This window comes from Streptomyces sp. NPDC040622, assembly GCF_055593965.1.
In genome coordinates this window covers 1-57,150 of sequence record NZ_JBVIXD010000005.1, presented here as the reverse complement: position 1 = coordinate 57,150, position 57,150 = coordinate 1, and the positions used below count along the sequence as shown (strand labels likewise).

The window sequence follows — 57,150 nt, the reverse complement described above, 5'->3', positions numbered from 1 at the left end:
GGTATCAGGAATGGGGGCCGTCATCGTGACCACCCCGGTGAGGCGGTGCGCGACCGGGCGTCCAGTCGCAGGGCGGGAACACATGGGGTGGTGCTCTTTCGCACGGTTACGCTCCTCGGTGCCGCAGGGTCGGCACCGATCCTCACGCCGGTCGCCAGGACGAAGGAACCTCCACCAAACCCCACTTCGGGACGTCCCGCACCATGTAGAACGTCCCTGGTGCCGTCCTGAGACGAAGGGGGAGACTCGTGCCGAACGAGAGACTACGAGCCGTCATGGCAGCCGGAGGCTGGACATACGCTGCCCTTGCCCAGGAGGTTGAGGTCGACCCCAAGTCGGTCGAGCGCTGGGTGAACCTCGGGCGCATCCCACGCCGTACCACAGCCCTCCAGGCGGCCAAGGCCCTGGGAGAAGACGTGCACGCACTCTGGCCGGCGCTCCGCCAAGCCCGCCCCGCCCGTGTCATCAGCCCTGAGCTGGTGGCGCTCTACGGGCAGCGGGCCGACATCCCCGTGTCGGCGTTCACCGACCTGATGGCCCAGGCCCGGGAACGGCTCGACATCCTCGTCTACGCCGCCGTCTTCCTCCACGAGGCGTACCCGCGGCTGAACGAACTCCTCACCGAGCGCGCCGCCGAAGGCTGCACCATCCGCGTCGCGATCGGAGACGCCGACAGCGACAACGTCCAAGCCCGCGGCCAGGAGGAGCGGTTCGGCCACGGCATCGAATCCCGCTGCCGCCTCGCACTCATGCACTACAGGCCGCTCGCCGGCACCCCCGGCATCGAAGTCCGCACCCACGGCACCACGCTCTATAACTCCCTTTACCGCGCCGACGACCAGCAACTCGTCAACGCCCATGTCTGGGGCGTCAACGCCTACGCCGCCCCGGTGTGGCATCTTCGTCGACACGAGACAGGCAGCATGTTCGACACCTACGCCGAGAGCTTCGACGCGGTGTGGGCGACGGCGATGCCCGTACGAGAGGAAGGCTGACCGTGGCCCGCACCGAGTACTACGACGACCCGAACGCGCCCAAGCCGAACAGCATGGTCGTCGCCGCCTCCGCCGTCGTCACCGACGACCACGGGCGCATCCTCCTCCAGCGCCGCCGCGACAACGACCTGTGGGCGCTGCCCGGTGGCGGCATGGACCTCACCGACTCCCTGCCAGGCACTGCCGTCCGCGAGGTCAAGGAAGAGACCGGCCTCGACATCGAGATCACCGGCCTGGTCGGCACCTACACCGACGCGAAACACATCATCGCCTACACCGACGGCGAGGTGCGCCGCCAGTTCAACGTCTGCTTCACCGCCCGCATCACCGGCGGCGAGTTGGCAATCTCCGACGAGTCCACCGAGCTCCGGTTCGTACCGCCGGAAGAGATCGAGCAGTTGCCGATGCACCACACCCAACGGCTCAGGCTCCAACACTTCCTGGAACACCGCGAGAAGCCGTACCTGGGCTGAACCGGCTGACGGCAGTAGCTGACGGCAACAACCCCGCACAACCACGGACACCCACGCACCTCTCCGGACCAGCAAACCGCACTTGACCTGCGAAAAAGAAGGTCGAAGGCTTCGCGTAGCACACGTACTATGTGCTGGCGGGGGAGACTCCGGTACTCGTTCACAACAGCAACTGCGGAATTGGTCGGGAGCTGATCGGTGACGAGAGGGCCGATCACATCCTTGATGGTCACAGGTACCCGGGGGCGCCGGGTAAGGACGCTTTCCCGCAGGGGTGGTCTGATGACCAGATTTTGGATGCCGTTGCTGACGTGGTGACGAGTCCAAATAGTCAAAGGACCTGGTACAAGGGATCTGCTGTGCATGCCGAGAGAACCCTGAAGACCAGGAAGGGCGAACCTGCGGTTCAGAATGTGATCGGGTCAGTGGGAGGGGTGAGAATGCTGGTGCGATACGAACCTCTCACTGGGAAGGTGCTCACAGCTTTCCCGCACTGAGGAAATGGTTCACCCGATCCGGGTGTAGCGAATTCGATGATTGGAGGATTGATGGAGAGAGATGCGAATCTGATGGAACTGTTGCATCGTTTGGACGATCCCGAATGTTCAGAAATGCCAGCTGACTACAATGCGGCCGATGCTGCAGCTTCGTTCAGCCGTCTGGCTGTGCAGGTTGGTTCTCGCTTCTCGACGCCTTGTGGAATCGATCGAGACATCCAGGACTCCGCGCAGTACGGACGAATCGAAGTGCCGGGGGAAGCCACAGTCTGTGGGACGAGGATTGTTGCCCTGGTGAGCAAGTTCAAGCCATTGGCAATGGTGGCAGCCGATAACCCTGGCGCCTTCTTGGGTACGGATGAAGCGCAGGCTGAAGGCGAGCTCGACGCGAATGACCTTGAGAAGGTAGAGCAAGTTCTCGCTGAATCGGGGTACATCACGATTCCGGAAGAACTTCTTGAAAGAAGCTATGGCGGGCCCACTCTCTTGCGTTTCCACGGTTCTGGGGAGCCGAGTTGGTGGGACCGGTTCTTCGGTTCTTTCTGATGGGTCTCAAGTATCCGGTTCCGTAACGTTGGTTCTCATGGACCGCATGGGGTTCGTTACCCGATTCGACCCATCCGCGCCATGAGAAAGACCATGCAGTGGCAAAGATCAGCCCCGCCGAGCTGTCCTTGGCGGGGCTGATCTGGCGTTTGACGGCAGTAGTTGACGGCAACGCCAGCGGACGCCAGTGGCGCCGGGTGGTGGTGGTTCGTCGCCGCCGGAGCGGGCCGTCTCGGTGGTTTCCCAGCTGCCGAGCGCGGTGCCGAGGGTGTCGATGGCGTCGCGCTGGAGGCGGAGTCGGACGTGGGCGTAGACGGTGGCGGTGACGCCGATGTGGGCGTGGCCGAGGAGTTCCTTGATCACGACGAGTTCGACGCCCTGTTCCAGGAGCAGGGTGGCGGTGGAGTGGCGGAGGTCGTGGAAGCGGATGCGGCGGAGGCCGGCCTTGCGGAGGAGTGTGGTGAAGGCGCGGGTGAGGTTGGTCGGGTCGATCGCTTTGCCCTGCGGGGTGGTGAACACGTGCCCGCTGTCCTGCCACGTGGTGCCTGCGGACTCCCGTTCGCACTGCTGCTGCTCGCGGTGGAGCTTCAACAAGTGGACACAGCGGGTGGGTAGGGCGATGCGGCGCTCGGAAGCCCGCGTCTTGGTCGGCAGCGTGGTGAGCCCACCTGCGGCGGTGCGCTGCAAGGTTCGGCGGATGGCGGCGGTGCCGGCGTCGAGGTTGAGGTCTTCCCAGTGCAGGCCGAGGAGTTCGCCCTTGCGGAGTCCGGTGTGGAGAGCGAGTTCGAACAGGGCGTGCAACCGGTGGCCGTTTGCGGCATTGAGGAACTGGCGGGCTTCGTCTGCGGTGAGCGGTTCGAAGCGTCGAGGGTGGGGCGTGCCGGTGCGGACGTTGCGGGCGACGTTGCGAGGGATCTCCTCTTCTCGGACGGCGTGCTCCAGGGCGGACTTGAGGACGGAATGGATGTAGGTGAGCGTCAGCGGGGAGAGCCGCTTGGAGCAGCAGGCTCCGGTGGCACAACAGCGGGGCTGGTCGCGGGCAGTGTCGAGTCCGCGGGTGCAGCACTGGCAGGTGGTGCGGAGCTGGGTGTGCCGGTGCGGACGTCCTTGGCGGTCGGGGCGCCTGGTGGTCTTGCCGGCGTCGTAGCAGGTGGCGGGGCGCCGGTTCTTCGAGCCGGGCGGCCTGCCGGGGCCGGGCCGGTTGGGTTTTGGCGCACGGGCCGGACAGGGCAGGTTCGGGCGGAGGTTCCTGAACCCCCGGCGGACCCGGGCCGGGGTGAGCCGGCCGGGCTCGGCCGGCCTCTCCCACGGACGGCGAAGGTCGGCGACCAGGGGCCGGGCGAGGCGGAGTTGGGTGTGGGCGGCGATGATCAGCCAGGTCCACCGATCCGCCGCCGCGGGCGTACGGAGCTTCGGGCGGGTTCAGCCCAGCGTCTGCTTGATCATCCGGAAGGTGTGTTCCAGATCGAACCTGCGCAAGAACGCCTGCCAGCGCAGATCGACGTCCTCACCCGACAGGCCGGTCGTCGACGACCACAGCCAGACCGGCAGTGGATCGTGACCGCCGGGCAGGCGGTCGACCTCCAGACGGATCAACGTGCCCTCGATGACCGGGAGTTCGCCGGTGCGGTCGATCTATGCCGAGCGCGTGGTCAGCCTCGGGTGAATGCGGTCCCAGGCCGTCACGCGAGCGGTGCCGCAGCGGTCGGTGACCTGCGCGGTCTCCGCGTCCGGATCGCCCCAGGAATCCGGCTTGGCGAAGTGGAACTCCTTGCCGTGCTTCGGCGGGCGTCCTCCCTGTGGCGGAGAGATCCACGGGACCGGAACGGGCTTGCGCATCACACGGTCCGTGCGCATCCGCCCCAGGACCTCCACCGGCAGTCCGGCCAGGAGATGAGCCATGCGCGGAGCGTCGTATCCGGCATCGAAGACAACCAGGATGTCGCGGTCACCCGGCTTCCAACGCCCCACCTCGATGGGGTCGGTGACCACCCGGCGGGCCTGGGCGGCAGTGACCTGGGCGACATCGTCGGCCGGCCCCAGCCGCAGCGCGTCCAGGATCTGACACCACGAGGTCCGGCCCGACTCCAGCGCGGCGACGAACGAGCAGGGCCAGCCGGGCACGAACTGGTCCGAGGAGCGTCCGCTGCGGCCGTAGACGTGACAGAACAAGCGGTCCGCACTGGTCGGCGCGTCCGGCCGCAGCCAGTGGGTGACATCCACGGCCAGGACCAGGCGTCCGTCGGCGGCCTCGGGTTGCGGCAGCCCGGCCAGCACCTGCCGTAGCCGTGGGACATCGACGTTCCCGCCGTTCAAAGGCTTCGTACATCGCGCCGTGCCCGCGCCGGTGTTCGGCGGTCAGCGTGAGATCGACCGGCGTCTTCACCGGCCCGTCCGCACACAACAGGGCGTCGGTCAGCTCGAACAGCGTGTCCCCACGCGCGGTCAGGGAGTCGAAGAAGTCGTCCCGGAAGTGTGACGCCACCGCGAACGCATCCCCCCGGGACATCGTGATGCAGCAGACTCATTCCCCCACGGCCTTCGTACTGGTCAAGTGCATCTTTCGTCGGAGCACAGGATCAGGCGAAGGCCGTGTTCACGTCCCCGGAATCCTCGTTCGGGCGAGCACGTTCGGCGCATCGTTCGAGGTCAGACCAGAAAGAACAAGTTAAGAGGTGGTACATCAAGCCGGATGTGGAGGATCTGCGCGGAGCCGCCACCACTTGGGATGGCCTGCATGGGTTTGTGGGGGACGTGTGATCGCGGGGTGTGGGGACTGTCTGACGCGAGACTTGCTGCGTCATACTCGCCCGGAGGCGGGCTTCTACCGGCGCGGAGGGCATGGTGTCCCGGACACTGGTGGTCCGGCACGGTGGCGCCGGAGCGGGGCAAGGTCAGGTAGGTCCACCCCGGCGCAGTGACTTTTAGTGACTGATGAGAGGGTCGGGCGGGTGAGTGAGACACCGATGAACACCCTGCAATACCGCTTCGACGGGCCAGAAGACGCTCCAGTCCTGATCCTGGGTGCCTCACTGGGTACGACCTGGCACATGTGGGACCGGCAGATACCCGACCTCATCCGGCACTGGCGGGTGTTCCGCTTCGACATGCCGGGACACGGCGGGGCGCCCGCGCACCCCTGCGGGTCCGTCGGTGAGCTCGTGGACCGGCTGCTCGCGACGCTCGACGAGCTCGGGGTGCAGCGCTTCGGGTACGCGGGCTGTGCCTTCGGCGGCGCCATAGGGGCCGAGCTCGCGCTCCGGCATCCGCAGCGCGTCGCCTCGCTCGCGCTGATCGCCGCATCGCCGCGGTTCGGCACGGCCGACGAGTTCCGCCAGCGCGGCGTCATCGTGCGCAGCAACGGCCTCGACCCCATCGCCCGGTCCGCTCCCGAGCGCTGGTTCACGCCCGGCTTCGCCGCTGCCCAGCCCGCGATCACCGACTGGGCCGTGCAGATGGTGCGCACCACCGATCCGGGGTGCTACATCGCCGCCTGCGAGGCCCTCGCCGCCTTCGACGTCCGCGCCGAGCTCGGCCGGATAGGCGTCCCCACCTTGGTGCTCGTCGGCTCCGACGACCAGGTCACGGGACAGGGCGAGGCCCGCACCCTCGTCGCGGGGATCCCCGACGCGCGGCTCGCCGTGGTGCCGGGTGCCTCGCACCTCGCGCCGGTCGAGCAGCCCGCCGCCGTCACCGACCTGCTCGTACGGCACTTCTCCTCCGCCTGGCAGGCCACGCCCGACGCCACCATGGGCGGCCAGTCGGCGATCAGCGCGCCGCCGGTCAAGCCGGTGCTCACCCCGCCGGTGATCGTCTCGCCCGTCGCCGAGATCGCTCCCATGGAGCAGCCCGAGGCCGTGCCGGGCGCCGCGGGCCCCGACCTGTACGAGGCCGGGATGAAGGTCCGCCGCGAGGTCCTCGGCGACGCGCACGTCGACCGGGTCCTCGCCGCCGCCGACGACTTCTCCGGCGACTTCCAGGAGCTCATCACGCGCTACGCCTGGGGCGAGGTCTGGAACCGTCCCGGCCTGGACCGCCGCTCCCGCAGCTGCGTCACCCTCACCGCGCTCGTCGCCGGCGGCCACCTCGACGAGCTGGCCTTCCACACCAAGGCGGCGCTGCGCAACGGGCTCACCCCGGCCGAGATCAAAGAGGTCCTGCTCCAGGCCGCCGTCTACTGCGGCGTCCCCGCCGCGAACTCGGCCTTCAAGGTCGCGCAGGCCGTGATCCGTGAGGAAACCACGCCCCAGGAGTAGCAGGATGGGAGACATGACGACTTCTCCCGACATCCAGGCCGCGCGCGCGAAGCGCATGACGTTCACCAAGAAGTCCCACGCGTGCGTGCGTCTCGAAAAGGACGGACGCACGCTCGTCGTCGACCCCGGCGGCTTCAGCGAGGAGGACGCCGCGCTCGGCGCCGACGCGATCCTCGTCACGCACGAGCACCCGGACCACTTCAACGAGGACCGGCTGCGGGCCGCCATGGAGACCCGGCCCGGAGCCGAGATCTGGACGCTGAAGTCCGTCGCGGACCAGATCTCGGCGGCCTTCCCCGGGCGCGTGCACACGGTCGGGCACGGCGACACCTTCACGGCCGCCGGGTTCGAGGTCCAGGTCCACGGCGAACTCCACGCGGTCATCCACCCGGACATCCCGCGGATCACCAACGTCGGATACCTGGTGGACGGTTCGGTCTTCCACCCCGGCGACGCGCTGACCGTCCCCGACCAGCCGGTCGACACGCTGATGCTGCCCGTCATGGCCCCCTGGAACAAGATCTCCGAGGTGATCGAGTACGTGCGCGAGGTCCGGCCCACCCGCGCCTACGACATCCACGACGCGCTCCTCACCGACCTCGCCCGGCCGATCTACGACAGTCAGATCGGCTCTCTCGGCGGCGCGGAGCACGTGCGTCTGACGCCGGGGGAGTCGGCCGACCTGTGACTGTCGGTGCCGCCCGGTAGGTTGTGGGACATGCGCATCGCCACCTGGAACGTGAACTCGATCACCGCCCGTCTGCCGAGGCTCCTGGCCTGGCTGGAGAGCACCGGCACGGACGTGCTGTGCATCCAGGAGACCAAGACGACGGCCGAGCAGTTCCCCGCCGCAGAGCTCCGCGAGCTGGGGTACGAGTCGGCGGTGAACGCGACAGGCCGGTGGAACGGCGTGGCGCTGGTCTCCAAGGTGGGCCTCGACGACGTCGTCAAGGGCCTGCCGGGCGGCCCCGGGTACGACGGCGCGGACGAGCCCCGCGCGATCTCCGCGACCTGCGGCCCCGTCCGCGTCTGGTCGGTGTACGTGCCCAACGGCCGCGAGGTCGACCACGCCCACTACGCCTACAAGCTGCAGTGGTTCGAGGCCCTGAAGGCCGCCGTCGCACAGGACGCGGCGGGCCCCCGCCCCTTCGCCGTCCTCGGTGACTTCAACGTCGCGCCGACCGATGCGGACGTCTGGGACCCCTCGCTCTTCGAGGGCGCCACCCACGTCACCCCGGCCGAGCGCGCGGCCCTCGAGTCCCTGCGCGCGACGGGCCTCACGGACGTCGTCCCGCGCCCCCTGAAGTACGACCACCCCTTCACGTACTGGGACTACCGCCAGCTCGGCTTCCCGAAGAACAAGGGCATGCGCATCGACCTCGTCTACGGGAACGACTCCTTCGCCAAGGCCGTCTCCGACGCCTACGTGGACCGCGAGGAGCGCAAGGGCAAGGGCGCATCCGACCACGCGCCGGTCGTGGTGGACCTGGACGTCTGAGCCACCGGGGCGCGGTCAGCGAGGCGGGGCGCCGAGAGCCCCCGGACGCCCGGGGGAGGGCAGGACGTAGGCGAGGGCCGAGGCCCGGTGTTCGGTGAAGGCGCCCATCGCGTCCCCCGCCGCCAGCCGCTGTTGGACGCGCACGAAGAGCGCGGGGTCACGCATGTAGGCGAGGAACAGCAGTCCCTGGCCGTCCTCGCCGTCGTCGTAGGAGTAGCCGCGGCGCAGCATCCGGGCGCCACCGTCGAGCCGGGAGTGCGCCAGTCGGACGTGGGCGTCCACGGGCAGCACGTACCGGCCGTGGGGTGTCTTCGCGTAGAGGTCTACGGGATCGTGTTCGCGGTGGGCGCCCAGCGGGGCGCCGCTGGCGCGGTGCCGGCCGATGGTGTCCTCCTGTTCGGCCCGGGTGAGTGCGGCGAAGCGGCCCGTGTCCATGTGGATGCGGCGGTAGACGAGGTAGCTGCCGCCGTCGTCGTCCCAGACCCAGCGGGGCAGTTCGCCCGTCGGCGGGTTCTCGGTGCCGTCCTTGAAGCCGAAGAGGTTCCGCGGTGTCTCTCCCCGCGCGCGGGGAGGCAGGAAGCCGCTCTGCTGCCAGCGGCGGGTGAAGACGGCATGTGCGGACGCGGTGAGGCGGTCGGCGGTACGGCGGCAGGCCGCCGCGTCGTCGCCGCACACCTGCACCAGCAGGTCACCGCCCCCGCGGCGCGCTTCGAGCCGGTCTCCCGCGAAGGCGGGCAGGGCCCGCAGGTGCCGGGGGGCGGGCAGGTCCAGCTTGCGGTAGAGCGTGCCCCCGGCCGCCACGGTCCGTGTCACGGCCGGTTCCGCGCCGGTGGATGGGTCGGTGGACGGGTCGGTGGACGGGTCGGTGGATGCGCCGGCGGACCACGACGAGATGATCCGGCGTACGGCGGAAGCGTCCTCCCGCCCCGCCACGAGGTCGAGCGCGACCAGCAGGACATGGCGGGGCTGGGGTGCCGCGACGCCGGGTTGGACGGGGAGCCGCGGACGCGTGTCGTCGGAGATCGGCCGACGGGGATCCGCACAGCCCGCGGTGGTGGCCAGGGCGGCGGTCGCGGCCGTCAGCAGGGTGCGGCGGCGGGGCTGGGGCGGCGGGCAGGACACCGGGACTCCTGACAGAGAGAACACCATCGTGCGCCATGGCGGCTGACATGACGGTACACATGCCCGCATGAAGCTCTTTGTCAGGAAAAACACGGTGCCACCGGTGCGTCGACGTCCGAACCGGTGGCGGCTGCGCCGCCTGTGCCTGGCGGCCACGGCCCTTCCGGTGCTGGCCGCATGCGGCGTCATGGGCTCGGACGACCGTCCAGGACCGACGGGTCCGCCCGCCGTCCTGCGGGTTCCGGGGCAGTACGCGTCCATTCAGAAGGCGGTGGATTCCGCTCGATCGGGCGACCTGGTACTGGTCTCTTCGGGTGTCTACCGCGAGAGCGTGACGGTGCGTCGGCCCGGTGTGGTGCTGCGGGGAGCCGACCGCGCGGGGACCGTGGTGGACGGGGAGTTCACCCGGGCCAACGGCATCACGGTGACCGGCGCGGGTTCGGTGGTGGAGAACCTGACGGTCCGTAACCACCTGGCCAACGGCGTCCTGTTCACGGGCGTCACCGACGAGCGTCTGCAGGGCGAGGGAGCGGGCGGCGCCGGCTACGACCCGCTCGACACGACGAAGTTCCCGCCGCTGAAGGGGTTCCGCGCCTCGTACGTCACCGCCTACAACAACGCGCTGTACGGCATCTACGCCTTCGACGCCCGCAGCGGGCTCATCGAGCACTCCTACGGTTCCGGGCACGCCGACTCCGGCATCTACGTGGGACAGTGCGACCCCTGCGACACCGTGGTCCGGGACAACCTCCTGGAACACAACGCGATCGGCGTCGAGGTCACCAACGCCTCCCGTGACCTGTACTTCCTGGCCAACACGGCGCGCCGCAACCGGGTGGGCATGACGGTGAACTCGAACAACCTCGAGGCGCTCGGCCCGCAGCACGACGCCGTCGTCGTCGGCAACACCATCACGGACAACAACGACGCCCGCAGCCCCGAACAGGCCGACGGGGGCTACGGAATCGGCATCGGCGTCGGCGGCGGCACGCGCAACCGGTTCGAGCGCAACCGCGTCGCGAACCACCGCGTGGCCGCGTTCCTCCTGAGCGACGTCCAGGGATACCCGGTCCGGGCCAACCGCGTCACGGACAACGCCCTGGGATCCGGCACCGGCCTCGTCCTGACCGCCCCGCGCAACCGCGGCAACTGCTACGCGGGCAACGGGACGGCGCCGACCAGCCCCGCCACGCTGCCCCGGGCGGTGACCACCTGCCCGGGACGGAATGCCGACTTGGCCTCTCCCGGTACCACCCGCGCCGTGGACGTCCCGCCGGGCATCTCCTTCAAGAAGGTCCCCGCCCCGGGCCGGCAGCCCCAACTGCCGGGCGGGGCAAAGGCGCCCGCGCGGCCCGCGAAGGGACTGCCGGGCCCGGTCTCCCCTGACCGCTACCGGCTGCCCGCACCGGCGGCGCCCTGACGTTCCCAGGGACGTCCGGGGACCCGGCTGCCGCCCGGCGCCTTCGCGAAGTCCACCCGCGCGGGACGCGGCAGCGAGGCGACGACGGCCTCCACCCGCCCGAGGCCGCCCCGCTCGTCCACCCAGTACGTCAGCGGGGACCGTCCCCTCGACGACGCGGCGCCCCGGGGGCGCGGCCCGGAGAAGACCGTGTACGTGGTGCCGTGCACCGTCTCCTCGCGCAGGCGGCGCGGCCCCGCCTGCGCGAGGAGCTGGGCGTTGTCCGGGCGGTTCACCCCCAGGGACATCACCAGGCGCAGGAGGCTGTCCAGCGGGTCGGCCGTGTACGCGCGCGGTGACCAGTCCTTGGGCGCTGTCCTTCGCACGCTCCGCACGAGGCCCGCGGTGTCGCGCCCGCGCGGGGTGGCGGAGGCGACGGCGAGTCCCGTGGCGTCCCACGCGATCATTCCGTCGCTGCGCGAGCCGTCGCGCCCGGAGACGTAGCGTCCCACCGCGTGGTGCGCCCGGTAGTCGAGCAGGGCGTCGATCTCGGTGACGTCGGTCCCGTCGTCCAGGGTGGCGGTGACCCGTGCGGGGCTCGCCTCGTACGCGGACAGCCGGGCCATGGCCAGGCGCTGGGCCTCGGCCGTGGTGACCGGGCGCGGCGCCTGCGGGGCCTCGCCGCGCAGGGACACGGCCGTCAGGCCGCCGGCCGCCGTGAGCGCGAGGAGGACGAGCAGAGCCGTGCGCACGCCGGTGCGGGGCTTGGCCGGGCGGAACCGGGAGAGGTGTTTCACAGGGGGTCCTTCTTCTTCCGGACGGGTGGGGGCAGTGGCTTCTTCCGGACGGACGGGGCAACGGGCCGTCGTACTCGGCGCGTCGCGTGCCGCGGGAAAACGGCGGGGCGGCGGCCCCCGCAAGTCACGGAGACCGCCGCCCGATACGCCGGGGTGCGTCAGCTGACGCCGCCGCTCACTACTTCTTCGGCGTCTCACCGCGCGGGTTGTAGAGGGTCACGGTGATCTTCTTGGTCTTGTCCGTGATCCGGTGCGGGCCGGAGACCCGGTTCTTGGGCAGCTTGTAGCCCTCCGGCACCGCCGTCTCGTACAGGTAGTACGAGCCGTTGGCCACCGAGAAGGAACAGCGACCGCGGCCGTCGGTCGCGCAGCCCGTGTTGACCTTGGCGTCGGCGTCGGCGCCGGTGCGCTGCAGACCGGGGGTGCCGTTGCTGTCGCGCCACAGCTGGAAGACGGCGCCCGGCAGGACCTTGCCGGACTTCTTGTCGCGCTTGATCAGCGTGATCTTCCCGGGCTTCGGCACCGGCTGGTTCTCCGCGTAGACGGTCTTGCCGCGGCGGAAGGTGTCGAAGTCGAGGACCATCGGGCCGTAGACGGTCTTGCTGCCCTTCTTGTAGCCCTCGGGAGCCTTCGTCTCCTGCCAGTAGTAGGTGCCGAGCGGCACCTTGCCACTGGTGCGGACGCCCTTGGCGTCGGTGCGGCGCTTGGCCGCGACCTTCTCGTCGGGGTCGTCGCCCGTCATCTGCAGGCCGTCCTGGCCGTTGCTCTCGCGCCACAGCTGGAACTCGGCGCCCGGCAGGACCTTCTTGGTCTTGGCGTCCCGCTTGATGATCTTCACCTCGCCGTTCGGCTGGTGGTAGCCGAAGTCGTAGGTGTGGTTGTCCTGCCCGGCGCTTCCGGTGGTGATGGAGTGCTCGGGGAAGCGGCCGCCGGAGGGGACCTTGCCGTCGCTGTCGATGAAGTCGTTCTTGCCGGCGTCGTTCTGGGTGACGGTCCAGCGGTAGAGCGGGCCGCCGTCCTCGTAGTCCGCCGGGTTGTCGATCTTGATCGTGTACTTGGTGCGGAACTTCAGACCGTCGTTGATGCTGTCGAAGTAGTACTCACCGCGGTCCGTGGTCGTCGTGGAGGCGACCAGCGTGCCGTCCTTGTCGTACAGGTTGACGGTCGCACCCGGCACCGGCTTCTCGCCCGGGTCCTGGATGCCGTTCTTGTCGACGTCGTACCAGACGCGGTTGCCGATCTGGATCGGCGCCTCGTCGCACAGTACTTCGAGGTCGGCCATGGCGCCGCCCTTGCCGAAGGACCGGTTCAGGACGTTGCCCAGGCCTTCGGCGCGCGTGCCGTCCTTGCGGTTGAGGAACATCGTGCCGCTGTTGTACGTGGTGTCGTTCACGTCGATGCCGTTGGAGGCGATCGTGTCCTCGACCTTGGACAGCGCGATGCCGGCGAAGGCGGACTCCATGTGGTAGCCGGTCCGCCAGTCGCCCGGGTAGTACTCCTTGACGTCGGCGTCCTGGGCGGGGCCCTTGGTGGTGGCGGTGGCGTTGTTCTTGCAGCCGCCGTTGCCGTCCATCACGAACTTGCCGCCCTTGCCGGGGCACGCCCGGTTCAGGTCGCCGCCCGAGATCGGGTCGGTGTTCAGGGGGCCGCCGGGCGTCCTCGCGATGTTGAGGCCCTGCTGGTCGGCGAACCGGTCGCGGAAGCCCAGGATCAGGTCTCCGTCGGTGTCCACGATGACGTCGGCGAGGATCGGCTGCGGGTAGGAGATGCGGTAACCGCAGGTCTTGCCGTCCTGCTTCTCGCGCCAGGCGTCCGCCCACGGGTACCAGCGGTCGCCGTTGCAGCCGCCGGAGCCGATGGTGTCGGTCTTGCCACGCGCGAAGTCGAGCTTCTGGTCCATGACCGTGCCGGTGAACGTGCCGCCCTCCGGGTCGAACTTCTGGACCACGGCCCGCAGGTCGTCCCGGTCCTGGGTCGCCTGCGCCGAGCAGACGCCGCCCACGTAGACCGTGCCGTCCTGCACGCCGAGACCGAACGGCCGCCAGTCGCCGGCTGCCTTGCAGGCCGGGCTCGGCGCGGGGATCTTGTACGAGGCCTTCGGCGCCGACGCGGTCTTCTTGGTGGCGTCGTAGCGGTAGAGCTTCTTGTCCTTGAGGTTGACGACGTAGAGGTCCTTGCCGTCCTCGGACACCTCTACGTCGCCCAGCGCCTCCTTGGTCACCGCCGACTGGAACGCCAGATCCCCGTCGGTGTTCTGGTCGTGCTCGGTGTCACCGACGTTCGGGACCGTCGTGAACTTCGTGGTCTCCACGCTCTCGCGGTCGGTCAGGTAGATCGCGCCCCGACCGCCGGGACCGTAGGCGGCGGCCCGCCGTGCGAACGCCCCCGAGAAGATCCACTTCTTCTGCTTGCTGTAGCCGATGCCGTAGACGGCGCCCGTGGTGGCCTTGTCGGACAGGTCCGTCGTCTGGTCGTTGTCGCCACGGGCGTTGTACGGGAAGCCCACCAGCGTCCGCCGGCTGTCGGCGTCGGCGCCCGGATTGGCGTCCTTGCCGATGCAGGCGGTCACCAGCTCGGCGTTCTTCTGGCAGTAGTCGGCCGGATTCCAGTACGCGGTGGTGAACTCCACGTCCTTGCCGCCGGACACGTCGACGAACTCTTCGGTGCTGCTCAGCTTGTCCGGCGCCCCGGCGAGGCCCTCGCGGTCGGCGAACGCGGAGAAGAACGTGCCGGGCTTGGGGTTCATGACCTGGACGCGGTACTTGCCGCCCTTGAGCTTGGAGCCGGCGGGCTTGAAGGTGGCCACACCGTCGGCACCGGTCGTCGTGGTCATCGTGGTGCCCGCGTCGTCGGTCAGGCGGACCTTGACCTTGTCCATGCCGGGCTCAAGGACGCGGTCCCACTCCCCGTTGGCATTCACTTCGCGCACGACACGGACCTTCACGGTCCCGTCCCCGGCGCCCTGCTGCGCATGCGCCGCGTCCACGACGATCCCGGGGGCCAGCAGCGGGAAAGCGGCACCGGCGACCGCGATTCCGCGCAGGGTCCCCCCTCTGGATCTTTCGAGATGGGGGCGACTGTCGAAAACCCTGATCAAGGCAGTCCTTTCGGAGCAGGAGGGGATGTTTTTCCCGCAGCAGCTAAGCAGGGGGCGCCGCGCGAATCGGGGTGCCGCGCCTCTCGGCACCCTGCCTCTCCGGTTATTCCACTGATCAGGGGAACGGAAAGAGGACCGGATTTCGCGGACGTCGAGGAAAGGTGCTCAGGGGGAAAGGAGGGAATTCGAATTAAACGCGCGGCTGCACTGAAAAGATGACCGGGCCGTGAGGGCCCGCTCCTGCGGCGGCCGGGCCGCCGGCGGATGCGTCGGCAGGAACCCCACGGGCGGGGCTGAATCACCTGAATGCCGGATCGGCGCCACTCCACTGGCCCTCAGGAGATTCACCTGAGTGCGTCCTGCGGGATTCTCGCCCTGAGAACGGTGCGATACGGAAGGGACGCCATGATTCGAATCAAGGCCGGTGCCGCGACAGCTGCCCTCATAGTCACCCTGGGCGCGGCCACCGAGGCCACCGCGCTGCCCGCGGGGCAGGCCCCCCGGGAGCCTGTCAGGTCCTCCTCCGCGGCCCCCTGCACCGCGGGAACCGGGCCCTATCAGCGGCCGCTGGAGCGCTTCCTGCACCTGACGGCCGACGGTGTGCAGGACCCGGACGACTGCCTCGCCATCCGCCGCTTCCAGGTCCGCCACGGCATCCGCCCCGCGAACGGCTACGCGAACCTGTGGACGTACCGCATGATGCTCGTGGCGCAGGCGAAAAAGAACCCCAACAAGGCGGGTAAGTGTCCGGTGCGCCGGTACAAGGTGACCTGCGTGGACCAGAGCCGGCAGCTGCTCTGGGTGCAGAAGAGCCGCCGGGTGATTTTCGGGCCGGTGCCGATACGGACCGGCCGGGACGGGCAGGAGACCCGTCCCGGCTGGCACCGGATTTATCAGAAGCGCAAGAAGTTCTTCTCCACGCTCTATCACAACGCGCCCATGCCTTATTCGCAGTTCTTCGACCGGGGGCAGGCCCTCCACGGAACACCGCACGATCTGTACAACGGCGGCGGCTCGGCCGGATGCGTCAATATGCGGCTGCCCGACGCCAGGAGACTGTGGAATCTCCTGGCGCTGCGCGACTGGATCTACGTCTGGGGCACGAAGCCCGGCACCTCGGGCTGAGCCCGGCAGGCTCAGGGCGCCAGCTTCCGCAGGTCCACCGAGTCCGCGAGCGCCGCGAGCCCCGCGTCCCCGGGATGCAGATGGTCCCCGCTGTCGTAGGCGGGCAGGATCCGTGCCGGGTGCGCGGGGTCGCGCAGGACCGCGTCGAAGTCGAGCACGGCGTCGAAGGCGTCGCTGCCGCGCAGATACGCGTTGACGGCCTCGCGCTGCTGGTTGGCCGCCGCCGTGCAGAGCGACTCGCCCTCGCACGGCGCGATCGTCGCCGCCACGGTGCGCAGCCCGCGGGCGCGGGAGCGGTCGGCGACCTCCCGCAGGCCGGCGATCACCTGGTCCGCCGAGGCACCCCAGCGCACGTCGTTGATCCCCTCGAAGACGACGACGGTACGCGCCGACGTCTGGGCCAGGACGTCGCGGTCCAGCCGGTGCAGGGCGCTCACGCCGCCCGTGTCGGTGGAGACGCCGTCGCCGGGATAGCGGTCGGCGACCACGCGGTTCGCGGAGATGCCCTGGTTGAGCACGCCGTAGCGCGGCACGTCGGACTGGTTCAGGAGCCGGGTCGCCAGCACGTTGGGCCAGCGCCGGTTGGCGTCCGGCGTGGACTGCACGCCGTCCGTGATCGAGTCGCCGAGCAGCACCACGGAGCCGGGCCCGCCGCTCACGTCGACGCCCGTGAGCAGCGGCCACGTCGTGAGGGTCGAGGTGTACGCCGCCGGGGAGCCGTCCGCCGCGTGGTCGCCGGGGCCGCTGACGTACGAGCGCTGGATGGCCTGGCTGTGCACCGGCGCCGTCGTCACGGGCCCCGGCAGATGGAAGCTGACCAGGAGGTTCGCGTCGGCGGGCACGTCGAAGTCGAGGGGATCGCCGAACGCCTGGGCGCCCGCGGGGATCTCGGTGCCGAAGGAGCCGCCGAAGGACAGCCGTCGCGGCTCGCCGCGCGCCCCCGCCCCGGACGCCTGCACCGCCACCGTCGCACTGCCGATCCGCACCGGCGCCGCAGCGAAGGTGTTGTCGAGCCGGATCCGTACCCGCGGACCGCCCGTGCTCGTGTGCACGACGAGCCGCACGGTCCGGTCGACCCAGGGCCCCACCGCGGTGTACCCGGCGCTCGACGCCGACCAGCTGCCCGTCCAGCCCCGCGCGTCGGCCCGCACCGACAGGGCGAACACATGCAGGTCGGCGGCGCCGGGGGTGCGCGGCAGCCGAACCGAGGCGACCTCGCGCCCGCGGGCCAGCGGCACCGTCACCACGTACAGCCGCGCCTTCTCGGCGAGTTGGCCGCCCGGCGTGTTGATGTGCTCCAGCGCCACGGACTTCGTGGCGAGCGGGCCCGTGCGCCAGTCCGGCGCGGTCAGCCGGTAGCTGCCGCGCGAGCCGTCCCGGTAGCTGATCGTGCCGCTGCCGCTCGCGTCGCCGCCCGTGCCCGCGACCAGGAAGGCCAGGGCGTTGCCGCGACCGCTCACCCGGACCCGCTGGCCGTCGGCCCGCACGTTGTCCGGTGCGCCCGGCGCGGTGCGCGGCCAGGTGAGACGGGCCCCGTCAACGGCCAGCGACCGTCCGGGAGTCCACCCGGCCGACGCCAGGTCCCGCGCGGAGAGCGAACCGCCCGAGCCGTCGAAGTCCGCCTCGGCGGGACGCGCGTCGTCGCTGACCGCGCGGTTGTCGAAGAGCCGCTCCAGGGGGAGCGGTTTCGGTCCGTGCGGGGCGGCGGCCTGTGCCGATGCCACGGGAACGGCCCCCGTGAACAGGGCGAGCACGACGGCCGCTCCCCAGATACGTCGACGCACGACAGACCTCCCGCGTGTGTCGCCCGACCGGTGAGCTGCGGGCGATGGGTGACCAGGGATGAGGGAACAGGGGGATGAGGGAGCAGGGACCACGGATGGGCGGTGATGACGGAAGGGCGTGATGACGGATGCGCCATGAAGCTAAGGAGGCGTCAGAGGCGCGTCAATGAGGGACACGTGAACTCGACGCGAACTCGCCGAGCACAACCGGTCGGCAGCGGTGCTCGAACAGCCGTCGAACGGCCGTCGAAACGGCCGTCGAACAGTCGTCGAGCGGCTTTGTTCGGCCGTCAGCGCTCGGCCGACACCAGCCCCTTCTCGTACGCGATGATCACCAGCTGCACCCGGTCGCGGGCGCCGAGCTTGGCGAGCAGCCGGGTGAGATACGTCTTCGCGGTGGCGACGCTGAGGCAGAGTTCCTCGGCTATCTCGGTGTTCGACAGGCCGCGGCCCACCAGCGTCAGTACCTCGCGCTCGCGGCCCGTGATGCCCTCGACCGCGGTCTCGCGCGGCGGCGCGGACACCGGGCGCCCCGCGAACTCCTTGATCAGCCGGCGCGTGACGCTCGGCGCGATCAGGCCGTCGCCGGTCGCGACCACCCGCACCGCCGCCAGGATGTCGTCCAAGGCCATGTCCTTGACGAGGAAGCCCGAGGCACCGGCGCGCAGCGCCCCGTACACGTAATCGTCGTCGTCGAACGTGGTCAGGACGACGACGTGGGCGGGCGCGGCGCCCGACGTGATCAGCCGGGTGGCCTCGATGCCGTCCATGCCGGGCATCCGGATGTCCATCACCACGACGTCCGGGCGCAGTTCGGCGCAGCGCCGTACCGCCTCCTCGCCCGAGGCGGCCTCGCCCGCCACCTCGATGTCCGGGGCCTCGGTGATGACCATGCTCAGGGCGGTACGGACCAGGGGCTGGTCGTCGACGAGCAGCACGCGGATCGTCACCGGGCGCCCGCCGTCACCGGGAGCGGCAGCCGGGCGCGTACGCGGAAGCCGCCGTCGGGGCCCGGTGCCGCGCTGAACTCGCCGTGCAGCAGGGCGACTCGCTCACCCATACCGACCAGGCCGTATCCGGTGCCGGTGCCGGTGCCATTGGTGGTGCCGCGGGCGGCCGCCTTCGCGCCGCCCCGTCCGGCGTCCTCGATCTCGATGACGATCTCCTCGTCGTGATAGTCCACGGACACCGTGCAGGACGTGGTGTCCGCGTGCCGCACCACGTTGGTGACGGACTCCTGGATGATGCGGAACGCCGACAGGTCGACGTCCGAGGGCAGCGGCCGCCGTCGGCCCCGCCACACCACGTCCACGCGTACCCCGGCGGCCGTCGTCGAGGCGGCGAGCCGCTCCACGTCGGCGAGACCCTCGGCAGGGCCGCGCGGCGCCGCCTCGCGTCCCCCGCCCGCCTGCCCGCCGGACTCGCTCTCGCGCAGCGCGCCCAGCATCCGCCGCAGCCCGGCCAGGGTCTCCCGGCCCGCGAGCTCCACCGCGACCATCGCCTCGCGCGCCCCGGCCGGCTGGGTCTCCACGACCCGCGCCGCCGCGCCCGCCTGCAGCGCGATGATGCCGATGCTGTGCGCCACCGTGTCGTGCATCTCCCGCGCGATGCGCAGCCGTTCGGCGGTGACGGCCTGCGCGGCGGCCTGCGCGCCGAGCCGGACCGCGTAAGCACGGGCCTGACGCACCGAGTTGCCGGCCAGCCAGGCGACGGCCGCCGCCAGCACGACGGTCTGCCAGTCCGACCAACTGGAGCTGAGGGTGTGGTCGAGCCGCAGGGGGAGCCCCAGCAGCCGGCGCAGGAACGCGTAGCCCGGCAGGACACAGAGCGCCAGGACGACGGCGGCGGTGTGGGCCCGGCGCGTCCCGTTCGCCACGACGAAACCCATGACGATGTCGACCGCCGCGTACTGGAGGAAGCCGATGTTCGTCGCGCCGATCGCGAGGGTCCCGGCGTACGAGGCGACGATCAGCAGCCACAGCGACACCAGAGGGCGGCGGCGCAGGAGACGGCCCGCGCACAGCGCCGTCCCCGCCGCGGCGGCCACGAGCAGCCACTCCCACGGCGTGGGCCCCGGATGCGGGCTCGTCGGCAGCCACGAGAGCCCGAAGTACGCCCGCGCCCCCGACGCCATGCCCAGGCACCAGGCGACGGCCACCCACACGCCCGGCGGCGCGTGCTTGAGCAGGGACAACGACGGGGTGGCTGACATGTGCCGATCGTAGCCAGCGGGACTCGCACAGGGAATCGACCACGGGTGTACGACCAGGGGTGACACCGGAGGTACGACCAGGGGTGATCGCCGCCCGGCAAGTGTCGGCGCCGGTCCGACGACGGGCGGGGGTCGCGCCCGGCAGCGTGGTCACCGTGATCGAAGTCAACGAACTGACGAAGCGGTACGGCACCAAGACGGCCGTGCACGCCCTGAGTTTCCAGGTGCGCCCGGGCCAGGTCACCGGGTTCCTCGGCCCCAACGGCGCGGGAAAGTCCACCACCCTGCGCATGATCATGGGCCTCGACGGCCCCACCGGCGGATCCGTCACCGTCCAGGGACGTCCGTTCCGGGAGCGGGCCCGCGGCCTGCGTCACGTCGGCGCGCTCCTGGACGCGGGTGACGTGCACGGCGGTCACACCGCACGCGCCCATCTCGCCATCCTCGCCCGGGGCAACCGCATCCCGCGCTCCCGCGTCGACGAGGTCCTCACGGAAGTCGGCCTCGCGGACGCGGGACGCCGCCGGATCGCGGGCTTCTCCCTCGGCATGCGACAGCGCCTCGGCATCGCCGCCGCGCTGCTCGGCGACCCGCCGGTGCTCCTCTTCGACGAACCGCTCAACGGCCTCGACCCCGAAGGCGTGCAGTGGGTCCGCGGGCTGTTCCGGCGCCTGGCCGCCGAGGGCCGCACCGTGTTCGTCTCCAGCCACCTCATGTCCGAGATGGAACACACCGCCGACCACCTTGTGGTCATCGGCCGGGGCGAACTCATCGCCGCGGAGAGCCTCACGGCGTTCGCGAGGCGCTCGGGCCGCGCCGCCGTGACCGTCCGTACCCCCGACGCCCCCGCGCTGACGCGGCTGTTGACCGCCGAGGGCGCCTCGGTGACGACCGACGGCGGCCGGCTCGTGGTGAGGGGAATCGACGCGCCCCGCGTCGGCGAACTCGCCCTGGCGAACGGGGTCCCGCTGCACGAACTGACCACCCGGACGGCCTCCTTGGAGGAGGCGTTCATGGAACTGACCGCCGACAGCGTCGAATACCTGGCAGGAGAACCCCGATGACCGAGTTGACCTCAGCGACACACGTGCCCCGCTTCGCGGACCTTCTCGCCGCCGAGTGGCTGAAGCTGTGGTCGCTGCGCTCCACCGCCTGGTCGCTGCTGATCGCCGGGCTCGCCGTCGTCGCCGTCAACGCCGGTACGGCGTACGACACCTACCGCTACTGGACGGAGAACAGCGCGGCGGACCGGGCCCGGTTCATCGCCGACGGCATTCCGCTGCAGGAGGCCTTCACCACGAACGCCGGCCTGGTCCTGGTGCTCGCGGCCGGCGCCGTCGGCGCCCTCTCGCTGGTGGCGGAGTACCGGACCGGACTGATCCGTACGACGTTCGCGGCCGTCCCGGCCCGTCGCCCGCTGATGGCGGCCAAGGCTCTGGTGATCGCCGCCGTGACGACCGGCTTCGGCGCCGTCGTCGCGGGCGGATCGTTCTGGCTGACGCAGGCGATCCTGTCCGGCAAGGGCGTCGGCATCCCGATCGGCCACCCCGGCGCGTGGCGCCTCGTCGTCGCCTCCGCGCTGCTCGCGCCGGTGTCCGCGCTGGCGGGCCTCGCACTCGGCGCCCTCCTGCGGCACAGCGGCACGACCCTGGTCGCCCTGTTCGTCCTCCTGCTCCTGCTGCCCGTCGCCCTGTCCGACGACCGGCACGCGACGGCGGTCATCGGCCACGCGATGCCGTACAAGGCGTGGCTGCGCCTTGCCGAGCCGGGCGGCGGCCAGGCCCTGTACCCGTGGTCGACCACGGGGGCGTGGCTGGTCCTCGCGGTGTGGCCGGTGGTGGCGGTGGCCGTCGCCGTGTTCACCGTCGACCGCAGGGATCTGTGACGGCGCGCGCGGAGGTGGCGGTGCGGTCAGACGGCCTCCACGGCCGTGCCCCCGCCGCCCCCGGCACCCTCCGCGCCACCGACGCGGACGATCACCGCGTACGAACCGACCCCGAGCAGACGGATGCCGGGGATCCGTTCGCCGCGCGAGCTGTGCAGGGTGTCGATGCGGCCGGACTCCGGGTCGAAGGCGACGTCGGCGAGCGTCCCGACGACATCGCCCAACTCCGTCAACAGGCGCTTGCCGAGCAGGTTCTGGCTCTCGGCCGACCCCGTGGAGGCGAACCGGGCCGCGGTGGCCGCCCCCACGACGACCGCGTCCGGGCCCACCGCGTGGACGTCCGTCCAGGCGACGACGTCGGCGCCGTCCTTGACGCCGTCCAGGCGCAGGGCGGTGATCAGCGCGCCGTCCGGTTCGACGACGAGTCCGGCGACGGTGCCGACCTGTGCGGCGTCCGAGGCGCTGACGACCGGGCGTCCCACGGTCTGACTGAGCAGCATCATGAGATCCGCTCCTCACCGGCGGCCGCGGTACCGGTCGGGCCGGTCGGGCCGCGAAGGTCACTCCCGCCCGTCCCGGGCGTACTGTCCGTCCCGGGCGTACCGCGAAGATCACCCGCACCACCTGTCCCACCGCCCCGCCGACGCCACAGCACCGAAGCCAGCTCGCCGAGCTCCTCCACCGCGTGCTCCGTGTCGTGCGCGGGGATCATCAGCGTGTCGCCCGTCAGCGCGGGGCGGCCGCCGAGGGGCAGGTACACCTTGCGCTCGTGCCGGCCCAGGGCCTCGGTGGACGACATCTCGACGCCGACCACCCGCCCCTCCCGGCCTGCCTCGAGCACCACGTCGAGGACGGTGCCCACCTGCACTCCCTGATCCGTCAGCACGCGGGCCCCGCGCACCAGGCCGCCGGAGGCCTCCTCCCAGGAGGCGACCGCGGCCTTGTCCTCCAGCGCGTCGGCCGAGGTGATCATCACGGCGTCCGCGCCCAGGGCGTGCACCGCCGCCCACGGCAGGCTCTTGCGCAGCGGGCCGGAGAGCAGTCCCCGCCCCGCCAGCGTGAATCCCGCGATCCGGCCGCCCGCGCCGTCCAGGACGACGTCCTTGACCTGGCCCACCGCCTCACCGCCCAGCGTGACCACCGGACGCTTGGTGAGGTCACCGGCCGCCATCAGACCCGGCAGAGGAGCCGTCATCGCGTCCTCCCCCGTCCGGACCGCCGGCCGCGCCGCACCACGATCACACCGCCGCTGCGCCGCCGGGCCTGCACGCCGAGCGCCGTGGCGACCAGCAGACCCAGTACGACGACCACGGCCACCAACCACACCCACCACACCATCGTCCACCTCCCGGACGGAGCGGGACCGACCGGGAGACCCGGACCGATCCTCAGGCGGTCACTAGTACCCCGTCGTGGGGAACCGTCACCTGCCGGGCGGGGGCGGGAGCCCGAGAGGGCGTTCGGGGTGCGGGAGTTGAGGGAAGATGCCGCGTACCACGCCTGGGGGAGCAGCCTGCGGTGTGAATCGCCTGATTCCGTGATCAACTGATGCAAGATACATTCTTGGACATACGGAATCAGCGCCAGGCCGCGCATCCGGCGGCGCCACCCGACGGAGAGGCCGATCATGAACATCCCGTTCCTCGACAAGTGGCGCAGGCGGCACTCCGCGACGGACCGGGCCGAAGGGCTCGCGGCCGCGTTCGAGGAGGACCCCGACGGCGTGGCCGAACTGCTCTCCGAGTGTGAGCTGCTGCGCTCCCAGGCGAGCGCCGTCGGTCTCGAACTCGACGACTCCCCAGCCTCGTTGACGGCCCTGGACCAGCTCCTGCCGCGCTGGCGCGACGACCCCGAGATGCTGCCGTGGCTCGGCAACGACGCGGGTCTCTACCTCGGCACCGTCGTGGTGCGGACGGTGCCGGGCGCGACCTGGCACGTGTGGCCCGGCGGCAGTCCGGTGGTGCGGCTGAAGACCGGCCGGAGCATCCAGGTGGTGGAGGCGGGGCTCGACTGGGCGGTGCACGGCGCCCCCGAGTTGTCGCAGGTCTACGCGGAAGCGTCCGAGACGTAACCGGAATTGCCGCAAATACGGTTAATGCCCATAAGTGCGTGTCGTCCAGTAAGTCCCGTTTTCACGTGGATAGTTTGCGCGGACGTACACAGCTGAGAGTGGGCAGGTCTTGCCATGGCCGTCGATCCTTTGATCGAGCTGCGTGATGTGAACAAGTACTACGGAGAGCTGCATGTCCTCCAGGACATCAACCTCACCGTCGGCAAGGGGGAGGTGGTCGTCGTCATCGGCCCGTCAGGGTCGGGCAAATCCACGCTGTGCCGGACGATCAACAGGCTCGAGACCATCCAGTCGGGAGAGATCAGACTCGACGGCCGGCCGCTGCCCGCCGAGGGCAAGGCGCTCGCGAAGCTCCGTACCGAAGTCGGCATGGTCTTCCAGTCCTTCAACCTCTTCGCGCACAAGAGCGTTCTCCAGAACGTGGCGCTGGCGCAGATCAAGGTGCGGGGCCGCAAGAAGGACGAGGCGGAGAAGCGCTCCCGGGAGCTCCTGGAGCGGGTGGGCCTGTCCGCGCACGCCGAGAAGTACCCGGCGCAGCTCTCCGGCGGCCAGCAGCAGCGCGTGGCCATCGCCCGCGCGCTGGCCATGGACCCCAAGGCGCTCCTCTTCGACGAGCCGACCTCGGCCCTCGACCCCGAGATGATCAACGAGGTCCTCGAGGTCATGCAGCAGCTCGCCCGGGACGGCATGACGATGGTCGTCGTCACCCACGAGATGGGCTTCGCCCGCTCCGCGGCCAACCGCGTGGTCTTCATGGCGGACGGCCGCATCGTCGAGGACCGGGCCCCCGAGGACTTCTTCACCCACCCGGAGAGCGAGCGCGCCAAGGACTTCCTCTCCAAGATCCTCAAGCACTGACGGGGGGACGTGTTCGTGAAGCGACACACCATGCGTACGACGCGCCTGCTCGCGGCGCTCGTCCTGGCCGCCTGCGCCGCCGCCGCGTGCGGCAAGGAGGGCAGCCCGCCGGTCAAGGGGCCCTCGGCCGAGGAACTGCCCACGTACCGGGTGGCGGGCGGTTTCCAGCTGCCCGACTCCCGGACCTGGCGCAAGGCCAAGAGCCGCGGCCGCTTCATCGTCGGCGCCAAGGAGGACCAGCCCTACCTCGGCGAGAAGGACCCGGCGACCGGGACCTACTCCGGCTTCGACATCGAGATCGCCAAGATGCTCTCCGCCTCGCTGGGCCTGGACCCCGAGAAGACCGAGTTCAAGACGATCGCGTCGGCGAACCGCGAGACCGCCCTGCAGAACGGGCAGATCGACTACTACGTCGGCACCTACACCATCAACGACAACCGCAAGAAGCTCGTCGGCTTCGGCGGCCCCTACTACATGGCGGGCCAGGGCCTGCTGGTGCGCAGTGACGAGGACGACATCAAGGGACCGCGGGACCTGGCCGGCAAGCGGGTCTGCTCGGCCGCCGGGTCCACCCCCTACCAGCGCATCCAGAAGGACTATCCGAAGGCCACCCTCGTCGCCTACGACACGTACTCGGTCTGCGTCGACAACCTGCTGACCTACCAGGTCGACGCCGTCACCACCGACGACGCGATCCTGATCGGCTACGCGGCCAAGGTGCCCGACGAGCTCAAGGTGGTCGGCAAGCCGTTCTCGCAGGAGCCGTACGGCATCGGCGTGCCCAGGAGCGACACCGCCCTGCGGTTCGCCGTCGACGACGCCCTCGCGGCCCGCGAGAAGGACGGCGACTGGAAGAAGGCGTACGACGCCACGCTCGGCCTCTCCGGAGTCCCGGCCCCCAGGCCGCCCGCCATCGACCGCTACCCGGCGAGCTGAGGAGGCGTCGTGGACGTACTGACAGACAACTTCTCCACGTTCGGCGAAGGGTTCCTCGGCACCGTCGAACTCACCGTCTACGCCTCGGTGCTCGCCCTCGTGCTCGGCTTCGTCATGGCGTCGTTCCGGGTGGCGCCCGTCGGGTCCTTCCGCGTCTTCGGCACGGTATGGGTGACGGTCCTGCGCAACACCCCGCTCACGCTGCTGTTCTTCGCGGTGCTGCTCGGCCTGCCACGCTTCGGCCTGGTGCTGCCCTTCAAGGTGTTCGCGGTGCTCGCTCTCGGCTGCTACACCTCCGCCTTCATCTGCGAGGCGCTCAGGTCGGGCATCAACACCGTGCCCAAGGGACAGGGCGAGGCGGCTCGGAGCCTCGGCATGAGCTTCGGCCAGACCCTGTCCATGGTCGTGCTGCCGCAGGCCTTCCGGTCCGTCATCTCGCCGGTCGGCTCCAACCTGATCGCGCTCGCCAAGAACTCCGCGATCGCGGGCGCGTTCAGCGTCACCGAGCTGCTCGGCACGTACAAGACGCTCAGCGAACTGGGCTACAACATCATCTGGACCTTCGTCTGGATCGCCCTCGGCTACCTCATCATCACCCTCGCCATCAGCGCGATCTTCAATGTCCTCGAAAAGCGCTGGGGAGTCGCCCGATGAAAGCCCTCTCCCACGATTCCACCGCCCTCTACGACATCCCCGGGCCACGGACCGTCCGGCGGCACAAGCTGTACGGAGTGCTCTCCACGCTGGTCGTGCTCGGACTGCTCGCGTGGATCCTCTATCTGCTCTTCGACACCGACCAGTTCACGGCGACGAAGTGGACACCCTTCGAGTACAAGGGAATCCAGGAACTCCTCCTGCGCGGCCTCGGCAACACGCTGAAGGCCTTCGCGATCTCCGCGGTGCTCGCGCTCGCGCTCGGCGGGCTGCTCGCGATGGGGCGGCTCTCCGACCACCGGCCGGTGCGCTGGCTCGCCACGCTCCTGGTGGAGTTCTTCCGGGCGATGCCCGTCCTGGTGATGATCTTCTTCGTCTTCGTGGCGCTGAAGGTCCAGCCGCTGCCCGCGCTCGTCGCCGGGCTCACGCTCTACAACGGCTCCGTACTCGCCGAGGTCTTCCGATCCGGCGTCAACTCCGTGGAGAGGGGGCAGCGGGAGGCGGCCTACGCACTCGGAATGCGCAAGACACAGGTCATGGGACACGTCCTCGTACCGCAGGCCGTGCGTGCCATGTTGCCCGCCATCATCAGCCAGTTGGTGGTGGCGCTGAAGGACACCTCGCTCGGCTATCTGATCACCTACGAGGAGTTCCTCCACGCCGGGAAGCTGATCGCGTCGAACCTCGACTACGATTTGCCGTTCATCCCCGTGGTCATGGTGATCTCACCGATCTACATCGGGATGTGCATGTTGCTGTCGTGGTTCGCCCAGTGGGTGTCCAAGCGTCAGCGGCGCAACCCCAAGACCGAGGCCACGGACGTGGCCCCGGCCGAACCAGGGACGCTGCTGCCAGGAACGCAGTAGCTCGAAGGGCAAGCCCGGCAGCAGCCGGAGATCACTGCTCGCGCAGGGGCACGGACACGTACGACGGGTCCGCCTGGGGCGAGGAGAAGGTCAGCTGCGCGCCGGCCGGGTTGTGCTCGATGTAGAGCGGGTCGACCGTGTCGACGACCAGGGCGAGTTTGTGTCCTGCCGGTACGTCGTAGGCCGTGGAGAACAGCTCCAGGTCCACGCCGAACGGCTTGCCCGGCGTCTTGCCGTGGAAGGTGTACGGCGCGTTGCTGACCAGCTTGCCGAGGCCGAGCGGGCCCACGTCGTAGAGGTATGCGACGAGGGTGCCGCTCTCCTTGGTGCTGGTGAGCGTGGTGTGCAGCTTCGCCGTCCCGCGCACCCGCTGCGCCGAGGAGTACCGCTCCGACTCCCAGACGCCCGTGTAGCGGCGCGGCAGCAGCGGCACGGAGGCCATCGGCGGGACCTTGAGGAACTGGTCGAGGGCGTTCGAGAGGATGGCGATGCCGCCGTTGGCGCCCGAGTCGACGTTCGTACGGATCGTGGTGGTCCCCGCCATCGCGATCTTCTTGCGCGTGGCGCCCACCGACTTCCAGTCCGGGTAGCCCTCGTAGTCGCCCTCGGAGCGGGACTTGAGCCGGACCGGCTGCTCCTTGTCGATGCCGTTGTCCGCGCCCTTGAGGTAGTGGTCGAACCAGCGCTGCGTGGAGGTCCAGGTGTCGTTGGGCAGCCCGAGCAGTCCGGTCGCCTCGGCCGTCGCGTGGTCGCCCGGACGGAACTCCAGCCGCTTGGGTCCGCTCAGGCGCTCGTAGAACTCGGCGTACTGGTTGGGCGGGAAGAGGGTGTCGCCCCAGGCGTTGCCCAGCATGATGGCCGCGCCGTTGTCGTTGATCTCGTCGAGGTAGGTCGCAGGGGAGCGTTTGCTGCCCCACGCGATCATCTCGTCCTCCTTGTCCAGGTTGGACCCGAGGAAGTCCTTCAGGGTCTGCTGGAGCTCGGCGCTGGGCCGTCCGGTGAGGGCGCCGGCGCCGCCGAGCAGGGCCGCGGCCTGGGCGTGCTGGGTGCGGCCGCTGTAGATCGAGTCGATGAGGTCGCCCCAGCCGCTCAGGGCGGCGACGGCCTTGACCCGCTTGTCGTGCCCGGCGGCGAGCAGGCTGATGCCCGCGCCGTACGAGACGCCCGCCATGCCGACCTTCGAGGGGTCGGCCGGGGTGTTCGCCAGGGTCCAGTCGATGACCTTGGAGGCGTCGGCGATGTCCTCGGGGCCCGCGGTCTCGATCTCGCCGCCGGACTGCCAGAAGCCGCGCGAGTTGTAGCTGACCACGACGTAGCCGGCGTCGGCGAGTTTCTGGGCCTGGGCGACGTACTCGATCTGGGGCATGGCCCAGCTGGTGGGCAGCACGATCGAGGGGAAGCTCGCGCCCGGCTTCGCGCCCTTGGGGGTGAAGACGTTGGCCTTGAGGACCGTGCCGCCGTCGCCGGGGATGTCGACGAAGCGCACGTCGGCGGGCGCGGCCCGCGGCCCGGCGGCCGGCGCCGCCTGTGCCGCGGGGGCCAGGCCGAGGGCGGCTCCGGCGACCAGGGTCGCGGAGACGGCGCCCACGGTGGTCGTACGCAGGGCACGGTGCGGGTGCAGGTGGCTCACGGGTCACTTCCTCACTCGTTGAAAGTGCAAAGTGACCCGACGGTAACCGCGGTGCCTTACTGGGGGTAACCCATCGGTAAGTTACGCCCCGGTAACGATAGTTGAAGGGTGGGCGACTACGTCAGCGCGCTCTTCGCCTGCCAGTCCGACCAGGAGATGTTCCACTCGCCGTAGCCGTTGCCCGGGTCCGGGACGCCCTTGGAGCCGCTGCCGGTGACCTCGAAGGGGTCGCCTGTCTGGGCCTGGCCGTAGAGCCAGCCGGCGTCGCCGTCGCTCATGCCGACGCAGCCCGAGCTGTGGTTGGTGTTCCCGAAGTACGAGGCGTTCCACGGGGCCGCGTGCGCGTACATGCCCGACCAGGTCAGGCGCATCGAGTAGTCGACCATCTTGTCGTAGGAGCTGCCGAGGCCCACCGTCTCGGAGCGCATGTTGATGGTGCCCTCCTTCGACATCAGGACGGACGTGCCGCCCCAGGAGGCCTTCTCGCCGCCGGGCGTGCCGGCCGACATCGGCAGCGACTTGACCGCCTTGCCGTCGCGGTACAGCGTCGACGTCTTGCTGTCCAGGTTCACCTTGACGACCTGGTTCTTGCCGATGGTGAAGTCGGTGGCGTAGTCGCGCACGAACCAGTCGTCGCCGCCCGAGTCGATGCCGTTGAGCCGGGCGTCCAGCTTCACCTTCGTGCCGGACTTCCAGTACTCCTTGGGGCGCCAGTCGACGCGGTCCTTGCCGTCGTAGTTCTTGATCCAGCCCCAGGACCCCTCGGTGTCGTTCGAGGTCGTCACCTTCAGGTGCTTCTCGACCTCGGCCTTGTTGCGCACCGGGTTGTCGAAGGTGATCGACAGGGGCTGGGCAACGCCGACGGTGGTGTTCTTGCCCGGGGCGAGCGTCACCTTGTTGACCTTGTCCGGCGCGGCCGTCTTGAAGGACTGCTTCGCGCTGCCGCCCTCGTCGGTGGTCGCCTCGACCCGGTAGGCGGTGCCGGGCGCGGCCTTGCGCTGCGAGGTCCAGGTGGTGCCGTTCGCCGAGACCTTGCCCGGCAGCTTCGCGCCCTTGGCGTCGGCGACCGTGACCCGCTTCAGCTTCCCGTCGGCCAGGCGCACCTTGACGGGCTCGCCCGCCTTGGCCTGCTGCCCCGAGAGGTTCACCGAGATCTCCGGCTTCTCGGCGGCCTCGGCGGCGGACGAGCCGCTGCCGCCCGAACAGGCGGTCAGGGCGGCGGCGAGTACCGCGAGACCCGCGGTCGCCGCGTGGCGGGTGCGAAGGGGGTGTCGGCGGCTCGAAGAGCTCTGGGGGGTCAAGGAACGTACCTCCGTGCGAATGTGGACTGCACGGAGAGAGGGCGGATCGCCGGGACGGGTTGCCTGTTGTCCGGAAATTCCCTGCTAGGTTACGTAAGGACCGGGATGGGGTCGGCGCTGCGTGGGGCTCCGGTCACTTGGCGCGATGGGAGTTCCGGGCCGACGGCGTGGGCAGCGGGGTCTGGGCCGCGCGCGTCACGTCCGCGACCAGCTCGACGACGTCGGGTCCGTACGCCTGCGAATTGACGACCTTCAGGAGCAGCACGAACGAGTTGCCGCCATGCTTGCGGGCGAGCTTCTCGTGGTGGCGGGCGAGATAGCGGGTGGCGGCCTGGCTGGTCACCGCGCGCTGGCCGCAGAAGAGGAAGACGGGTCTCGCGTCCTGGCCCTGGTCGGCGGTGAGCCGCGCGAGAAGCACGTACTCCGTGAGGCCCGACTCCAGGCGGTAGCGCTCGCTGCCGATCTGGAAGGCGCCGCGGTCCGGCACCGGCTCCGGCTCGGTGTTCACGCGGACCCCGGGCAGCAGGGAGTGCATGTGCGCGGCCATCCGGCGGTTCGCCACCGGGTTGCCCACGCAGAACTCGGTGCGTTCGCCGAAGCCCTGCTGGGCCGCGTCGTGCGCGACGACCTGGGCGTGCGCGCCGCACTCCCTGACCACGGCGGCCAGCTCCAGGAGGGCGAACACGTCCTGGCGCACCACCATCAGCTCGGGACCGCCCGCGTCGCGGTTCACCACGAGCAGCGACTCGGAGTTGTCGGGCAGCCCGAAGAAGGCCTGCTTGCGGCGGAGCCTGCGCTTGAGCAGGTAGCCACGGGCGAGCCAGCCAAGGACGGCGCTGACGCCGACCGCGATCAGGCCGAGGACGATGTTCCGCACGTCTTCAGTCATGGGGGCGCATGCTAGCGGGCCGCCGTACCGGTGTTCGAGGAGGTCCTGACGCGACAGGGCAGTCGAAGTTACGCTGCGCAGACGGTTGTTGACAGGAGGTACGAATGCGTCGCGCTGTCGTACGTAATCTGACGCTATGGGCGGTCGGAGGGGTATTGGTGTCGGTCGGTGCGGCCGCGCCCCCTTCGCCTACGCGCTCAGCGGAACCGGCATCCGCCCACCCGGTGGGCACGGCCGCGCAGCAGGCCTCGAAGAAGGTGCCGGTCGCCGTCGGCCACGGCGGCGCCGTCGCCAGTGTCGACGCGGACGCCTCGGCGGCCGGGATCGAGGTCCTCAGGAAGGGCGGCAACGCCGTGGACGCGGCCGTCGCCACGGCCGCCGCGCTCGGCGTCACCGAGCCCTACTCGGCGGGCGTCGGAGGCGGCGGATACTTCGTCCACTACGACGCCAGGACCCACAAGGTCAGCACGATCGACGGCCGCGAGACGGCCCCGCGCACCGCCGACTCCGGACTCTTCCTGGAGAACGGCAAGCCGATCCCCTTCGCCGACGCGGTCACCAGCGGTCTAGGCGTCGGCACCCCCGGCACGCCCGCCACCTGGCAGTCGGCGCTCGACACCTGGGGCAGCAAAAGCCTGCGCACCCTCCTGGAGCCGGCCGAGCGTCTCGCGCACGACGGCTTCACGGTCGACTCGACCTTCCGCGCGCAGACCGAGTCGAACCAGCAGCGGTTCGAGGACTTCCCCGCCACGGCCGAGCTGTTCCTGCCCGGCGGGAAGCTGCCGGTGGTCGGCTCGACGTTCAAGAACCCCGACCTGGCGCGCACCTACGACGAGCTGGGCCGCAAGGGCGTCGGCGCGCTGTACCGCGGTGACCTCGCCAAGGACGTCGTGCGCACGGTGAACAAGCCGCCCGTCGACCCCGCGTCCGACCGTGTCGCGCGCCCCGGAGACCTCTCCCTGAAGGACCTCAAGGCGTACGCGGTCAAGCGGCAGGCCCCGACGAAGACCGCCTACCGGGGACTCGACGTCTACTCCATGGCGCCCTCGTCCTCCGGCGGCACGAGCGTCGGCGAGGCCCTCAACATCCTGGAGCGCACCGACCTCTCCAAGGCGTCGAAGACGACGTACCTGCACCGCTACATCGAGGCCAGCCGCATCGCCTTCGCCGACCGGGGCCGCTGGGTGGGCGACCCGGCCTTCGAGGACGTACCGACCAAGCAGCTCCTCACCCAGCGGTACGCCGACACGCGGGAATGCCTGATCAAGGACGACGCCGTCCTGAAGAGCCCGCTCGCGCCCGGCGACCCGCGCCACCCCAAGCCCTGCGGCACGGGTGACAAGGCGGCCCCGACGACGTACGAGGGGGAGAACACCACGCACCTCACGGCCGCCGACAAGTGGGGCAACGTCGTCTCGTACACCCTGACCATCGAGTCGACGGGCGGCAGCGGCATCACCGTGCCCGGCCGCGGCTTCCTGCTCAACAACGAGCTCACCGACTTCTCCTTCGCGCCCGCCGACGCGGCGGTGCACGACCCGAACCTGCCCGGGCCCGGCAAGCGGCCGCGCTCCTCGATCTCCCCGACGATCGTGCTCCGGGACGGCAAGCCCGTCGTGGCCCTCGGCTCGCCGGGCGGCGCGACCATCATCACGACCGTCCTGCAGACCCTGACGGGCTTCGTCGACCGGGACCTTCCGCTGGTCGACGCGATCGCCGCGCCGCGCGCCAGCCAGCGCAACGCCGCGCAGACCGAGCTCGAACCGGGCCTCTGGGACAGCCCGCTGCGGGGTTCGCTGGAGTCCATCGGGCACTCCTTCAAGCAGAACCCGGAGATCGGCGCGGCCACCGGAGTGCAGCGGCTCCCGGACGGCAGGTGGCTCGCCGCGGCCGAGAAGGTCCGCCGGGGCGGCGGGTCGGCCATGGTGGTGCATCCCGACAAGTGAGCGGGTGGGTTCGGGGGCCTCGGGAGGCTCGGGCGGCTCTGGCGGCTCGGGGTCGAGGCCCCCGAATCCGGGCAATTACTATACCGGTATTTGAATGGGGATGTCGGCTACGATGGCCGCATGGTACGGATTCCTTTGACCCCCGAAGAGCGCGAGCGCGGAGAGCGTCTCGGCATGCTCCTGCGGGACGCCCGGGGGGTACGGAGCATGGTCTCCGTCGCCGCGGAGGCGGGCCTGTCCGCGGAGACGCTGCGCAAGATCGAGACGGGGCGGGCGCCCACACCCGCGCTGTTCACCGTGGCGGCGCTGGCCTCCGTGCTGGGGCTCTCGCTGGACGAGCTGGTGGTCCGGTGCGAGCTGACGGCTGCTTGACCGTCCCCTCGGCGCTCCCTGGGTGGTCCCTTTCGCGCATCCGCCGCTGTCCCTTTCGCGCATCCGCCGCTGTCCCTTTCGCGCATCCGCGACTGTCCCTTTCGCGCATCCGCGACTGTCCCTTTCGGGCAGGACGTGCCCGCGGAAAACTGCATGTAGTCGTCCCGTAACACATCTGGTGTTATCTTCCGGACCGGAAGACTCCTGTCTCCACAGGGCGGCGGTGCTGGGCAGATGGCAGTGGGACAACTCCCGGATCGGGTAAGGGAGTTCGCGAAGTACTTGAGGGACCTGCTGGGGCGGCTCGACCAGCGCGCCGGCTGGTGCGGCGTGTTCTGGCAGCGCGACCCGGACGGCATGCGCGCCTGCCTGGACGGCGCCGAGGTGCCGCCCTGGGACGTGGTGCAGGCGCTGCTCCACGACCTCGCGGCGGACCGGGGCGTGCCGGAGGCCGAGCACGAGGCGGGGCGGGCGCGCGCGCTCCACCGGGCCTCCCTCGCCGCGTACGACGCCCGGCCCGGCGGACGCGAACTGCTCGGCGACCGGCTCGACATGATGCTCAGGGAGCAGCGCGTCGCCCTGGAGCGGCAGGCCGACCTGAACCGGCAGCTGACCGCGGCCACCGACGCGGACGCCGCCGACGACATCGACCGCATCAACCTCGACCTGGCGTGGGTGCGCGACGACCACGAGCGGGCCACCGCGCGCTGCGCGGAAATCCGGGACCGCTTGGACCGCCTGACCGAGGCGGAACGCCCGTCGTGGGCCGACCTCGGCACGGCGCTGACCGGCGGGGGCTTCGGGGCGTCGCCCGCGGGGGACTTCGGTGCTGCCGCCGCGGGGGACCCGGGTGCGGCTCCGGGGATGCCGGACACCGGCGTGGCCGCTTCCGGGGGCGTGCTCGCCGGTGTCTCCCCGGACAGCCTCGGGGGCGAATCCCTCGTCTTCGGTGAGGCTCCCGGCGACGGGTACGGCGGGGCGCACGGTGAGGCGTACGGCAGGGGCTACGAGGAGAGCTTCGGCGGGGGAGCGACCGGACTGTCCGGCGTTGCGGAGCCGGACGACGTCTTCGCGGTGCCGGGCGGCGCTCACGCCGCCCCCGACGAGCCGGATCCCTTCTCCGCCGCCCGGCACGAGGCGCCGGAAGCCGGACCCCGCGTACCCCGCCAGAGCCCCGCGCCCGAGCCCGCCCCGGAGCGTGCGGGGCGCACCCGGCGCCGCCCGCGTGGTGCCCGGTTCGCCGGGCTCGGGGACGGTGGCGCGGGCGGGGAGGCCGCCGGTGCTCCCGTGGCCGTGCCCGCCCCGGCGTCCACGCGCCGGACGCCGCGCGGCGCTCGGTTCGCGCCCCCGGAGAGCGAGGAGTCCGCCGCGCCGCCGGTCACCGACGACGAGGCGGCCGCCCGCGCCACGTCCGACGCGGTGCGGGACCTCGTCCGGCTCCGGGGCGAGGGGCGCAGCGGTGAGGCGCACGGGGTGCTGGTGGAGGCCGCGGGCTGGCCCGCGGCCCGGCTGCCGCTGTTCGCCGGGGAACTGCACCGCGCGGGACTCGGCGCCGACTGGGCGACCCTGCTGTGGGAGGCCGCGTCGCTGCCGCCCGACCGGCTCGTCGCGCTGGCGGACGCGCTCGCCGGGGCGGGCCGCTCCGACGACTGCAGGAAGCTGCTGCGGCAGGGCGTCGCGCGTCCCGCGCCCGAGATCGCCGAGGCGTTCCTCGCGCTGATCGACGCGGGCCGCGAGCGCGAGGCCCGCGCGCTCCTCGACTCCTACGTACGCGTCCGCACCTCCGAGGACGTGGCCCGCTGCGCGCACACGGACCCGCACCGCCTCATCCCCTTGCTCCTGGAGACGGCCCAGGGCGTCTCCGACGAGCACCACTGGGACCTGGTGCACGCCCTGCGCGTCGCGGGATTCAGCGCCTGACCCCGGCCGGCCCAGGCCCGCCGCGGCGCCCTCCCCGTACCGCTTTGCGCCCGTTTCTCGCCCGCTCGGGTGCGAAACATGATCGACTCCGCCGGTTGACGGCGATGGTCTTGCTCAGCCCGTCGGCGGAGGCTTACGTTCTCCTAATCCACGCAGCAGATCTACGTGCGTAGAAGCTCTCTGACGTCCTCTCAAGGACCCACGAAGGAGCAGCTCATGGTCAACGTCGTACGCGCCGCACTGGTCCAGGCGACCTGGACAGGCGACACCGAATCCATGATCGCCAAGCATGAGGAGCACGCCCGCGAGGCGGCCCGTCAGGGGGCGAAGATCATCGGGTTCCAGGAGGTGTTCAACGCCCCCTACTTCTGCCAGGTCCAGGAGGCCGAGCACTACCGCTGGGCCGAGCCCGTGCCGGACGGCCCCACCGTCACCCGCATGCGGGAGCTCGCCCGTGAGACCGGCATGGTGATCGTCGTCCCCGTCTTCGAGGTCGAGCAGTCCGGCTTCTACTTCAACACCGCGGCCGTGATCGACGCCGACGGCAGCTACCTCGGCAAGTACCGCAAGCACCACATCCCGCAGGTCAAGGGCTTCTGGGAGAAGTACTACTTCAAGCCGGGCAACCTCGGCTGGCCCGTCTTCGACACCGCGGTCGGCAAGGTCGGCGTCTACATCTGCTACGACCGCCACTTCCCCGAGGGCTGGCGGCAGTTGGGCCTGAACGGCGCGCAGATCGTCTACAACCCCTCCGCCACCTCGCGCGGCCTCTCCGCCTACCTCTGGCAGCTCGAACAGCCCGCGGCCGCCGTCGCCAACGAGTACTTCATCGCCGCGATCAACCGCGTCGGCCAGGAGGAGTACGGCGACAACGACTTCTACGGCACCAGCTACTTCGTCGACCCCCGGGGGCAGTTCGTCGGCGAGCCCGCCGACGACAAGACGGAAGAACTCGTCGTCAGGGACCTCGACTTCGCCCTCATCGAGGAAGTGCGCCAGCAGTGGGCGTTCTACCGCGACCGCCGCCCCGACGCCTACGAAGGGCTGGTGCAGCCGTGAGCGACCTGTACGACCGGCACCGGGCCGTGCTGCCCGAGTGGCTCGCGCTCTACTACCGGCACCCCATGGAGCTCACCCACGGCGAGGGCCGCCACGTGTGGGACGCCGACGGCAGGAAGTACCTCGACTTCTTCGGCGGCATCCTCACCACCATGACCGCGCACGCGCTGCCCGAGGTCACCAAGGCGGTGAACGAGCAGGCGGGCCGGATCATCCACTCCTCGACCCTCTACCTCAACCGCCCGATGGTCGAACTCGCCGAGCGCGTCGCCGCGTTGTCCGGCATCCCCGACGCCCGCGTCTTCTTCACCACCTCGGGCACCGAGGCCAACGACGCGGCGCTGCTGCTCGCCACCGCCCACCGCCGCTCGAACCAGATCCTGGCGATGCGCAACAGCTACCACGGCCGCTCCTTCACGACCGTCGGCATCACCGGCAACCAGGCGTGGTCGCCGACCAGCCTCTCGCCGCTCCAGACGCTGTACGTGCACGGGGGCGTCCGCAGCCGCGGCCCGTACGCCGGCCTGGGCGACGCCGAGTTCACCGCGGCCTGCGTCGCCGACCTGCGCGACATGCTCGGACAGGCCCGCGGGGGAGTGGCGGCGCTCATCGCCGAGCCGATCCAGGGCGTCGGCGGCTTCACCTCGCCGCCCGACGGTCTCTACGCCGCCTTCCGCGAGGTCCTCGACGAGCACGGCATCCTGTGGATCGCCGACGAGGTGCAGACCGGCTGGGGCCGCACGGGCGAGCACTTCTGGGGCTGGCAGGCGCACGCCGGCAACGGGCCGCCGGACATCCTCACCTTCGCCAAGGGCATCGGCAACGGCATGGCGATCGGCGGTGTCGTGGCCCGCGCCGAGGTCATGAACTCCCTCGACGCCAACTCCATCTCGACGTTCGGCGGTTCCCCCGTCACCATGGCGGCCGGCCTCGCCAACCTCGCGTACCTCCTGGAGCACGACCTGCCGGGCAACGCCCGGCGCGTCGGCGGTCTCCTCATCGAGCGGCTGCGGGCGATCTGCGCCCAGCTGCCCGTGGTGCGCGAGGTGCGCGGGCGCGGCCTGATGATCGGCGTCGAGCTGATGGAGCCCGGCACGGACCGGCCGAACCCGAGGGCGGCCGCCGCCGTGCTCGAAGCGGCCCGCGAGGGCGGCCTGCTCATCGGCAAGGGCGGCGGGCACGACACCAGCGTGCTGCGCATCGCCCCGCCGCTTTCGCTGACCGTGGCGGAGGCCGAGGAGGGCGCAGCGATCCTCGAACAGGCCCTGCGCGACGCCTAGTTCACCCACCCGGGTCCGCGCGAGCCGGCCCGCAGGAAAGGGAGCGCACCACATGAGCGACCGCACTCTGATCACCGGCGGGCTGGTCGTCACGGCCTCCGACGAACTGCCCGTGGACGTACTCGTGGAGGACGGCACCGTCGTGGCGCTCGCCACCCGCGACCGCCACGGGTGGACCGCCGACCGGGTGATCGACGCCACCGGGAAGTACGTGATCCCCGGCGGCGTCGACGCCCACACGCACATGGAGATGCCCTTCGGCGGCACCCTCGCCGCCGACACCTTCGAGACGGGCACCCGTGCCGCGGCCTGGGGCGGCACGACGACCATCGTCGACTTCGCGATCCAGCCCAAGGGCGGCACGCTCGCGGAGGGGCTCGACGCGTGGCACGAGAAGGCCGCGGGGAACTGCGCCGTCGACTACGGCTTCCACATGATCATGTCCGACGTGAACGAGTCCTCCCTCAAGGAGATGGACCGGCTCGTCGCCGCCGGGGTCAGCTCGTTCAAGCTGTTCACCGCCTACCCGGGCGTCTTCCTCTCCGACGACGGCCAGATCCTCCGGGCGATGCAGCGGGCGAGCACCAACGGCGGCCTGGTGATGACCCACGCGGAGAACGGCCTCGCCATCGACGTCCTGGTGGAGCAGGCGCTTGCCCGCGGTGAGCGGGACCCGCGCTATCACGGGGAGGTCCGCAAGGCGCTCCTGGAGGCCGAGGCGACCCATCGGGTGATCAAGCTGAGTCAGGTGGCCGGTGCCCCGCTGTACGTGGTGCACGTGTCCGCCCAGGAGGCCGTCGCCGAACTGACCCGCGCGCGGGACGAGGGCCTGCCGGTCTTCGGCGAGACCTGTCCGCAGTACCTCTTCCTGTCGACCGACAACCTCGCCGAACCCGGCTTCGAGGGCGCGAAGTACGTCTGCTCGACCCCGCTGCGCCCGCGGGAGCACCAGGAGGCGCTCTGGCGCGGACTGCGGACGAACGACCTGCAGGTGGTCTCCACGGACCACTGCCCGTTCTGTTTCAAGGGCCAGAAGGAGATGGGCCGGGACGACTTCTCGAAGATCCCGAACGGCCTGCCGGGCGTCGAGAACCGCATGGACCTGCTCCACCAGGCGGTCGTGGAAGGCCACATCAGCCGACGCCGCTGGATCCAGGTCGCCTGCGCGACACCGGCCCGGATGTTCGGCCTTTACCCGAAGAAGGGCACGATCGCGCCGGGCACCGACGCGGACATCGTCATCTACGACCCGCACGCCGAGCAGACGATCTCCGCGCAGACCCACCACATGAACGTCGACTACTCGGCCTACGAGGGCAAGCGCGTGACCGGGCGCGTGGAGACGGTGCTGTCCCGGGGCGTGCCGGTGATCGACCGCCGCGTCTACGCCGGACGCGCGGGGCACGGGGCGTACGTTCCGCGGGGGTTGTGCCAGTACGCGTGAGGCGTGGCGCGTGGCGCGCGTGGCGCGGGGCTGGAGGCGGGGGCGTCGCGTGCGGCGCGCGCCCCCGTCGGCGTCGAGGTGGGCAACTGCCCCCATGCGAGCGGACATGACGCGATGTGACCCGGGTCACTTCAGGGAGGCCTTGGCTCGAAGGCTCCGCCCGTGTCACTATTTCTGCACGCCAACTCTGCCCAAAACCCGCCGCGAGGCGCGGGGTTGAGTCTCGTGGCCCTTCGGCCCGAACCGGCGGGGCCGGGTCCGATCCCGGTGCAGTACTGATTCCCCTCCGCGCTCATTGCATGCGTGCCGTCCCGCCCGTTGTGCGGACGGCTCCAGAGCCGCGCGCGTGATCCCCCGCGGAGCGAAGGGGATTGACGACCTTAAGTTGTGAGAAGTCGCCCGGCAATTTTGCAGGTACCGGCAGGCCGGGTCCAGGAACCTCCGAAGCATCGACACCTTTCGCCGCAGTCCCACCGGGCTGCGGCTTATTCGTCGTGCCGCGCCGCGGTCGTCCGCATTCCTGGTGCGCCGCCCGTGATGTGTTCCTGTCCCGACAAACGTCAAGATCGATAAATGGAGGAACCATGTCAGAATCCGCCGAGTTGACAGAGCTGTACTCGATCATCGAGAAGACGGCTCAGCTGGTGGACGTCACCGCCTCGCGCGAAAAGGTCTGGCCCATCCTGACCGCCTTCGAGGACGTGGTCGGGAATTCCGTGATCTCCTTCCGCGCGTCGACCGGCAGCAGCGCGGACGACCTGGACGCGCGCTTCACGATGCTCCCGAAGGACATCGACCCGTACGCCCGTGCCGTGGAGCACGGCATCACGCCGAAGACGGACCACCCCTCCGGCAAGCTCCTGAAGGAGATCCACGAGAACCTCCCGATCACCAGCTGCGGCGTCGACTTCGGCGTGGCCGGCGGCTTCACCAAGACCTGGTCCTTCCCCAGCGCCGAGAAGCTGCTGACGATCGCCGAGCTGGCCAAGCTGCCCTCGATCCCCGAGGGCGTGGCCGCCAACCTCGACTTCTTCGAGAAGTGGGGCCTCACCAACATCGTGAGCACGGTCGGCATCGACTACTCGAACCGCACGATGAACCTGTACTTCGGCGGCGGCGTCGGCGACCGGGTGCCGGCCGATGTCTTCGAGGAGAAGGGCGTCAGGGCGATCCTCGGCGAGCTCGGCCTCGCGGAGCCGAGCGAGGAGCTGCTGAAGTTCTGCGAGCGGTCCTTCGTCATCTACACGACCCTGAGCTGGGACTCCCCGAAGATCAGCCGCTTCACGTACTCCGTCATGACGCCGGAGCCGCTGAGCCTGCCCGTGGACCTGGCGCCGACCTTCGAGCGGCTCATCAAGGACGCGCCCTACGACACCTCGGGCCGCAACTACGTCTACGGCATCGCGGCGACGCCCAAGGGCGAGTACCACAAGATCGCTTCGTACTACCAGTGGCAGAAGCGTGTGGAGAACCTGCTGCGTTCCGAGAGCTGAGCGCGTCCCGCCCGGCAGGGCTGAAGTCGAAGGGCTCGCGGGGAAGCAATGTCCTGCTTCGCCGCGGGCCCTTTTCTCCGGAACGGTCGGGGTTCTGACGGCACCCGATCTGCTTCATTCCTTCCTAGAACTCTGGATGATGCGATCTCCATGCAGAAAAGACAAAGGGAGCTGAGTGCGTTGACACCACCGGCCTCGACGGAGGGGGTGTCAGAAATCCGCCGCGCTCGTTCGGTCGGTATCGGTCGCGCCCACGCGAAGACGATCCTGCTGGGCGAGCACGCGGTGGTGTACGGCGCTCCCGCCCTCGCTCTTCCGGTTCCACAGCTGGCGGTCACCGCGAGCGCCGGCTGGTCGGCCAAGGCGCCGGGCGACTCCGGCGACGTATCGCTGACCATGACCGGTTCCGCCACCCGGCCCGTGGCGACCCAGGCCTCCGACTGGCTGAGCCGGCTGGCCGACGAGTTCCGTACGACCATGGACGTCGCCGACGACGTGCATCTCGACGTGATCCTGGACTGCGCGATCCCGCCGGGCCGCGGCCTCGGTTCCAGTGCGGCGTGCGCGCGGGCGGTGGTGTTCGCGCTGGCCGACCTCTTCGACCGCGAGGTGAGCCCGCAGACCGCGTTCGACCTGGTGCAGACCGCCGAGAACGTGGCGCACGGCCGCGCCAGCGGCGTGGACGCCACCGCGGTGGGCGCACCCGGGCCACTGCTGTTCCAACAGGGGCGCTCCGAGGAACTCCCCATCGGCTGCGAGGCGTTGTTCATCGTCGCCGACAGCGGCGAGGTGGGCCGTACCAAGGACGCCGTCACCCTGCTGCGCGAAGGCTTCCAGCAGCACTCGGGCGCGCAGGAACGCTTCGTGCGCCGCGCCACGGAACTGACCGACGAGGGCAGGCACGCCCTGGCCGACGGCAAGCCCGAGGAGCTCGGCTCCCGCATGACGGAGTATCACGAGCTGCTGCGCGCGGGCGGGCTGAGCACCGAGCGGATCGACGCGCTGGTCGAGGGCGCGCTCGCGGCGGGCAGCCTCGGCGCCAAGATCACAGGGGGTGGCATGGGCGGCTGCATGATCGCGCTGACCCAGTCCGAGCAGGCGAGCGCGGTGACCCGGCGACTCCACGAGGCCGGCGCCGAACAGACCTGGGTCGTACCGCTGAGGGGGTTCGCCGGCCATGGGCGCTGAACAGCAGGCCGCGGCGGTGCGCTCCGCACCACCGGGCACGACGGGGAGCGCGACCGCGGTGGCGCACCCGAACATCGCACTGATCAAGTACTGGGGCAAGCGCGACGAGCGGCTCATCCTGCCGCGCACCGACAGCCTCTCGATGACCCTCGACATCTTCCCGACGACCACCCGCGTCCGGCTGGCCCCCGAGGCCGTCCAGGACGAGGTGACGCTCGGCGGCGCACCCGCGGAGGGTGAGGCGCAGAAGCGCATCATCACCTTCCTCGACCTGGTGCGCGAGCGGTCCGGCGTCGCCCACCGGGCCGTGGTCGACACCGAGAACACCGTGCCCACCGGGGCGGGCCTCGCCTCCTCCGCCAGTGGCTTCGCCGCCCTGGCCGTGGCCGCGGCCGCCGCCTACGGCCTGGACCTCGACGCCACCGCGCTCTCCCGCCTCGCCCGGCGCGGATCCGGCTCGGCGTCCCGGTCGCTCTTCGGCGACTTCGTCGTCTGGCACGCGGGCCGGGAGGACGGCACGGAGGAGGACGCGGACCTGAGCTCGTACGCCGAGCCGGTGCCCGCGGGCCCTCTCGACCCCGCCCTCGTCGTCGCGGTCGTCAACGCGGGACCCAAGGACGTGTCCAGCCGGGCGGCCATGCGCCGTACCGTCGACACCTCGCCGCTCTACGAGCCGTGGGCACTCTCCAGCAAGGCCGACCTGGTCGACATGCGCACGGCCCTCGGCCGCGGCGACCTCGAAGCGGTCGGCGAGATCGCGGAGCGCAACGCGCTCGGCATGCACGCCACGATGCTGGCGGCCCGTCCCGCGGTCCGCTACATGTCGCCGGCCTCGCTCACCGTCCTCGACAGCGTGCTCCGGCTCAGGCGTGACGGCGTCGCCGCCTACGCGACCATGGACGCCGGACCGAACGTGAAGGTGCTCTGCCGCAACGCGGACGCCGACCGGGTCGCCGACGTCGTGCGCACCGCCGCCCAGGGCGGCGCGGTCCACATCGCCCGCCCCGGCCCCGGCGCCCGGCTGCTGACCGAGGACGGATGATGTCCCGTCGGCCGACTGTTGCCCGGCGCGCGCCGGGCAAGCTGTTCGTCGCCGGCGAGTACGCGGTGGTGGAGCCGGGCAACGCGGCGATCCTGGTGGCGGTCGACCGGTACATCACGGTCACGGTCTCCGACCCCGGCGAGCCCGGCGTCCGCCTCTCCACCGACCTCGCCGCGCGAGGGGCACACTGCCGCTGGCGGGACGGCCGCCTCGAAGGAACGGGACCGCGGGACGAACAGCTCGTCCGGGAGGGCCTGTCCCACGTGGCGGCCGCCGTCGAGATCGTGGGCCGGCTCCTGACCGAACGCGGCCTGCCCGTACCGGCGTTGGACATCTCGGTGAGCAGCGGGCTGCACGACAACGGAACGAAGTACGGCCTGGGATCGAGCGGGGCGGTGACCGTGGCGACCGTCGCCGCCGTGGCCGCCTCCTCGGGCCTCGACCTGACGCACGACGCCCGGTACCGCCTCGCCATGCTCGCCACCGCGGGCCTGGACCCCAAGGGATCCGGCGGCGACCTCGCCGCCAGCACCTGGGGCGGCTGGATCGCCTACCGGGCGCCCGACCGCGCGGCCGTCCTCGACCTGGCCGAGAGCGCGGGCGTCGAGAAGGCGCTCAGCGCCCCCTGGCCCGGCCACGAGGTACGCAGACTGCCGCCTCCCCAGGGCCTCTCCCTGGAGGTCGGCTGGACCGGAACACCTGCCTCCACCTCGTCCCTCGTCTCCGGCCTGGACCGAAGGACCTGGCGCGGCAGCGCCTCCCACCGGCAGTTCGTGGAGAGCACCGCCGACTTCGTGCGCGCCTCGATCGACGCACTGGAGCGCGGGGACCGCCACACCTTGCTGGAGCAGATCCGGCGCGCCCGACGGGAGTTGGCGCGGCTGGACGAAACGGTCGGCCTCGGCATCTTCACGCCCGAGCTGACCGCGCTCTGCGACGCGGCCGAAGCCGTCGGCGGCGCCGCCAAGCCCTCAGGAGCGGGCGGCGGCGACTGCGGCATCGCGCTGCTGGACGCCTCGGCGTCATCGGACATCGCACAGGTACAGAAATCGTGGACCACGGCGGGGGTGCGGCCCCTGCAGCTCCGTCCCGCCATGGAAGGGAACGAAGAATGATCTCTCAACGCAAGGACGACCACGTCCGGCTCGCTGTCGAGCACCAGCGTCAGCTCAGCGGACACAACCAGTTCGACGAGGTGTCGTTCGTCCACCACGCCCTGGCCGGCATCGACCGCCCAGACGTGTCCCTGGCCACGGACTTCGCCGGCATCTCCTGGCAGGTGCCGCTCTACATCAACGCGATGACCGGTGGCAGCGAGAGCACCGGCATCATCAACCGTGACCTGGCCATCGCCGCCCGCGAGACCGGCGTCGCCGTCGCCTCCGGGTCCATGAGCGCGTACTTCAAGGACCCCTCCTGCGCCGGTACGTTCAGCGTGCTGCGCAAGGAGAACCCGGACGGGTTCGTCCTGGCGAACGTGAACGCGACGGCGTCCGTCGACATGGCCCAGCGCGCCATCGACCTCGTGCGGGCCAACGCCCTGCAGATCCACATCAACACGGCGCAGGAAACCCCCATGCCGGAGGGCGACCGCTCGTTCTCCTCCTGGGTCCCGCAGATCGAGAAGATCGCGGCGGCCGTCGACGTCCCCGTGATAGTCAAGGAGGTCGGCAACGGCCTGAGCCGTGAGACCGTCCTCCTGCTGGAGAGCCTCGGCGTACGGGTCGCGGACCTCGGAGGTCGCGGCGGCACCGACTTCGCCCGCATCGAGAACGGCCGCCGGGAGATCGGCGACTACGCGTTCCTGCACGGCTGGGGGCAGTCCACCGCCGCCTGCCTGCTGGACACCCAGGACGTCGGCATCCCCGTACTCGCCTCCGGCGGCGTGCGCAACGCGCTGGACGTGACCCGCGCACTGGCGCTCGGCGCGTCCGGTGTCGGCGTGTCCGGCGGCTTCCTGCGCACGCTGAAGGACGACGGGGTCTCCGCGCTGATCGCGCAGATCTCGACGTGGCTCGACCAGCTCGCGGCCATGCAGACCATGCTCGGTGCGCGCACCCCCGCCGAGCTGCGCCGCTGCGACCTGCTGATCCAGGGGGACCTGCGGTCCTTCTGCGCCGACCGGGGCATCGACACGGCGCCCTTCGCCCAGCGTTCCCGCTCTGTCGAGGCCGCTCAAGAACTGACGGGAAGCACCCGATGACTGAGACCCACGCGATTGCCGGCGTCCCGATGCGGTGGGTCGGCCCGCTGCGCATCTCCGGGAACGTCGCCACCACCGAGACCCACGTCCCGCTGGCCACCTACGAGACGCCGCTGTGGCCCTCCGTGGGCCGCGGGGCGAAGGTGTCCATGCTCGCCGAGAACGGCATCGTCGCCACCCTCGTCGACGAGCGGATGACCCGCTCCGTGCTCGTGGAGGCGACGGACGCGCAGACCGCGTACGTGGCCGCGCGCGCCATCGAGGCGCGGATCGACGAGCTGCGCGACGTGGTCCGAGGCTGCAGCCGGTTCGCCCAGCTGATCAACATCCGGCACGAGATCAACGCCAACCTGCTGTTCATCCGGTTCGAGTTCACCACGGGTGACGCGTCCGGGCACAACATGGCGACGCTCGCCTCCGACGCGCTCCTGAAGCACCTGCTGGACACGATTCCGGGCATCGCCTACGGGTCGATCTCCGGCAACTACTGCACGGACAAGAAGGCCACCGCGATCAACGGCATCCTCGGCCGCGGCAAGAACGTGGTCACGGAGCTGCTGATCCCGCGCGACGTCGTCACCGACGTCCTGCACACGACCGCCGCCAAGGTGGTCCAGCTGAACATCCGCAAGAACATGCTCGGCACCCTGCTCGCCGGCGGCATCCGCTCCGCGAACGCCCACTACGCCAACATGCTGCTCGGGTTCTACCTGGCGACCGGCCAGGACGCGGCCAACATCGTCGAGGGCTCGCAGGGCGTCACCATGGCCGAGGACCGCGACGGCGACCTCTACTTCGCCTGCACCCTGCCGAACCTGATCGTCGGCACGGTGGGCAACGGCAAGGGCCTCGAGTTCGTCGAGACCAACCTCGCCCGGCTGGGCTGCCGGGTCGACCGCGAGCCCGGCGAGAACGCCCGCCGGCTCGCCGTCATCGCGGCGGCGACCGTCCTGTGCGGCGAGCTCTCGCTGCTGGCAGCGCAGACCAACCCCGGTGAACTCATGCGCGCCCACGTCCAGTTCGAGCGGAACAACAAGTCGGAAAAGGTCGGTGTGTAGGCATGACCAGTGGATCCGGTGTGCCCGGTATAGGGATTCATGATCTGTCGTTGGCGACGACGGAGTTCGTCCTGCCGCACGCGGCACTCGCGGCGTACAACGGCACGGAGCTCGGGAAGTACCACATCGGCATCGGCCAGGAGTCGATGAGCGTCCCGGCGGCCGACGAGGACATCGTCACGCTGGGCGCCTCGGCGGCCGCGCCGATCATCGAGCGGCACGGCAGCGAGCGGATCCGGACGGTCGTCTTCGCGACGGAGTCCTCGATCGACCAGGCCAAGTCCGGTGGCGTGTACGTGCATTCGCTCCTCGGGCTGCCGTCCGCGGCGCGCGTGGTCGAGCTGAAGCAGGCCTGCTACGGGGCGACCGCGGGACTCCAGTTCGCGCTGGGCCTCGTGGCACGCGACCCCTCCCAGCAGGTGCTGGTGATCGCCAGCGACGTATCCAAGTACGAGCTGGACAGCCCCGGTGAGGCGACGCAGGGCGCCGCCGCCGTGGCGATGCTGGTCGGCGCGGACCCGGCGCTGCTGCGGATCGACGGCCCCTCGGGGCTGTTCACCGCGGACGTCATGGACTTCTGGCGGCCCAACTACCGGGACGCCGCGCTCGTGGACGGGCAGGAGTCGATCTCCGCCTATCTGCAGGCGGTCGAGGGCTGCTGGAAGGACTACCAGGAGCAGGGCGGCCGCGGGCTCGAGGAGTTCGCCGCGTTCTGCTACCACCAGCCGTTCACGAAGATGGCCTACAAGGCCCACCGTCACCTCCTCGAGTACTGCGGGGCAGACACCGACAAGGACGGCATCGCGCGGGCGATCGGTCAGACCACCGCGTACAACCGGGTGATCGGCAACAGCTACACCGCGTCGGTGTACCTGGGTCTGGCCGCGCTCCTGGACCAGGCCGACGACCTCACGGACCGGCCGATCGGGTTCCTGAGCTACGGCTCGGGCAGCGTCGCGGAGTTCTTCGTGGGCACGCCCGTACCCGGCTACCGCGATCAGCTGCGCACCGCCGAGAACCTCGCGGCGATCGAGCGGCGCACGGAGCTGGACTACGCCGGCTACCGCCAGCTGCACGAGCGCTCCTTCCCCACGGACGGCGGGGACTACCCGACGCCGGTGCAGAACGGCGGACAGTTCCGGCTGGGCGGTCTGCGCGGCCACAAGCGGATCTACGAGCGGCGGTAGGCATCGTGCGGTACCGCAGGTGCGCGGGCGGCCCGATGCGGCCGCCCGCGCACGCCGGATGCGGGTGCGGCGGGGCCGTACGGGTGCCGGCCATGAGCAGACATCAATCACGTCGCGTTGAGGGTGGGGCAGGCGGATGACCGATATCGCAGCCGATATCGCAGTTCTCGGTACGGGCGCCTATGTGCCGGACCGTATCGTCTCCAATGACGAGGTCGGGGCACCGGCAGGGGTCGAGGGCGAGTGGATCGTCCGCAAGACCGCGATCAGGGAACGGCGTTGGGCCGCGCCGGGGCAGGCCACCTCGGACCTGGCGGTGGCGGCGGGCCGCGCCGCGCTGGAGTCGGCCGGCATCACGGCGGGACAGCTGTCCCTCATCGTGGTGGCCACGTCCACGCCGGACCGCCCGCAGCCGCCGACCGCGGTCTTCGTCCAGCAGCGGCTCGGCGCCCTCGGGGCGGCGGCCTTCGACGTCAACGCGGTCTGCTCCGGCAGCGTCTTCGCGCTGTCGGTGGTGGAGGGCATGCTGGCGCACCGAGGCGGCCACGCGCTGGTGATCGGCGCGGACGTGTACTCGCGGATCCTGAACCCGGCCGACCGCAAGACGGTCGTGCTCTTCGGGGACGGCGCGGGTGCCATGGTGCTCGGCCCCGGCCGGGGCCCGCGGGTGCGGCACGTCTCCCTGCACACCTACGGCGAGCTGGCCGACCTGATCCAGGTGCCGGCGGGCGGCAGCCGCATCCCCCCGGACCAGGCCGCGCTGGAGGCGAACCTGCAGTACTTCGCGATGGACGGGCGCGAGGTGCGCCGGTTCGTGGTGGAGCAACTGCCGCAGCTGACCAAGCAGTTCCTGCACGAGGCGGGCGTGGCGCACGACGACATCGCGCACTTCGTGCCGCACCAGGCCAACGGCGTCATGCTCGACACCGTGATCGAGGACCTGGGGCTCACCCGCGCCACCACGCACCTCACGCTGGAGCACTACGGCAACACCGGAGCGGCCTCCATCCCCATCACGCTGGACGCGGCGGCCCGCAAGGGCGCCTTCCGGCGCGGCGACCTGATCCTGCTGGCCGGCTTCGGCGGCGGCATGGCCGCGGGACTCGCCCTCCTCGAATGGTGAACGTCCCCCTTCTCCAAGGGCGTTGACGTTCACCACCCGGACCGGGCCGGGGAGCCCTCGCTTCCCCCATAGAGAGCTCCTCGGCCCGATACACCGATCCACCGATCCACCGACGCGCTCGCAGGAGGCACCTCCGTGATCACGGAGAAGGAGCCGGGCACCGGCCTGGCAGCCCGCATACCGGGATCCAAGAGTCTGACCAACCGGCTGCTCCTGCTGGCCGCGGCCGCCGACGGCACGAGCACGGTCCGCGCCCCACTGGTGAGCGAGGACACGGTCGCCTTCCGTGAGGCGCTCGGCGTCTGCGGCATCACGGTCAGGAGCGGCCCTCAGGACGCGTACTGGGAGGTGACGGGCACCGGACGCGGTCCGGCGGGCCCCGCGAGACCCTGGTGCGCGGACGCCGGCACGGCCGCCCGCTTCCTGCCGCCGTTCGCCGCCTGCGGCCACGGCACCTTCCTCTTCGACGGCTCGGAACAGCTGCGGGCCCGGCCCCAGCGCCCGCTCCTCGACGCGCTGCGCGCGCTGGGCGTCGACCTGGAGCCGGGCCCGGGCAACGGACTTCCCCTGCTGATCCGCGCCGAAGGCGTCGAGGGCGGCGAGCTCACCGTGGACTCGTCCCTGAGCAGCCAGTACCTGAGCGGCCTCCTGATGGCGGCGCCCCTGATGCGCCGCGGCCTGGCGATCCGCACCGGAAGCCTGGTCAGCCGCCCCTACGTCGACATGACCCTGTCGCTGATGCGCCGCTTCGGCGTCCGCGTCGACGAGAGCGAGGACGGCACACTGCGCGTCGCGCCACGGGCCTACGACGCCATCGACGTCGCGGTCGAACCCGACGCCTCCTCCGCCTCGTACGTCTTCGCCGCGGCGGCCGTCACCGGAAGCACCGTCACCGTGCCGGGCCTCGGCACCGACAGTCTCCAGGGCGACCTCCGCTTCGTCGACGTCCTGGCGCGGGCCGGCGCCCAGGTGCACGTGGGGCCGACGGCCACGACGGTGACGGGCACCGGCCCGCTGCGCGGCGGCTTCACCGTCGACATGGGCGAGATCTCGGACACCTTCATGACCCTCGCCGCCATCGCGCCGCTGGCCGACGCCCCCATCACGATCCGCGGTGTCGCACACGCCCGGCTCAAGGAGTCCGACCGTGTCGCCGCGGTGGCGGCCAACCTCCGGGCGTGCGGCATCGAGACCACCGACGGCCCGGACTGGATCACTGTCCACCCCGGAGTGCCGCGCCCCACCCGCATCGAGTGCCGGCGCGACCACCGGATCGCGATGTCGTTCTCGGTCCTCGGGCTCGCCGTACCGGACACCATCACACTCGACGACCCGTCCTGTGTGGCCAAGACATTCCCTGAGTTCCACGACGAGATGCGTCGCCTCTTCCGGGGCTACGCGCTTCGTTGAGCACCGAGCACAGGCAGGCAAAGGAGCACACCGTTGAGCAGGTTGCGTTGGCTGACCGCGGGGGAGTCGCACGGACCCGCGCTTGTCGCGACGTTGGAGGGTCTTCCCGCCGGCGTGCCGGTCACCACGGAGTTGGTGGCGGATCACCTGGCGCGGCGGCGGCTGGGTTATGGCCGTGGTGCGCGGATGAAGTTCGAGCGTGATGAGGTCACGTTCCTGGGTGGTGTGCGGCACGGTCTGAGCATGGGCTCGCCGATCGCGGTCATGGTGGGTAATACGGAGTGGCCGAAGTGGGAGCAGGTGATGTCGGCCGATCCGGTGGATCCGGATGTCCTGGCTGACCTGGCGCGTAATGCTCCGCTGACGCGTCCGCGGCCTGGTCACGCTGATCTGGCGGGGATGCAGAAGTACGGCTTCGACGAGGCGCGTCCGGTGCTGGAGCGTGCTTCGGCGCGTGAGACGGCGGCGCGGGTGGCGCTGGGTGCGGTGGCGCGTTCGTTCCTGAAGGAGGCGGCCGGTATCGAGGTCGTCTCGCATGTCACGGAGCTGGCGGCGGCGAAGGCGCCGTACGGGGTGTATCCGACGCCGGCGGATGTGGAGAGGCTGGACGCGGATCCGGTGCGGTGTCTGGACGCGGATGCGTCGGAGGCGATGGTCGCGGAGATCGACCAGGCCCACAAGGACGGTGACACCCTGGGTGGTGTGGTGGAGGTCCTGGCCTACGGGGTGCCGGTGGGTTTGGGTTCGCATGTGCATTGGGACCGGCGGCTGGATGCGCGGCTGGCTGCCGCGCTCATGGGGATCCAGGCGATCAAGGGTGTGGAGGTCGGCGACGGCTTCGGCCTCGCCCGGGTGCCCGGATCACAGGCGCACGACGAGATCGTCACGACCGATGACGGCATCAAGCGGACCTCGGGCCGCTCCGGTGGTACGGAGGGCGGGCTGACCACGGGTGAGCTGTTGCGGGTGCGGGCGGCGATGAAGCCGATCGCGACGGTGCCGCGTGCGCTGGCGACCATTGATGTGGCCACGGGTGAGGCGGCCAAGGCGCATCACCAGCGTTCTGATGTGTGTGCGGTGCCGGCGGCCGGGATCGTGGCGGAGGCGATGGTTGCCCTGGTCCTCGCGGATGCGGTGGTGGAGAAGTTCGGGGGCGACAGCGTGCCCGAGACGCGCCGCAATGTGCGGTCCTACCTCGACCACCTGCAGATCCGGTGAGTGGGCCGCGGGTTGTTCTTGTCGGCCCGATGGGCGTGGGCAAGACGACGGTCGGAGAGCTGCTGGCGGAGCGTCTGGGTGTCGGGTTCCGGGACACGGACGCGGACATCGTGGCGGCGCGGGGCCGGGAGATCTCCGACATCTTCGTCGATGAGGGGGAGGCACACTTCCGTGCGTTGGAGAAGGCCGCTGTCGCGGCCGCGCTGGCCGAGCACGAGGGGGTTCTGGCCCTGGGTGGCGGGGCCATCCTCGACGCGGGCACCCGCGCACTCCTGGCCGAACACCCCGTCATCTGCCTCTCGATGGACGTCGAAGAGGCCCTCAAGCGCGCCGACCTGGACGCGGCCCGCCCGCTCCTCGCTGTCAACCCCCGTGAGAAGTGGCAGGAGTTGCTGGAGGCGCGGCGTCATCTGTACGCCGAAGTCGCCCGGTCCGTCGTCCGCGTGGACGGGCGCACAGCGGAGCAAGTCGCCTCGGTGATCCTTCTGGAGGTCCGCGACCGCATGCTCGCGCCGTACGACGCGATCGGTGGAGGCGCCCTCGGCGCGCGGTGAGAGACCGCACGCCGGGACCACCTCCACCCAAGACTCCGCCACCGGTGTCACCACCTGTCCCGCCCCGCTCCGTCCTGCTCTCTCCCGCTGAACAGGCCGAGCGATGCCCGGGGCGCCGTGACGGTCAGGCGGCTTCCCTGCTCTGACGGTCCATCAGGTGTCGCAGTACGAGCCATTCCCGTACTTCCCACGAATGCCCCGACGAGCAGCTGATGCTGGTGTCCCTGCCAGGCGACGCGTTGATCGTCCCCGCGCAACTGTCCACCACGCACTGCCTGGTGAGCGGAGTGCGGTCGCCGCGGTCCGGATCGATGACCCGCAGCAGCTCGACGTGCAGGCCCTGGACCTCGTCCGCGAAGTCCGCGGCCGGCGGCTGGGCCGCGAGCCACTCCAGGTGGAGCAGGAGGAAGCAGGCCAGGTGGGGCACGGAGCGGGCCGGGGGAGTGATCCCGAGCTCGTCCGCCGCGTACCGGGCCCATGACTCCAGGATGGCGACGATGTTGCTCCTGGCGTCGAGGGCCGAGACGTTCAGATGGTCGCGCCTGCGGCTCCCGGAGACCTTGGTGGGGTTGCGTCGTCGGCCGGTCGTCGCCATCACGTGGTGCAGGCCTTCCTGGTGGAGGCCGGGCAGCGCGCGCAGATCACGCTCCAGCTTTCTGGTGCAGGGGCCGCAGAGCGGCGATCCGGCGATGCCGTGGATCTCCTGCCCGTGGTTCCTCGCACCATGGTTTCTCGAGGCGTGGTTCCTCGAGCATGAGTGGATCTCCATTGTCTTGAATCTCCTTTGAAGGGCCCGGCCTTGTCGGCTTGACGGTCCTGGTCAGGGAATTCTGTTCCCGATGTCGTGCCGGATCTGGAAGGTGACGAACTCGGCCGACCGCACGGTGGCGAGTCCGATGGTGAGGTTCAACCGGCCCTGGGCGGTGTCCTCGGCGGTGTTGTTGGTGTCGTCGCAGACGACGTCGAACGCCTCGGCGGCGGACCCGCCGGCCAGCGCTCCGCTGCGCCACAGCCGGCGCAGGAAGGCCGCGGCGGACTGCTGTACCAGTGCCCGCAGTTGGGGTGTGTTGGTCTCGTAGGCGGCCCACCGGGTGCCCTGCTGGAGCGAGACGCGGGTGTGGTTCACCAGGCGGCGTACGCCCAGGTCCGTCCAGCCGGGATCGGCTGACAGCGTGCGTGCCCCCGTCACCCGGATGCCCTGCCCCGCGACGAACCGAAGGCAGTTCAGGCGCAGTTCACCCGCAGCCTCCTCCTCGCGGTCCGACAGTTCCCGTTCCTGCTTCACCACTCCCACCAGGGCGCCCACCGGCGCGGTGTGCACACCCCGCTCGACGTCGACGCGGCAGCACAGCCCCGACACATGCCCCGACGGCGGCACCAGATGCTCCCGACCGCCGGGCTCGGTCACGGTGAGCCACGGATAGTGGACGGCGACGAACCGGGCGTCGGGCTCGGCGAGCGCGAAAGCCCCGGTCCGCGCATCGGCGGGATCGAGGCCCTGCCGCGTGTGCAGCAGTCCGACCCGGTCACCGAGGCGGGCGCAGTGCCCGGCGATCTCTCGCGCGATACCGTGCGCGTCCTCCGCCACCCGCCACAGGTCCGGCGCCACCACGAGGGTGATCTCCGGAAGGCGCTCCAGCCTGGCGAGAGCGGTTCGATAGGCGGCGACGCGGTCCTTGCCGGTGGCCGCCCCCTCCGTCGTCCCGATGAGCCAGGCCCCGCCACCGCCGTTGCGGAAGTGGCCGAGCACGGCGTCGTGGAGGTGCGAGGGAGCCTGTCCGTGGGCCGCGCGCCGCGCGAACGCCTCGACGAACTCCTGCGGATGACGGACGTAGACCGGCCTGGCGGGCAGGCCGCGGGCGTCGCCGACGAAGGCGGCCACCGACGTGTGCACGCCGTGGATCACGGGCGCGCCGAGGCTCGCGCCCCGGACGCCGTCCGCTTCCCGCAGCCCGACGCCGGGGCCGAAGGCCGGGGTGGTGCTGATGGTGCGCGTTTGATGCGGCTGCTGTGGTGGCATACGGGCTCCTCGGTCACGACGGTTCTCCGGATGGGGCAACGCCTCGGCCCGCCCCGGTCGGTCCTCCGCCCGCCGCGGTGAGGATCAGCGCCGACACCTCCATGGGCAGGGGGACGGAGCGCTGGATGGACAGTCCCGAGCGGGCCGCCAGGTCGTGGTACTCGCCGATCGAGCGCTGATGCCCGCCGTTGACGACCATCAGGTGGAGGTCCCAGAGCGGGGCCAGCAGACCGGCCTTGCCGTCCTGGACGACCATCTCGATGATCACGAGCCGGGAGTGCGGGGCCATGGCCGCGCGTACGTTGCTCAGGAGGCGCACGCAGTCGTCGGCCGACCAGTCGCCGAGGACCCGGGACAGCAGATACGTGTCGGCCCCCTCGGGGATCGGGCTCTCGAACATGTCCCCGGCGACGAGCTCGGCCCGGTCGGCGCCCACGGTCCGCTCCAGGTGCGCGCGGGCGATCGGGATGGTGTGGGCCAGGTCGAGCAGGGTGCCGCGGGCCTTCGGCGCGGAGGCGAGGACCGTGGCCAGGAGCTGGCCGCTGCCGCCCCCGATGTCCACGACGTGCCGGTCATCGGCGAAGCCGACGTGCCGCGGAACGGCGTCGAAGGCGAAGTTGTTCGCCTGGGCCTGCATGGCGCGCTGGAAGCGCTGCGCGGCATCGGCGTCCTTGCCCAGGTAGCCGATGAGCGACTCCCCGTACGCCTTCTCGAAGCCGGTTCTGCCGGTCCGGAACGTCTCTATGGAGTCGCCCCACGCCTGGTAGAACTCCTCGCCGTAGAGCAGCGACACGTCGCGCAGCGATCCGGGCCGGTCCCGCAGCAGCTCTCCCACTTCGGTGGTGCGGTAGCCGTCGGTCTCGTCGCCGTCCACCACCCCCAGCCGCAGCAGGAGGCGCAGCAGGCGCCGGACGGCGTCCTCGTCCGCGTCGGCGGCCCGCGCGATGCCGGCCGGGAGGGTGTGCCCTGCCGCGATCAGATCGGGCAGCCCCAGCTTGGCCGCCGCGTAGACGGCCTGGGTGTGCCAGGCGGCGGTGATCAGGTCGATGGCGGCGCGTGCTGCCGGGCGGGGGGTGGTGTCGGGGCTCATGGCCTGTTACTCCCAACGGACTGCGGTGCGGGGGCGGGACTGCGTCAGGGCGTGGTGGTGGTTCAGGAGGGGATCCAGTCGCGCTTGATGTGCGGGGTCTCGATGCTCAGGGCGCGCATGTGCTCGATGGGGTTGGTGTACTCGCGGCTGGCCGCGATCTTCCCGTCGCGCAGGGTGAAGCCGTGGATGAAGTGGTTGCGGTAGCGGCCCTCGGGGTAACCGGGGAAGCGGATGGTTCCCTCGCCGTCGCACTCGACCCAGATGATGTTGGGGTCCTGCGTCTCGTAGATCTGCACGTCGAACCATTCCCAGTCGGGCAGGACCTTGAGGGACAGCTCGCCGTGGTGCTGGAGCTTCTCGCGGCCGGTGACGACGATGGGCCGGCCGATGTCGGTGTTGAAGAGGGCGGCGGTGCCGTCGTCGGTGTAGAGGGTGTAGCGGCTCAGCCGGGCCTCGGGACCGATCTCCATGTACTGCTCGACGGCCCGGCGGTTGCGGGCGCGCAGTTCCAGGTGGTTGGTGAACACCGGGGCGGCGGGGTCGGGTGCGGACGGGGACGAGCTCATGAGATCTCCGGGGGAAAGGCCGACAGACGGGCGGGACAGGGGCAGGGGAGCAGGGGTCGAAGGACGGACGACGGCCGCCCGGCACACGCGTACGGTCGCGTGCGTATCCGTGTGCCGGGGCGGAGCCGAGCCGTCGAAGCGGGGTCGCGTCGGGACGGATCGGTGGGACGTGTCAGGGCTGGAGGCGGGTGGTGTGCCAGCCGGTGGGGGTGCGGTCGTAGCGCAGGCGTTCGTGGAGGCGGTCGGTGCCGTTGGCCCAGAACTCCACCGAGGCGGGTTCCAGGAGGTAGCCGGCGAAGGCGTCGGGGCAGGGCAGGGGTCGGTCCAGGGCGGCCAGTTGCCGGGCGTGGGTGCGCAGTTCTTCCACGTGGTCCAGGTCGCGCAGGGGTTCGCTCTGGTGTGCGGCGGTGGACATGGGGTGGGTGAACGGGGCGCGGGCGGCCCACAGTTGCTGGGAGCGGGCGGTGTCGAGTTGGCGGACCGGGCCTGCGAGGGTGATCTGCTGGCTGCTCTCGCGCCAGTACAGGACGCCCGAGGCCCAGGGGTTGTCGGCCAGTTCGCGGCCCTTCTGGCTGCCGGTGTGGGTGATGAACACGATCCCGGTGTCGGTGATCTCGTTGACGGCGACGATGCGGGAGGAGGGGTGGCCCTGGGCGTCGGCGGTGGCCAGGGCCAGGGCGCGTGGTTCGCGCACGCCCTGGTCGGTGGCGCTCTTGAGCCAGGCGGTCAGGAGTCCCAGGGGTTCGGCGGGCGGGGTGCGGAACTCGGGGAAGGCCACCTCGATGGTTCCCGTCAGTGTCTCCGAACGCCGGTTTCCTGTACCGGGGTTGGGCGCCGTGGCGGGGGTGGCGTTCGGCTGGGACAGCTCAGACATGCATCAATCCTTCGATCGTGACGACGCCGTGGCCCGAGACCTCGACGGAGTCGACCCGGTCGCCCTCGCCGTGCACCAGGGCGCTCATGGGGGACGGGCGGCCCATGTCGACGCCCTGGGTGATCTCGATGTGCTGCCCGTACGAGGCGAGGCCGTGCCGGGCGATGTGGATGGCGATGGGGCCCGCGACGGAGCCGGTGGCGGCGTCCTCCACGACTCCGTACGCGGGTGAGAACATGCGGTTGCGCCAGGTGGTCCCCGATCCGGCGATGCAGTTGGTCGCCATGTCCGGGAAGGCCGCCAGTGCGCGGTGGTCGGGGTCGACCTTCGACAGGGCCTCGAAGCTCTCGAAGCCGACCAGGACGTGTCGCGGGCCGTTGCGGTAGATCTCCACCGGGAGCGTCGACTCGCGGATGCCGAGCGCCTCCAGGAGCTCGTCCGCGCGGTCGAAGGGCTCCCACACGGGCACCGGCTGGCGCATGCTCGTCGCGACGACCTTCCCGCCGGCGCGCTCCAGCTCGAAGGGGATCACGCCCATGGCGGTCTCGATCTTCAGCTGGTCCGCGTCCGTGCGTTGGCCGAGCGCGATGGCCGTGCCGAGCAACGGGTGCCCGGCGAAGGGGAGTTCGTTGACGGGCGTGAAGATCCGCACGTGCACGTCCCCGCCCTGCTTCGGGCCGAGTACGAACGTGGTCTCCGAGAGGTTCATCTCCCGTGCGATGCGCTGCATCTGCTCGGCGCTCAGGTCGTCGGCGTCGAAGAACACCGCGACCGGGTTGCCGTTGAGGGGCTGTCGCGCGAACGCGTCGACCACTACGTAGTTGTGCATCTGTTCTCCCACTCGTCTTTCGGTGTGCGGGTGCCGCTGCGGCCGGCCGGGTCCGGGGCGGGGAGCCGGGCCGGCGCTCGGGGGAGGGCGCCGGCCCGGCGGTTCATGGGGTGGTGGTTCTGGTGGCTTCGGCAGGACCGGTGAGGTCGGGGGCGGCGCGGGCCGGACAACGCTGTCCGGACGGCTCGCTCTCCACGATGCGCGGTCCTTCTTTGGGGATGACGGATTCCGGCTGGAATCGCTCTGAAGCCGTTCGGGACCCGGGCGCTCGTCCCCCGAACTCCGGGTGCTGCCGGGCGGGCAGGGGGTGGGTGGGGGTCAGGGGGTCCAGGCGGCGACGACGTGCTGGGCCTGGGTGGGGTTGAGGCGGGGGTCGCAGCAGG

At 70.7% G+C, this 57,150-nt stretch carries 51 protein-coding genes and 2 pseudogenes (1 of these 53 only partly in view); 32 read left to right on the top strand and 21 right to left on the bottom strand.

All coding sequences use genetic code 11. The features are described 5' to 3' along the window. Positions 1-24, bottom strand: partial view of a hypothetical protein gene (locus tag ACZ592_RS15095; protein WP_397923807.1) — the start only. It extends 219 nt beyond the left edge of the window; only the first 24 of its 243 coding nucleotides appear in the window; its start codon is at positions 22-24; its stop codon lies beyond the left edge, outside the window. 251 nt (positions 25-275) lie between these two features. Here ACZ592_RS15095 and ACZ592_RS15090 point away from each other — a divergent pair, with 251 nt between their 5' ends. The 3 genes from ACZ592_RS15090 (at position 276) to ACZ592_RS15080 (ending at position 2,511) form a co-directional block, all read left to right on the top strand. Beyond that, entirely contained in the window at positions 276-995 is a 720-nt protein-coding gene (locus ACZ592_RS15090) for an XRE family transcriptional regulator (protein WP_471582448.1), read from the top strand. Positions 996-997: 2 nt separating this feature from the next. Beyond that, positions 998-1,468, top strand: coding sequence for an NUDIX domain-containing protein (locus ACZ592_RS15085; protein WP_471581991.1), 471 nt, complete (start codon positions 998-1,000; stop codon positions 1,466-1,468). Between the two features lie 548 nt (positions 1,469-2,016). Then, the gene (locus tag ACZ592_RS15080) at positions 2,017-2,511 is read left to right on the top strand and encodes a hypothetical protein (protein WP_471581990.1); all 495 of its coding nucleotides are present in this window, start codon (positions 2,017-2,019) and stop codon (positions 2,509-2,511) included. A 189-nt stretch (positions 2,512-2,700) separates the two neighbouring features. On the opposite strand, the pseudogene ACZ592_RS15075 reads toward ACZ592_RS15080, so the two are convergent. After that, positions 2,701-3,626: pseudogene (locus ACZ592_RS15075) on the bottom strand (tyrosine-type recombinase/integrase); the annotation flags it as partial. Continuing rightward, positions 3,625-5,020: pseudogene (locus ACZ592_RS15070) on the bottom strand (NF041680 family putative transposase); the annotation flags it as partial. The pseudogenes ACZ592_RS15070 and ACZ592_RS15075, both read right to left, overlap by 2 nt. A gap of 442 nt (positions 5,021-5,462) precedes the next feature. Between ACZ592_RS15070 and pcaDC the strand changes: the two are divergent. From pcaDC to ACZ592_RS15055, 3 genes are read left to right on the top strand one after another with little or no spacing between them, the layout of a single operon-like run. Further along, entirely contained in the window at positions 5,463-6,767 is a 1,305-nt protein-coding gene (gene pcaDC, locus ACZ592_RS15065; protein ID WP_471581989.1) for a bifunctional 3-oxoadipate enol-lactonase/4-carboxymuconolactone decarboxylase PcaDC, read from the top strand. Positions 6,768-6,822: 55 nt separating this feature from the next. Then, positions 6,823-7,455, top strand: coding sequence for an MBL fold metallo-hydrolase (locus ACZ592_RS15060; RefSeq protein ID WP_471582447.1), 633 nt, complete (start codon positions 6,823-6,825; stop codon positions 7,453-7,455). Between the two features lie 30 nt (positions 7,456-7,485). Then, positions 7,486-8,265, top strand: a complete 780-nt coding sequence (locus tag ACZ592_RS15055; protein ID WP_471581988.1) for an exodeoxyribonuclease III — start codon at positions 7,486-7,488, stop codon at positions 8,263-8,265. 15 nt (positions 8,266-8,280) lie between these two features. Here the strand turns inward: ACZ592_RS15055 and ACZ592_RS15050 are convergent, their stop codons facing one another. After that, positions 8,281-9,387: a Dyp-type peroxidase gene (locus ACZ592_RS15050; protein ID WP_471581987.1), complete on the bottom strand. Its 1,107-nt coding sequence runs from the start codon at positions 9,385-9,387 to the stop codon at positions 8,281-8,283. 103 nt (positions 9,388-9,490) lie between these two features. On the opposite strand from ACZ592_RS15050, the gene ACZ592_RS15045 reads away from it, so the two are divergent. Further along, positions 9,491-10,807 carry a right-handed parallel beta-helix repeat-containing protein gene (locus ACZ592_RS15045; protein WP_471581986.1) on the top strand — a complete coding sequence of 439 codons (1,317 nt, stop codon included), beginning with the start codon at positions 9,491-9,493 and terminating at the stop codon, positions 10,805-10,807. Here ACZ592_RS15045 and ACZ592_RS15040 read toward each other — a convergent pair. Continuing rightward, positions 10,777-11,583 carry a hypothetical protein gene (locus ACZ592_RS15040; protein WP_471581985.1) on the bottom strand — a complete coding sequence of 269 codons (807 nt, stop codon included), beginning with the start codon at positions 11,581-11,583 and terminating at the stop codon, positions 10,777-10,779. The genes ACZ592_RS15045 and ACZ592_RS15040 overlap by 31 nt on opposite strands. A gap of 178 nt (positions 11,584-11,761) precedes the next feature. Then, positions 11,762-14,512: a SpaA isopeptide-forming pilin-related protein gene (locus tag ACZ592_RS15035; RefSeq protein ID WP_471581984.1), complete on the bottom strand. Its 2,751-nt coding sequence runs from the start codon at positions 14,510-14,512 to the stop codon at positions 11,762-11,764. A 573-nt stretch (positions 14,513-15,085) separates the two neighbouring features. Between ACZ592_RS15035 and ACZ592_RS15030 the strand changes: the two genes are divergently transcribed. Then, on the top strand, positions 15,086-15,805 hold the full coding sequence (locus ACZ592_RS15030) for a L,D-transpeptidase (protein WP_471581983.1): 720 nt from the start codon (positions 15,086-15,088) through the stop codon (positions 15,803-15,805). An 11-nt stretch (positions 15,806-15,816) separates the two neighbouring features. Here ACZ592_RS15030 and ACZ592_RS15025 read toward each other — a convergent pair whose 3' ends face one another. The 3 genes from ACZ592_RS15025 to ACZ592_RS15015 form a co-directional block, all read right to left on the bottom strand. Continuing rightward, the gene (locus ACZ592_RS15025; RefSeq protein ID WP_471581982.1) at positions 15,817-17,589 is read right to left on the bottom strand and encodes an SGNH/GDSL hydrolase family protein; all 1,773 of its coding nucleotides are present in this window, start codon (positions 17,587-17,589) and stop codon (positions 15,817-15,819) included. A 290-nt stretch (positions 17,590-17,879) separates the two neighbouring features. Then, positions 17,880-18,539 carry a response regulator transcription factor gene (locus tag ACZ592_RS15020; protein ID WP_471581981.1) on the bottom strand — a complete coding sequence of 220 codons (660 nt, stop codon included), beginning with the start codon at positions 18,537-18,539 and terminating at the stop codon, positions 17,880-17,882. Next, positions 18,536-19,801 (bottom strand): sensor histidine kinase, encoded by a 1,266-nt coding sequence (locus tag ACZ592_RS15015; RefSeq protein WP_471581980.1) that lies wholly within the window; start codon positions 19,799-19,801, stop codon positions 18,536-18,538. The genes ACZ592_RS15020 and ACZ592_RS15015 overlap by 4 nt, the downstream gene beginning before the upstream one ends. A gap of 155 nt (positions 19,802-19,956) precedes the next feature. Between ACZ592_RS15015 and ACZ592_RS15010 the strand changes: the two genes are divergently transcribed. Both ACZ592_RS15010 and ACZ592_RS15005 read left to right on the top strand, forming a co-directional pair. After that, positions 19,957-20,865 (top strand): ABC transporter ATP-binding protein, encoded by a 909-nt coding sequence (locus ACZ592_RS15010; protein ID WP_471581979.1) that lies wholly within the window; start codon positions 19,957-19,959, stop codon positions 20,863-20,865. Beyond that, positions 20,862-21,686, top strand: coding sequence for an ABC transporter permease (locus ACZ592_RS15005; protein WP_471581978.1), 825 nt, complete (start codon positions 20,862-20,864; stop codon positions 21,684-21,686). Before ACZ592_RS15010 ends, ACZ592_RS15005 begins: the two co-directional genes overlap by 4 nt. Positions 21,687-21,712: 26 nt before the next feature. Here the strand turns inward: ACZ592_RS15005 and ACZ592_RS15000 are convergent, their stop codons facing one another. The 3 genes from ACZ592_RS15000 to ACZ592_RS14990 are packed head-to-tail and all read right to left on the bottom strand — an operon-like array spanning position 21,713 to position 23,024. Next, the gene (locus ACZ592_RS15000; RefSeq protein ID WP_471581977.1) at positions 21,713-22,189 is read right to left on the bottom strand and encodes a PRC-barrel domain-containing protein; all 477 of its coding nucleotides are present in this window, start codon (positions 22,187-22,189) and stop codon (positions 21,713-21,715) included. Further along, positions 22,186-22,881 (bottom strand): PRC-barrel domain-containing protein, encoded by a 696-nt coding sequence (locus ACZ592_RS14995; RefSeq protein ID WP_471581976.1) that lies wholly within the window; start codon positions 22,879-22,881, stop codon positions 22,186-22,188. Before ACZ592_RS14995 ends, ACZ592_RS15000 begins: the two co-directional genes overlap by 4 nt. Beyond that, positions 22,878-23,024 carry a hypothetical protein gene (locus tag ACZ592_RS14990; protein WP_471581975.1) on the bottom strand — a complete coding sequence of 49 codons (147 nt, stop codon included), beginning with the start codon at positions 23,022-23,024 and terminating at the stop codon, positions 22,878-22,880. Before ACZ592_RS14990 ends, ACZ592_RS14995 begins: the two co-directional genes overlap by 4 nt. A gap of 289 nt (positions 23,025-23,313) precedes the next feature. Between ACZ592_RS14990 and ACZ592_RS14985 the strand changes: the two genes are divergently transcribed. The 5 genes from ACZ592_RS14985 (at position 23,314) to ACZ592_RS14965 (ending at position 27,071) form a co-directional block, all read left to right on the top strand. Then, a complete protein-coding gene (locus tag ACZ592_RS14985; protein WP_471581974.1) occupies positions 23,314-23,757 on the top strand; it encodes a DUF6278 family protein in 444 nt (147 codons plus the stop codon). Between the two features lie 114 nt (positions 23,758-23,871). After that, positions 23,872-24,615: an amino acid ABC transporter ATP-binding protein gene (locus ACZ592_RS14980; RefSeq protein WP_471581973.1), complete on the top strand. Its 744-nt coding sequence runs from the start codon at positions 23,872-23,874 to the stop codon at positions 24,613-24,615. Between the two features lie 30 nt (positions 24,616-24,645). Then, entirely contained in the window at positions 24,646-25,551 is a 906-nt protein-coding gene (locus ACZ592_RS14975; protein WP_471581972.1) for a glutamate ABC transporter substrate-binding protein, read from the top strand. A gap of 9 nt (positions 25,552-25,560) precedes the next feature. Continuing rightward, positions 25,561-26,205 (top strand): amino acid ABC transporter permease, encoded by a 645-nt coding sequence (locus tag ACZ592_RS14970; RefSeq protein WP_471581971.1) that lies wholly within the window; start codon positions 25,561-25,563, stop codon positions 26,203-26,205. After that, entirely contained in the window at positions 26,202-27,071 is an 870-nt protein-coding gene (locus ACZ592_RS14965; RefSeq protein WP_471581970.1) for an amino acid ABC transporter permease, read from the top strand. Before ACZ592_RS14970 ends, ACZ592_RS14965 begins: the two co-directional genes overlap by 4 nt. Before the next feature lie 31 nt (positions 27,072-27,102). Here the strand turns inward: ACZ592_RS14965 and ACZ592_RS14960 are convergent, their stop codons facing one another. From ACZ592_RS14960 to ACZ592_RS14950, 3 genes are all read right to left on the bottom strand, one after another. Beyond that, positions 27,103-28,701, bottom strand: a complete 1,599-nt coding sequence (locus tag ACZ592_RS14960; RefSeq protein ID WP_471581969.1) for an alpha/beta fold hydrolase — start codon at positions 28,699-28,701, stop codon at positions 27,103-27,105. 116 nt (positions 28,702-28,817) lie between these two features. After that, positions 28,818-30,002, bottom strand: a complete 1,185-nt coding sequence (locus tag ACZ592_RS14955; protein WP_471581968.1) for a L,D-transpeptidase — start codon at positions 30,000-30,002, stop codon at positions 28,818-28,820. Positions 30,003-30,135: 133 nt separating this feature from the next. Continuing rightward, positions 30,136-30,891 (bottom strand): hypothetical protein, encoded by a 756-nt coding sequence (locus tag ACZ592_RS14950; protein WP_471581967.1) that lies wholly within the window; start codon positions 30,889-30,891, stop codon positions 30,136-30,138. Positions 30,892-30,995: 104 nt separating this feature from the next. Here ACZ592_RS14950 and ggt point away from each other — a divergent pair, with 104 nt between their 5' ends. The 17 genes from ggt to ACZ592_RS14865 all read left to right on the top strand — a co-directional run bounded on the left by ggt (position 30,996) and on the right by ACZ592_RS14865 (position 51,388). Then, a complete protein-coding gene (ggt, locus tag ACZ592_RS14945; RefSeq protein WP_471581966.1) occupies positions 30,996-32,837 on the top strand; it encodes a gamma-glutamyltransferase in 1,842 nt (613 codons plus the stop codon). A 120-nt stretch (positions 32,838-32,957) separates the two neighbouring features. Beyond that, positions 32,958-33,209, top strand: a complete 252-nt coding sequence (locus ACZ592_RS14940) for a helix-turn-helix domain-containing protein (protein WP_471581965.1) — start codon at positions 32,958-32,960, stop codon at positions 33,207-33,209. 282 nt (positions 33,210-33,491) lie between these two features. Next, positions 33,492-35,129, top strand: a complete 1,638-nt coding sequence (locus ACZ592_RS14935; protein WP_471581964.1) for a hypothetical protein — start codon at positions 33,492-33,494, stop codon at positions 35,127-35,129. Between the two features lie 216 nt (positions 35,130-35,345). After that, a complete protein-coding gene (locus ACZ592_RS14930; protein WP_471581963.1) occupies positions 35,346-36,188 on the top strand; it encodes a nitrilase-related carbon-nitrogen hydrolase in 843 nt (280 codons plus the stop codon). Further along, on the top strand, positions 36,185-37,468 hold the full coding sequence (locus ACZ592_RS14925; protein ID WP_471581962.1) for an aspartate aminotransferase family protein: 1,284 nt from the start codon (positions 36,185-36,187) through the stop codon (positions 37,466-37,468). Before ACZ592_RS14930 ends, ACZ592_RS14925 begins: the two co-directional genes overlap by 4 nt. 52 nt (positions 37,469-37,520) lie before the next feature. Further along, positions 37,521-38,912 carry a dihydropyrimidinase gene (hydA, locus tag ACZ592_RS14920; RefSeq protein WP_471581961.1) on the top strand — a complete coding sequence of 464 codons (1,392 nt, stop codon included), beginning with the start codon at positions 37,521-37,523 and terminating at the stop codon, positions 38,910-38,912. 584 nt (positions 38,913-39,496) lie between these two features. Further along, positions 39,497-40,405 (top strand): aromatic prenyltransferase, encoded by a 909-nt coding sequence (locus ACZ592_RS14915; protein ID WP_471581960.1) that lies wholly within the window; start codon positions 39,497-39,499, stop codon positions 40,403-40,405. A 207-nt stretch (positions 40,406-40,612) separates the two neighbouring features. Beyond that, positions 40,613-41,593 (top strand): mevalonate kinase, encoded by a 981-nt coding sequence (gene mvk, locus ACZ592_RS14910; RefSeq protein WP_471581959.1) that lies wholly within the window; start codon positions 40,613-40,615, stop codon positions 41,591-41,593. Continuing rightward, the gene (gene mvaD / locus ACZ592_RS14905) at positions 41,583-42,635 is read left to right on the top strand and encodes a diphosphomevalonate decarboxylase (protein WP_471581958.1); all 1,053 of its coding nucleotides are present in this window, start codon (positions 41,583-41,585) and stop codon (positions 42,633-42,635) included. The genes mvk and mvaD overlap by 11 nt, the downstream gene beginning before the upstream one ends. Then, complete coding sequence (locus tag ACZ592_RS14900) at positions 42,635-43,750, top strand: phosphomevalonate kinase (RefSeq protein ID WP_471581957.1); 1,116 nt, start codon at positions 42,635-42,637, stop codon at positions 43,748-43,750. Before mvaD ends, ACZ592_RS14900 begins: the two co-directional genes overlap by 1 nt. Further along, positions 43,747-44,838 (top strand): type 2 isopentenyl-diphosphate Delta-isomerase, encoded by a 1,092-nt coding sequence (fni, locus tag ACZ592_RS14895; protein WP_471581956.1) that lies wholly within the window; start codon positions 43,747-43,749, stop codon positions 44,836-44,838. Before ACZ592_RS14900 ends, fni begins: the two co-directional genes overlap by 4 nt. After that, entirely contained in the window at positions 44,835-45,896 is a 1,062-nt protein-coding gene (locus tag ACZ592_RS14890) for a hydroxymethylglutaryl-CoA reductase (protein WP_471581955.1), read from the top strand. Before fni ends, ACZ592_RS14890 begins: the two co-directional genes overlap by 4 nt. A 2-nt stretch (positions 45,897-45,898) precedes the next feature. Next, positions 45,899-47,083 carry a hydroxymethylglutaryl-CoA synthase gene (locus ACZ592_RS14885; RefSeq protein WP_471581954.1) on the top strand — a complete coding sequence of 395 codons (1,185 nt, stop codon included), beginning with the start codon at positions 45,899-45,901 and terminating at the stop codon, positions 47,081-47,083. Positions 47,084-47,219: 136 nt separating this feature from the next. Further along, a complete protein-coding gene (locus ACZ592_RS14880) occupies positions 47,220-48,206 on the top strand; it encodes a 3-oxoacyl-ACP synthase III family protein (RefSeq protein ID WP_471581953.1) in 987 nt (328 codons plus the stop codon). Positions 48,207-48,341: 135 nt separating this feature from the next. Next, positions 48,342-49,616, top strand: coding sequence for a 3-phosphoshikimate 1-carboxyvinyltransferase (gene aroA / locus ACZ592_RS14875; RefSeq protein ID WP_471581952.1), 1,275 nt, complete (start codon positions 48,342-48,344; stop codon positions 49,614-49,616). Between the two features lie 33 nt (positions 49,617-49,649). Next, a complete protein-coding gene (gene aroC, locus ACZ592_RS14870; RefSeq protein WP_471581951.1) occupies positions 49,650-50,834 on the top strand; it encodes a chorismate synthase in 1,185 nt (394 codons plus the stop codon). Further along, positions 50,831-51,388 (top strand): shikimate kinase, encoded by a 558-nt coding sequence (locus ACZ592_RS14865; protein WP_471581950.1) that lies wholly within the window; start codon positions 50,831-50,833, stop codon positions 51,386-51,388. The genes aroC and ACZ592_RS14865 overlap by 4 nt, the downstream gene beginning before the upstream one ends. A 124-nt stretch (positions 51,389-51,512) precedes the next feature. On the opposite strand, the gene ACZ592_RS14860 is transcribed toward ACZ592_RS14865, so the two are convergent. The 6 genes from ACZ592_RS14860 to ACZ592_RS14835 form a co-directional block, all read right to left on the bottom strand. After that, positions 51,513-52,157: a hypothetical protein gene (locus ACZ592_RS14860; RefSeq protein ID WP_471581949.1), complete on the bottom strand. Its 645-nt coding sequence runs from the start codon at positions 52,155-52,157 to the stop codon at positions 51,513-51,515. 51 nt (positions 52,158-52,208) lie between these two features. Beyond that, positions 52,209-53,408: a phage tail sheath family protein gene (locus tag ACZ592_RS14855; protein ID WP_471581948.1), complete on the bottom strand. Its 1,200-nt coding sequence runs from the start codon at positions 53,406-53,408 to the stop codon at positions 52,209-52,211. A 13-nt stretch (positions 53,409-53,421) separates the two neighbouring features. Then, positions 53,422-54,498 (bottom strand): methyltransferase, encoded by a 1,077-nt coding sequence (locus ACZ592_RS14850; protein ID WP_471581947.1) that lies wholly within the window; start codon positions 54,496-54,498, stop codon positions 53,422-53,424. 62 nt (positions 54,499-54,560) lie between these two features. Next, on the bottom strand, positions 54,561-55,064 hold the full coding sequence (locus ACZ592_RS14845) for a PhzA/PhzB family protein (protein ID WP_471581946.1): 504 nt from the start codon (positions 55,062-55,064) through the stop codon (positions 54,561-54,563). 172 nt (positions 55,065-55,236) lie between these two features. Further along, a complete protein-coding gene (gene phzG / locus ACZ592_RS14840) occupies positions 55,237-55,938 on the bottom strand; it encodes a phenazine biosynthesis FMN-dependent oxidase PhzG (RefSeq protein WP_471581945.1) in 702 nt (233 codons plus the stop codon). Next, positions 55,931-56,767, bottom strand: a complete 837-nt coding sequence (locus ACZ592_RS14835) for a PhzF family phenazine biosynthesis isomerase (RefSeq protein WP_471581944.1) — start codon at positions 56,765-56,767, stop codon at positions 55,931-55,933. Before ACZ592_RS14835 ends, phzG begins: the two co-directional genes overlap by 8 nt. Positions 56,768-57,150 lie beyond the last annotated feature (383 nt).

Bases quoted from the DNA above. Each gene is read 5' to 3' on its own strand.
- ACZ592_RS15090 (WP_471582448.1), top strand. From the start codon at position 276: ATGGCAGCCGGAGGCTGGACATACGCTGCCCTTGCCCAGGAGGTTGAG.
- ACZ592_RS15080 (WP_471581990.1), top strand. From the start codon at position 2,017: ATGGAGAGAGATGCGAATCTGATGGAACTGTTGCATCGTTTGGACGAT.
- ACZ592_RS15060 (WP_471582447.1), top strand. From the start codon at position 6,823: ATGACGTTCACCAAGAAGTCCCACGCGTGCGTGCGTCTCGAAAAGGAC.
- ACZ592_RS15055 (WP_471581988.1), top strand. From the start codon at position 7,486: ATGCGCATCGCCACCTGGAACGTGAACTCGATCACCGCCCGTCTGCCG.
- ACZ592_RS15030 (WP_471581983.1), top strand. From the start codon at position 15,086: ATGATTCGAATCAAGGCCGGTGCCGCGACAGCTGCCCTCATAGTCACC.
- ACZ592_RS15015 (WP_471581980.1), bottom strand. From the start codon at position 19,801: ATGTCAGCCACCCCGTCGTTGTCCCTGCTCAAGCACGCGCCGCCGGGC.
- ACZ592_RS15005 (WP_471581978.1), top strand. From the start codon at position 20,862: ATGACCGAGTTGACCTCAGCGACACACGTGCCCCGCTTCGCGGACCTT.
- ACZ592_RS15000 (WP_471581977.1), bottom strand. From the start codon at position 22,189: ATGATGCTGCTCAGTCAGACCGTGGGACGCCCGGTCGTCAGCGCCTCG.
- ACZ592_RS14995 (WP_471581976.1), bottom strand. From the start codon at position 22,881: ATGACGGCTCCTCTGCCGGGTCTGATGGCGGCCGGTGACCTCACCAAG.
- ACZ592_RS14990 (WP_471581975.1), bottom strand. From the start codon at position 23,024: ATGGTGTGGTGGGTGTGGTTGGTGGCCGTGGTCGTCGTACTGGGTCTG.
- ACZ592_RS14985 (WP_471581974.1), top strand. From the start codon at position 23,314: ATGAACATCCCGTTCCTCGACAAGTGGCGCAGGCGGCACTCCGCGACG.
- ACZ592_RS14980 (WP_471581973.1), top strand. From the start codon at position 23,872: ATGGCCGTCGATCCTTTGATCGAGCTGCGTGATGTGAACAAGTACTAC.
- ACZ592_RS14975 (WP_471581972.1), top strand. From the start codon at position 24,646: ATGCGTACGACGCGCCTGCTCGCGGCGCTCGTCCTGGCCGCCTGCGCC.
- ACZ592_RS14965 (WP_471581970.1), top strand. From the start codon at position 26,202: ATGAAAGCCCTCTCCCACGATTCCACCGCCCTCTACGACATCCCCGGG.
- ACZ592_RS14950 (WP_471581967.1), bottom strand. From the start codon at position 30,891: ATGACTGAAGACGTGCGGAACATCGTCCTCGGCCTGATCGCGGTCGGC.
- ggt (WP_471581966.1), top strand. From the start codon at position 30,996: ATGCGTCGCGCTGTCGTACGTAATCTGACGCTATGGGCGGTCGGAGGG.
- ACZ592_RS14940 (WP_471581965.1), top strand. From the start codon at position 32,958: ATGGTACGGATTCCTTTGACCCCCGAAGAGCGCGAGCGCGGAGAGCGT.
- ACZ592_RS14930 (WP_471581963.1), top strand. From the start codon at position 35,346: ATGGTCAACGTCGTACGCGCCGCACTGGTCCAGGCGACCTGGACAGGC.
- hydA (WP_471581961.1), top strand. From the start codon at position 37,521: ATGAGCGACCGCACTCTGATCACCGGCGGGCTGGTCGTCACGGCCTCC.
- ACZ592_RS14915 (WP_471581960.1), top strand. From the start codon at position 39,497: ATGTCAGAATCCGCCGAGTTGACAGAGCTGTACTCGATCATCGAGAAG.
- mvaD (WP_471581958.1), top strand. From the start codon at position 41,583: ATGGGCGCTGAACAGCAGGCCGCGGCGGTGCGCTCCGCACCACCGGGC.
- ACZ592_RS14900 (WP_471581957.1), top strand. From the start codon at position 42,635: ATGTCCCGTCGGCCGACTGTTGCCCGGCGCGCGCCGGGCAAGCTGTTC.
- fni (WP_471581956.1), top strand. From the start codon at position 43,747: ATGATCTCTCAACGCAAGGACGACCACGTCCGGCTCGCTGTCGAGCAC.
- ACZ592_RS14890 (WP_471581955.1), top strand. From the start codon at position 44,835: ATGACTGAGACCCACGCGATTGCCGGCGTCCCGATGCGGTGGGTCGGC.
- ACZ592_RS14885 (WP_471581954.1), top strand. From the start codon at position 45,899: ATGACCAGTGGATCCGGTGTGCCCGGTATAGGGATTCATGATCTGTCG.
- ACZ592_RS14880 (WP_471581953.1), top strand. From the start codon at position 47,220: ATGACCGATATCGCAGCCGATATCGCAGTTCTCGGTACGGGCGCCTAT.
- ACZ592_RS14860 (WP_471581949.1), bottom strand. From the start codon at position 52,157: ATGGAGATCCACTCATGCTCGAGGAACCACGCCTCGAGAAACCATGGT.
- ACZ592_RS14855 (WP_471581948.1), bottom strand. From the start codon at position 53,408: ATGCCACCACAGCAGCCGCATCAAACGCGCACCATCAGCACCACCCCG.
- ACZ592_RS14850 (WP_471581947.1), bottom strand. From the start codon at position 54,498: ATGAGCCCCGACACCACCCCCCGCCCGGCAGCACGCGCCGCCATCGAC.
- ACZ592_RS14845 (WP_471581946.1), bottom strand. From the start codon at position 55,064: ATGAGCTCGTCCCCGTCCGCACCCGACCCCGCCGCCCCGGTGTTCACC.
- phzG (WP_471581945.1), bottom strand. From the start codon at position 55,938: ATGTCTGAGCTGTCCCAGCCGAACGCCACCCCCGCCACGGCGCCCAAC.
- ACZ592_RS14835 (WP_471581944.1), bottom strand. From the start codon at position 56,767: ATGCACAACTACGTAGTGGTCGACGCGTTCGCGCGACAGCCCCTCAAC.